The organism is Periweissella cryptocerci, assembly GCF_004358325.1.
Taxonomy (GTDB): Bacteria; Bacillota; Bacilli; order Lactobacillales; family Lactobacillaceae; genus Periweissella; species Periweissella cryptocerci.
Genome location: NZ_CP037940.1, coordinates 2825907 through 2880739, shown reverse-complemented (window position 1 = coordinate 2880739; position 54833 = coordinate 2825907). Strand labels below are relative to the sequence as shown.

Sequence of the window (54833 nt, the reverse complement as noted above, 5' to 3'; positions counted from 1 at the left end):
AAATTTTCTAGCGTCTCACGCCACCCTAACAAGCCCAAATTTGGAACTTGTTCAACTGCACTTGGCAAGTTTAATGCCGGAATATCCAGTGGCGTTTGCTCAGTTGACCAATTACCATCGGCTGGCGCTTCTAATGGTGTTTCACCAAAATACTTTAACAAATAATTACGTTTATCATCCGCCGCTTCAATATAGTCAAGCATTGCTGCGAGTGCGCGAAACCGTAAGCCAACACGCTGGCGAAAAAGTTGCGTGACTTGAGCTGCGCTAAGACCGCGGTTTTGATAGTAGTTCAATAAGCGTTCATGTTGTGGGTCAAACGTGTAATTTGGAGTGCGCTTGAAAAAATGTTGGATGTCGCCTTCAACTGGCAAACTGGTATCGATTAAGTTGCGCACTAAGTACTCATCGTTTTGTCCATATAAGAGTACCGCCAACGCTGGTTGTTGATCACGCCCAGCCCGGCCAATTTCTTGCACATATGCTTCTAAATCATTCGATAAATGATAATGGATGACCCAACGAATATCAGCTTTATCAATTCCCATGCCAAAGGCCGACGTCGCGACAATCACGTCTAATTGATTAGCCATGAATTGTTGTTGGACTGCGTAACGTTGGTCACCAGTCACATCCCCATGGTATGCCGCCACACGCCGTTCGTTTGCCTGTTGGAGTGTTATGACCAACTGATCGGCTAACTTTTTACTCGAAAGATAAATTATCCCGGCGCCTGGTAACTCTTTAACCAAACTCAATAAGCGTTGTTGCTTCGTCTTATCATCCGCTAATCGTTCTGTGCGCAAATGAATATTGGGGCGATTGACTGAATATAAAATAGTTTGTGGCGCGACCGGCAAATTAAACTGGGCTAAAATTTCGTGGCGCGCCGTTTCGCTAGCCGTTGCGGTTAATGCAAGCAATCGTGGTTGTCCTAATTGCTGAAATGCTCGCCCTAGTTCAAGATAGTCGGGGCGAAAATCCGGTCCCCATTGTGCAATACTGTGGGCTTCATCTACAACAAACAAATTCACTTGCAACCGTTGTAATGCTAGCATCACGGGTTCTTGAACGAGCGTTTCTGGTGCGATAAAGATATAGCGGAATTGCTCTAAGTGTTGCAAGGCAAAATTCTTCGTGGCCGGCTTCATCATTGAATTAATCGCGACTGCCTGCCGTTGTCCATGATAGTTTAACCGTGCAACTTGATCTTGCATCAAAGAAAGGAGCGGTGACACAATTACCGTTGTCCCACCAAGCACGTAACCTGCGTATTCATATAGTAAGCTTTTCCCAGTACCAGTTGGCAACACCGCTAAAACATTTTGCTGGTCAACTAGTAACGCGGTTAAGACTTCTTCTTGGCCCGGGCGGAAATCATCAAAGCCGAATTGTGCTTTTAAAATGGCATGCATTTTAACTTCCGTTTCGTTCATGCTTTCGCCGCCCTTTCCTTAATCTGTGCAATTTGGAATAATCGAAAATACATAAAAAATATTGGATCATCCCCATTTGCGTAATCTTTATACACCCACTGATCAAATGGTTGCACATCAAATGTCTCAAACAGTTTCATCCGTTCAGCTGGTGGCACAATTGAGCGCACTTGCTCGGGTGTCCAATTGCGAAACATCGCGCCACGTAGAATATGTTCACGAATGGTACTAAGCTTTAATCGCCGTGAATGGGCCACTTGCTCAAATGATTGCCCTTGTTGCCACATTTGAATTGAAGCAACGTTACTTTCGGATAACATATCTCGCCCAACTAACCCCACTAGTTCGCCAATGATATTTTGCTGTTCTAGACCGGTCGTCATCAAACTCGCAAAACAATCTAATTGCCATAAGAGCCAATCCGTTTCGACCCATTCCGGCCGTCCTGGTAGAGCTTGCAATAACTGACCGTTCATCTCATACCCAAATAATGTTGCCGCAAATAAATCAGCATCCAACTCGTCTTGGGTCACAAGCCACGTAGTTAATGCCTCGCGCCAAGCGTTAATTAATTCCTCTCGCGGATGAGCCTTTAACCACGCCTTGACTTGCCATTGATTTCGCAAGTCAATCTGATATGGATAAAACTTAGCGTTATGGTGCGCCAATTCTGAAATCGATTGATTCACTAATAGGAATACATCTTGGAACGCCCGCACATCCGCCATTAAATTTATTTGTAAATGCTGGGGTACGTAATGATTATCACGATAGTCAGCTTGAGCGGCCAGCCCACTACTTGTTAACCGGACCAAACCGCTCTCGTTGAATTCCACCAAACCGCCGTTTTTTAATTGCAACAGTTGCTTTTCGACATCTGTACTGAATAAGCCAATCTCTGGGAGCATGTCATACGCCAACGCCCAAAATGCCGTTGACATGGTCGTGGTCGTTGATTGCCACGCATTTGCAATGACTTTTGTCCGCCGCCACTCATCGGCCCGCAATTTCGTAATCAAATATGGAATTGGCATCGCTACTCCCTTTCTTAATTGGTGAACTATGTACGGTCGGCATACTACCGACCATTAAAATTTACTTTGTGTTAATTATCTAGCATAAACAATGGGGTAGGTGCACAACCGCTTAACAATAATTATTTCGGTTCGATCTATTCTAGCGCGGAATTGTCATTTCTACACTTTTCAATCATCAAACTACTGAGGTTCATTTTTCAGTGCTGTTTTTTCCCATGCCACTGCAGTCTGTAGTAGGTAACTATTTTTGCTAGTTCGAGTATTATTCCTAACTAACGTAGTGCCAGCAAATTGCTTGGCGGGCGCAGCCTTTACACCACGACTGGGGCGATACGTGTGTAACACATATCGTCGCTGAGGATAAGATGAGGAGTCTTAGGAATTTATTCCTTAGACTCCCAGCTTGTCCGAACCGACCAAGACCGCACTTTGGCTTGGGAGGTTGCTTCCAGCGCGGTGCGCCAAGTAATTTACTGGCACGCAGTGGCCAATTTTATTCAATCCCACGTCAGATGGAATAGAGCCATTATTTCACGCGCTTTAGTGAAGCGATGAAGAAACCATCTGAGTTGAAGTCATCTGGGTAAATCGTTAATGTCTTCGTGTCGCGGTCCGCTTTTAAATTATTTTCTGTAAACGTTGTTTCTAATTCGTATTCCGGGTGCTTAGCCAAGAATGTGTTGACCACATCATCATTTTCTAAACGTAAGATGGTACAAGTTGAATACGTCAATAAGCCGCCAATTTTGACCAATGGGGCTACTGAATCCAAAAGTGCTAATTGGATTTTTTGTAAGTTTTGGCTGTCTTGCAATGTTTTTTCGTAACGAATTTCAGGTTTACGACGTAATAAACCAAAACCAGAACATGGCGCATCAATCAAAGCACGATCAAAAACTTCATTTTCGTACTTGTCACCTAGTAACCGTGCGTCCATTGCGGTGGCAAAGACCCGGTCACGGACAAAGAGGCGTTCAGCGTTGTTCCGAATTAACTGAACTTTGTGTTCGTGGATGTCAAAAGCATCCACTTGGCCACCCAAATCGTGATCTAAGTACGTGGCAATTTGCGTTGTTTTACCACCGGGAGCGGCACATGCGTCCAAGACTTTCATACTAGGATCGGTAATCTGCATGGCTGGTGCCACTAACATTGCTGATTCATCTTGTAAGGTTACCGTACCATTAGCAAATGCTGCTGAGCCAGCGACAAAACCACCATTCAACAATAAGCCATCTGGTGCTACTGGTGATTGTTGCACTTCAAAGCCATCTGCAATCAATTGATCCGTCGCATTTTCAATATCTGAAACAGCCCGGTTAACCCGTGCTGACTGTGCTGGTGCATTATTAATTGAACGCGCGATTGATTCGGCTTTAGCTAAACCAACTTCCTTGGTCAATTCTTCTAACATCCAAACTGGTAAGCTCGTTTCAATTGATAAACGTTCCGTGGGATCCTTGATTGTGTTGAAATCAGGCACACCGTCGCGGTCGATTTGGTGTAAGACCCCTGTGACAAAACGACGTTGGCCTTCATGTCCTCGAGCCTTCGCGATTTCGATTGATTCATCAAAAATGGCGTGATTAGGTACCTTATCCAGGTATTTCATTTGGAATAATGCAGTGTAAAGTAATTCACGTACCCATGGTTGCATCTTTTGGGGTTGCTTAACAAATGGCTTCAACCAATATTCCAATGTCAAACGGTGTTGAATGACCCCATAAACAATGGTCGTAAATAAGTGGACATCACGTTCTTCCAGCTTTGAGTGTTGAATTGCTGCGTTTAATTGGAGGTTAGAGTACGCTCCGTTTTTGATAATTTCTAACGTGCTGACTGCTAAGCCACGCGCTGAATGTAATTTTGCCTTACCCATTAAAAGATCACCTGATCACCTTCTGCAAATTCTGCTTTATTACCATTTAAGAAATCGGTCACACTCATCTTTGGCTTACCAGCTGGTTGGAGTTGGTCAATGCTTAAGATTGAGTGTTCACCAGCTGCAATCCATAATTCGTGTTTCGTTTTCTTGACGACCGTACCTGGTTCAGCGGAAGTTGATTCTGCAACAACCGACACGCCTTGCACTTTCGTCCGTTCGCCATTCAACAGCATATATGCAGTTGGGAATGGGAACAACCCACGCACATGGTAATCCAATTGTTGTGCACTACGCGTGAAGTCAAGTTGTTCTTGAGCCGGTTGAATGTTTGGTGAGAATGTGGCGTCGGCTTCGATTTGTGCGACTGGTTTGGCCGTCCCATCAATCAAAGTTGGCAAAGTTGCCAATAACAAATCACGCCCAACGAGACTCAACTTATCAAACATCGTCCCCACGTTATCGGTTGGCAAAATTGACGTCTTGGCGACGGAAATAATGTCACCGGCATCCATTTGCTTAATCATGTACATAATTGAGACCCCAGTTTCAGCATCCCCGTTCATGATTGCATAATGCACAGGTGCACCACCACGATACTTAGGTAAGAGTGACGCGTGTGTGTTAATTGCGCCGATTTTGGCGGCCTTTAACAATTTCGTTGGCAAGAATTGACCAAAAGCGGCGGTGACAATGAAATCCGGATTAAGCTCAATCACCCGTTCCATTTCAGGTGAGCCGCTGATTTTTTCAGGTTGTAAAACTTCGATGTCATACTTCAGTGCAACTTCCTTAACCGGCGTTGGTGTTAAAACATGCTTGCGACCAACTTTGCGGTCTGGTTGCGTCACAACTGCTTGCACATCATAGCCGTTTTCGACTAAGGCAGTTAAGATTGGTGCTGAAAATGCTGGTGTTCCCATAAATACGATTGATGTCATACTAATTTAATTCCTCCATGGTAAGGTGCTACGGTTATATTTGTTGCTGTTATTACATAAATGATAGCGGTTCACGGTCAATACTTAATTGTAGCCCGTGTTTCGCCTCACTTTGCGCGCGTTCGAGTAATTCACTCAAGGCGGCATCTAATTCTTCTGGTTGTCGATATTTTAGCACAATCTGATAATAATATCGGTTGTTAATGCGTGCAATTGAACGTGGTGTTGGTCCCAACATAATTGCATCTGTGCCGAGTTGGTTCTTTAACCAGCGCCCCACCTGACTCATCTTCAAGGCGGCTTCCCGTTCTTCCGCATGACTTGCTTGAATCTTAATCGTGAAATAATAAGGTGGGTACTTAGCAGCATGCCGCATCTGCATTTCCGTTCTGAAAAAGCGCTCGTAGTCATGCATTTGCGCAAGTTTAATCGCATAATGTTCGGGATTAAATGTTTGGACGAATACTTCACCGAGTTTATCGGCACGCCCTGCTCGACCAGATACTTGGGTCAACAACTGAAACGTGCGCTCAGCCGCGTGAAAATCGGGCAATCCTAACGATGTATCAGCGTTCAAAACCCCGACTAGCGTCACGTCTGGAAAATCTAAACCTTTTGCAATCATCTGAGTTCCCAAAAGAATATCATATTCGTGATTACCAAAGGCCGTTAACATTTTATCATGCGCACCCTTCTTACGGGTTGTATCAGCATCCATGCGCACAATTTTAGCGCCGGGAATTAATTCTTGCAATTCTTGTTCAACTTTTTGCGTACCAGTACCGTAGTAACGAATTGCGTTCGATTGACAGTTTGGGCATTGATGTGGAATTGCTTCCTCATGCCCACAGTAGTGGCACTTCATCGATTTTGTGTCCATGTGCAACGTTAAACCGATATCACAATTGGGACATTCCAACACAAAGCCACAATCACGACACATCACAAAACTTGAAAAGCCCCGCCGATTAAGCATCAAAACAGATTGTTCGCCTTTAGAAATGCGGTCTTGAATTGCCGCCAGTAAGTCAGTTGAAAAATTAGACTCCGGACCGTTGATAATTTCTTGGCGCATGTCGACGACTTGGACGGTGGGCATCGGGTGATTGTTAATGCGATTGGGCATCAACAACAACTCATAGACACCCTTTTCAGCACGAGCCCGTGACTCTAATGATGGGGTTGCTGAACCAAGGACTAGCGGCGCATTATGATACGCGCTCCGCCATGCCGCAACATCGCGAGCGTGGTAGCGCGGATTTTCATCTTGTTTGTACGTTGTTTCGTGTTCTTCATCCATAATGATGAGGCCAATGTTTTCTAATGGAGCAAAAACCGCTGACCGCGCACCAACGACGACGCGTGCTTCACCACGTTCAATGCGGCGCCATTCATCAAAGCGTTCACCATCTGATAAGCCGGAGTGCAACACAGCAACGGCCGCCCCAAAACGTCCACGAACCCGCCGCATCATCTGCGGTGTTAATGAGATTTCGGGGACGAGCATGAGGGCAGTTTTACCTTCCGCTAACACATTGGCAATTGCTTGCAAGTAAACTTCGGTTTTACCGGATCCGGTTACCCCTTCTAATAAGAAAGTTTTGGCAGTACCATCGGCCGCATTAATCGCTGCTAGTGCCTCTGCTTGCGTCGCTTGCAGTTCGAGTGGCGTGGTAGCTTGAATATCATAGTCTTTCATTGGATCCCGATATGTTTCCATCGGTACCTTCGCTAACCAACCCTTTTTTTCGCCGGTCGTAATGATTGCATCGCTTAAGCCCGTGACTTCGCTGACTGTTTTCTTAGCGATAACATCTGTCGGTTTTAACGTTTGTAAGTATGAAATTAAAGTACTTTGTTTGGCGGCCGTTTTAGTTAATCCCGCCCGTTCTTCTTCATAGGCTTCAAATTCCAACAGCGGTTGAATACCGAGTGTTGTTTTAACGCGGGCGCGATTCCCCACTTGATAACTGACTTCGACTTGATTGTGTTTCCGTAAATCCAGTAATTTAGAAACGGTTGCCGGTTCCATTTGTGCTTCGTCGAATTCAATTTCATCTTGGCCGTGAAAAATTGAGAACAGAACATCTTCGTCAATTTCGTCAATTACCCGAACGTACTTAGTGTATTTTGCGCGCATCACGTTCGGCAGCATCGTCTGTAAGACACTGATTCGAAAGGCAAATGATAGCTGTGCTAGCCAAGCTGATAGATCAAGCAATTCATCGTTCAAAACGGGATATAAATCGACGATACTTGTAATAGCTTTTAATTCACCTTCATAATCGCTTTGGTTGATAAAACCAACGACAAAACCTTGGATGACCCGGCTGCCTTTACCAAACGGTACAACTACCCGCATTCCAGGTGTTAGGCGCTCGCGAAACTCAGCAGGGATGGCATACGTATATGGTTGGTTAGTCTGCATCGTTGGAACATCAACCACCACTTGTGCAAGTTCTTCCATTTGTGTCCCCCCTATAATATAACTTTAGTAATCATAGCTATGTAAACGAAAAACTCCCGGCAATCCGAGAGTTTCTTAGCTAATCTATATTCGACTTGAAGCCACCCTCGACTAAATCGGGGATGTTGTCGTCATCGGTATCGACTTCAACGCGGGTGCCAGAGAAGCGACCAAATGCAGATAAAGCCAAATATGTTAATGCCAGATAATAGGCATATTGGTGATTATTAATATGGAATATAAAATTGCTTAATGCAAATAAAATCGGCATGAAGGTAATCACCAACCATGGTGCGTGGACCTTTTTTGCCCAAAATCCAATAACCGTCGCCACGATAAAATTCAACACAACTAAAATCCAAATTTGCTTAGTTGCCGCTGACATACCGGCTACATTACAGACTTTTGGGATAATTGCTCCAAAAATTATCGCAACGACAATAAATTCAAGTCGTAAACGCTTAATTAATTTTGGCATATCTCTACCTGTTCTCTCGAAAACTTATATAGTAATTATACCAGAACTACCGATTAAGTTCCAAAAAGAAGCTAAGTGAGCTTAACCAATATAACGGTGCCGTTTCCGTGCGCAAAATCCGTGGCCCTAATGCCGCTGCTTGGTAACCATTTTGGCTGAGAATTGCAACTTCTTCGGGCGTTAAGCCACCTTCTGGACCAAAGACCGCCACTATTTTATTACCGGGTTGCAGTTGTTGATAGGCCGCCGTGAGTGCTGATTGTTCACCTTGTTTGGCTGATTCTTCCCACGCCACTATTTTAACATCATAATCATTAGCCATTAAATCCCGCAAGTTATCAGCATAACTAATTACCGGTTGAATTGTGCGGTGTGCTTGTTCTGCGGCGCCGTCCGCAATCTTTTGTAATCGGGCAACCTTTTTTGCTTCCTTGCCGTTCCATTTTGCCACGCTCCACTTTGTTGGGACAAAAATAATATGGTGCACGCCCAATTCAGTCGCTTTTTGCACAATTAATTCGGCCTTATCGCCTTTAGGCAAGCCCGCAATGATTGTCGTTTCCACTGGTAATTCGACATCGACGGCGACATCATTAACCCAGTCGATTACGGTCTTTTCAGTCGTAAGCGCACTAACTGCACCGATAAACACGGTGTGATCTGACCGTACGAATTCCGCTTTAGTGCCTTCAACTGCCCGCAATACCGTGACAAAATGGTGTTGAATATCGTCATCCAATTCAAATGATTTTCCAACTGGAGTTTTTAAAAAATAACGTTGCATCGTACTTACCTCGATTAATAATTTATGTATAGAATCGGGAAATAACACGACCTAATAACGGTGATTATTTCCCAGTCTTTTTATTTCCCAGCTAATTAGCCTTGTGCCGTGAATTCATTAACTTCATCAGGTGCTGGTTTGTGTGCAATGATACCAAACCAATCGCCGATTTTAAGGGTTTGGTCAATGACAAAGCCCATTGCCTCTTCAGCCGTCTTTATTTCGTTGAACTTTTCATCAATGATGCCGCTCGTTAAGAACAGACCACCGTCACGGAGTTTTTCCCACGCTTGCGGAATCAATGGGTGCAAGACTTCTGACAGAATGTTGGCAACAATCAAATCAACTTCCGTCTCAGCGACATCTTTCAACAAGTCCGAAGCAGTAATCTTGATGTCCTTACCAACTGGATTCAAGTCGAGGTTTTCTTGGGCTTTGCGCACGGCGATTTCATCAATATCTGTCGCATGGATATCACCTACACCTAAGTGCTTAGCGGCAATGCTTAAGACTCCTGAACCAGTTCCAACGTCCAGCATGCTTTCACCGCCCCGCACGACCATTTCAAGCGCTTCTAACATTACGCGGGTCGTTGGGTGTGTTCCCGTACCAAACGCCATTCCTGGATCGAGCACAATCAATTTTTCTTGTTCTTGCACTGGAGTGTAGTCTTCCCATGAAGGCACAATCGTCAAGCGGTTCGTCAAGCGTACTGCGTGATAATATTTCTTCCACGCCGTTGCCCATTCTGTATTTTCAACAGCGGCCGTTGTGACTGTCCCTGGCAAATAATCCAACCCAAATTCGGCCAGTTGGGTAACTTTGTGCTTAATAATTGGTAAAATTTCCGGCACAAAAACTGATGCGGGATAGTAAGCTGTAACTACAGCCCCTTCCATGCGGTGGTCAACTTCGTCCCAGTTAATATAAACGCTCTTATCGGCACGTTCATAGTTCAAGACGTCATTGGCATCATCGATCTTAATCCCAGCTGCGCCCAAGTCCGTCAAAATACTTGAAACAGCTTCCACCGCTTCACTTGTGGTATTCACATCAACTTCTGTCCATTCCATCATTAAGCCTCATTTCATTCATTAATTATGCGTCGTAACGGTGATATCCCCATTACTGTTTTCAATATTCAACATATTCGCACCATTCGTTGGTGTGTGGTAGAGATTATAGTGCTTCTTACCATCAACGTTAATCGTACCATTGTCGCTGTTAATTGTGTATCCATCAACGTTCGCATTTGTCACGTTAATCCGGCCATTTTCATTTTCAATGCTACTGTGGCCTTGTAAAGTTAAGTCGGCTAATTCAATTGAGCCGTTTTCATTTTCCATGTTCAGTACACCAGTCACCGTGTTAGTTACGTTGATTGAGCCGTTTTCTTGCTTAATCTTAGTCGCGCCTAACTTACTATTCGTAACCTGCATCCGGCCATTATCTGTTTTAAAATTTGACCGTTGTGCTTTGATGTTGACTACCGATAACCGCCCGTTGTCTGTTTCTAGCATTAAATCGCTTAATTCATACTTTTTTGGAACAGTTAAAACCACTTGCTCGCTTAAGGCTTCCAATGAAAGGTTAAAATCACCAGTGTGTTTATTATCTTCAATAATTTGCAAGTGACCATCATCAATTCCGGTGACAGTTGGAAAAACGTCGGCTGGGCTTTTGATTTGTAAATTTAGCTTAGACCCGCGCACAACTTGAACATCGAAATTGTCTAAGTCCATTTTAACGGACTTTAAATCATTAAGCGAGATTGTTTTTCGTTGATACTGTGCAATTTTGAAACCATGATCCCATGTAATCGTGCGTTTTGTGTCACTGTTGCCTCGCACAACTAGTACCAGCGCCATCCCCGCAGCCATTAAAATCACACCTGTAATAATCGTTTTTTTAAATCGCATTAGGCGGTTACCTCACTTTCACTCTCAACATTAGTATTGGTCCGTTTAATAAATTTACGACCAATCCATTTGGTAAATGTCACACTACCTTTAAAGATAGCTTTGACCAATAGCCAAAAGATCGGGGTAACGACCAACGCAATCCCAATCCCGGCGATACCAATCCCAATGAAAAATAATGCCGTAGAAACCGATTGTGTGAGCACACCTAATCCCGCAACCACAAAGCTTACGGCGGTTACGAATCCGGCTACTAAAGTACCTAGGATTGCGATGGCAACTGCTACCACGATAATAATTACCGTCATTAATATAATAATTAAAACCGCCGCCACTGGCAACGCTACTGGTGAAGCTAACAGCCCCAAAATGATAAACCAGATTAACCGTGCGTGCCGTTTAGAACTTTTTACCAAAGTCTCATTCGTTGGGCGGGGTCCATCATCAATTTGAATAGAGTAGTCGGCTAAGATTTGCTTGGCCAATCGCTTAGGTAGCCCAATCTGCGCACTGATTTCCCGATAAGTATGCAAGTTGCCATCGGTGGCATAATCTTGATAATAACTCATCACATCCCCACGCTCATCATCTGTGAGGCGATTAAGGTAACTGTCAAGCTCCTTGAAATAGTCTTCATACGTCTTTTCCATCATTCCACTCCCTCATTAGTTAATTTATTTTTCGCAGGTTGTTTATCATCTGCAATCAACAAGTGATTAATTGCTGCGCTAAATCCATGCCAATCAGCTTGAATCATTTGTAATTGTTGCCGACCAAGCGCGGTTAATTGATAATAGCGCCGCATCCGCCCTTCAAATGGTTCATCATATGTTGTGAGCGCCTCATTTTTCTTCAAGCGCCGCAACACTGGGTACATCGTGGACTCTGAAACCGGTAGTTGAGCTTGGACCCGCTTCGTGAGCGCATAGCCATAGAGGTTTTCTTCGGCTAAAATCGCTAGGACCGCGCCATCCAATAACTCAGTTGGTATTTGAATTGCCATCGTTGCTCCTTTCGTTATCTTTGATATCTATTGAATAATTTCACAAAAATCAATATTATATGACATATAGTATAGTCATAATATATGCCATTGTCTGATTGCCGTCAACAGTTAAGTTTTAATTCTTGCAATATTATACGCCGTATAGTAAACGACTAGTCAAAACTAACAAGAACCGCTTTAAACCGGTATTTTATGCAGAATCAATTGCACTATCACCTGCCAAATACGACTGAATTTGATAGGCAAGTCAACAAATGGTCAACAAATAACAACGTAAATCCCGACAGGCAGAATACATAAAAAAAGCCCCCAACTAAACTCAATTTTTGAGAATAGTTGGGGGCTTTAATTTGATTAAACTACTTTGATATACTCTTTATTCGCGGTGCAGTAATTGCCCTTCGATGTGATGAACAACGGTGTGCCATTTGCGTTCTTGACCATGCCTTTGATTTTGAATGAACCGCCGGCCGGATAGTCGCGCACTTTTTTCTTTCTGGCAACATCTGAATAAATTCCAAATGTTTTTCGGGCTTCAACCTTGGCGCCGGCTTTGATGCCAGTGTAATATTCTGCCTTTGATTTGGCAGCCAAACTTTCACCAGTGATTGCTTCAACCAATTCTTTAGCAATCGTATCAACCTTAGCTTTCAAGATGTTGGTGTCTACGAGTGATGTGATGAAACCAAATTCAATCAAGCGATATCCAACGCCACGCTTAGCGCATACGTTGAGATTTAACAAGTTATCACGCTTATCGAATCCATTTGGCTTAAACCAGCCAATGTACTTTTTAACGACATTTGCAATTGCCTTGTCACTGGCATCGGGATTAAAACCTTTGTGGATAATAACGTGGCCACCATGCGCTGTACTTCCGGCACCGGCAGCATCCAAGTGTAATTCTGTTACTGATTCGAAACCGTTCAACTTGTAGGCACCGTTACCACTCTTGGTGTCTTTAAACATATCGTGTGACGTGTCGTAGATTTCGATTGAATTTTTCTTCAATTGCTTGGCGTATTTCTTGATTGCGGGAATCATTTTATCGCGGTAATATCCGGCTTCAGTTAAACCGTTACCAACTGCGCCTGGGTCGCCTGCTCCGTGTCCTGCCACCACTAAATATTTACTCATATTATTCACCACTTTCTTTCGATTTGAGAAGGTCGTTTGCTAACGCATAGCCTTCCAGTTCCCACAACTTATTCTGAATGCGTTCCAAGCAAACTTTCTTGCCGATTTCAGCATTATAGTTAGCAGCGTCAACTGCTCCACTTGCTTCGGTAATGACAAAGCCATTCGGTAATTTTACTGTGACAATGGTTACTTTGCTGTGAACGGTTTCTACGTTGATTTCAGCATTCGACATCAACTTATCGATTTGTTCTTTCGTTACTTGGTTTTTCATCATTCTTGCCCTTTCTTCACTTCAAATTCATTTTGTTTCAGCCGTTGGACGGCTTGCTCGATTTGCGAATCAATCTGTGTTGTTTTAACGATATCTTTGCCAATTTTTTCATCCAGCAAATCTTTTAGCATCGACATCGCATGCTCTTTTTTCGGCTCTGAAATTTCCGCTGCGTGGGCTTCACAGTAAGAAACGACTTCGTCAGCTAACTCGACTAAAATCACACGGCGAGCGATGATTTTCTTGTTTTTCAACCAACCGTTCAATTGATGAAGAGGCTTTGCGAATCCGGCAACTAGAACTGTCATTACGATGAGAAATTCAGTCGCATTCTTGCCAAATTCGGTCATTGCTTTAATTGCGCCATTAACGTTTTGGATTGCAAAATCAATCATTAATCACCTGCGCTTTCGTCGTTGTTTTCCGGTACATCTTCAATTTCGTAACCGACGTACAACGTGCCGAAAGCAATTGTGCCAAGTCCAACTTTGCAAAGTTGAGTTTCTTGGTCGTACGGTGGCACGGCGTTGAAAATTACTGGATAGTATCCTTCTGGGCATTCGGTGGCCATCATTACTTTTAATTCATCATTCTCGATTTTTCCGTAGAGATTCATGTCTAATCCTCCGCTTTGCTTCACCAATAGTGACTACTGGCTTGATGTGTGTGATATATAAGTGTTTTGAATTTGAGCGAGTCATCCAACCGTGGTAGCTGACGATTGCGCACGCGTCGTGAAAATTCAGTTCACCTTTGCGATTAATCTTTTTGACTCGTCGTTTGATTCTTAAAACGTTCTTTCTTCGTAGTGTGGTATTATCGCGATAAAATTTTAATCCAAGAAAATCAATGGCACGGCCACGATATTCGTTAGGCGTTTGGCCACGCTTGAAATGAGTACCGCTTGGTGTCAGCTTGGCAATTTTGAATACTTGCCAATTCGGTTTCGTCGTTAATCCTTCGTTCGCAAGATATGCAGTTATCCGTTCGCGCATTTTATGCAGCGTTTTCTTGTTTTGCCCAAGAATGACTAAATCATCCACATATCGAACATAATACTTAGCACCGAGTTTCTCTTTGACGTAATGGTCGAAGTCTTGCAAGTAGAAGTTTGCGAACCATTGACTCGTGTAGTAGCCAATCGCTTGACCTTGTTGCGTATCAACGATGCGGTCAATTAACCAGAGAACTTTCTTGTCTTTGATGATTGTTCTAAATTTTCGTTTGAGGTTTTCGTTGTCGATGCTCGGGTAAAATTTTGATACATCCATTTTCAGACAATACTTGGTATTTCTCGGGTCATTGTCTAACCACTTGCGAACGGCTTTTTGACCATAGCTTGCGCCGCGTTTTGGAATTGACCCACAAGAGTATTGATACATACCTCGCATTAACGATGGTTCGATTGCTGTGATTAATAACTGATGCACCAGTTGGTCTGGATAGAAGCGCGGCTTCAAGATTGTACGCTGCTTTCCGGTTGGGCCATCAAAAATAATCATTTCCTTTGGCTGACATGGCGTGAAATTGCCACGCTTCAAGTCAATTGCGAGTTGTCTGGTCAAAACATCGCGACTTTTGATGCAGCTTTGAACATCACGTCGGTGAGTTTTGTGTCGGGCCGCCTGCGTTAATGCAATATCAATGTTAGTCGGACTGATGATTTGCGGCCAAAGATTGTTAGCTCGTTTCATCGTGATAAAACCTCTTAAATTTCTAATGTTATTCGCCTCATGGTGTTTCGACGTTTTTCTACTAAACCATGCTTCGTCGGCTGTATTTTTAGCAAGCGCTACGGATTTGATGATGCAATTAATTTGTTTTGAATTTTTAATTTCATTAATAACATTGTGCGAGCCCCGATATTCGCGTTCGTGTTCGACGTCGTGTTGTTCAAGTTCCAATACGACAACCCATCATTCGTGCCATTGTTGAAGTTGCCACCCACAATCGCAACCACAAAACCGGCAACGGGAAACTCTGCATCATCAAGCCTTTATTATTAATTTCTCTAGCGGGGGAGAAATCCCCCGGTCCCCCTTAAACCGAAGCCATTTTAACCAGGCGAGTCCCGATATTCGCGTGCGTGCCCGACGTCGTGTTGTTCAAGTTCCAACACGACAACCCATCATTCGTGCCATTGTCGAAGTAGCCACCCACACGCGCAACGTGCGGAGCAACTGCAGTTGAACGATAGTAATAATCACCGTAATATGTCGATTCAGTTCCGTTAGTCGCAGTTTGGATTGGTAAATTAAGCAATGGTGAATCTGGATCTAGGCCAACATCTTTAATCCACGATTCGGAAGTTTTGGCACCATATCCCAATTTTCTATATGGTGCGGCAAAGAGATTTGAGGCAAAGGCGTTAGAATCACCACCATCGGTCGTCCAGATTTCCTGCGTACCATCTTCGAGGGTGTTGATATTCAAGTCATCAACCCATTCCCAGAGGTCGCCCCACAAGTTTTCCATACCATAAAAGCTGAATGGTTGTGTGCCATCGTTATAAAGAATTTCTCGGTTAGTAACTGTATTCGTCCCGTTTACTGGTAAGTCGTTGCCATCACCATCGACTAGTGGCTCAATGGTTGCATCAGTTTTAATGCGATACGTTGTTTTCGTACCGATTGTCGCAGCGATGTCTTTGGTGAAGCCTGTTGGCCAACCCTGGCAATAGTGCGCAGTGGTAGCCGCTGTCTTATACGGCGCACCATCAACCCACACAACCAATTCTTTAGCCGAAGTGATTGGATTGCTTGTCCACGAGAGCTTCGTGATTGTGCGAGTGCCACCAGCCCCAGAAAATGATTGTCCAACACGATATTTTCGTGTGTTGGTATTGTCCGGAAAAATAATGCGATTGGTGGCTTTAACGGTGGTGCCGTCCGCTTCGTACTCTAATCGTGATGGTTGAACGCCATCATACGATTCAGAAATCAGTCCGCGCAGAGCTTTGATTGCTGTGCCATGAACGTCCGCATCACTGAGCACTTTCTCTTGCGGGTTCAACGTTCCAGTGACAATCTGAACGATGTTCGTGATTACCATTCGCGTGTGAAAATCCATTTGTTGGTGACCTGGCGCCAAGTTATTATTGGCTTTGGCTTGTGTCCGGAAACTAACTATCGAAGTCCAGTTCGTTGGGTATTTCCCTGGCTTGGAAATCATTCGACTTGATTCACTTGAAGCTTTGAAACAGCCGATTGAGATGTGATCAAGCAACTTGCCGGTCGTTGGATTCTTGAATTTTGGACTGAGTGTCCAGCCTGGGTACGGATAAAGACTGATACGCTTGATAAACGTCCCGGATTCTGTCTTACGAATGTCGGTGTAGTGACGTTTAATATCGACGTACCAGTTGCCGATAGCGTCTTTGTAAGGCTTAGAAATGAAGTCACGCATGGCTGCATCGGCATCGTTGCGTGGCGTTTCGCCATCAAAGCCGGCGTAAACTACCCAATCGGCGGAATCATCAGTGCGGACAACGCCAGCGTCTGAACCATCATTGGTATTGATTTTAATGCCGTAAATTTTTCGCATAAATTCTGGTACGTTCATTTGAACTGTGGCCATGATTTCGTTAAATTCCTCTCTCGTGATGATTTCACCAGTATCGATTGCTTCGAGCATGCTGGTGATTTGTTGCGTGGCGCTGGCTAGTTGTGAGTTGCTGTTGGTTAGCCAAGCTTGGAGTGTTGCGCGTAGGTTTTCGGTGTTGGTGCGAACAACCTCCGTCGCATTCTTAGATGCTGTCGCACTTTCACCTGCGAATAATGCAACCTCCGTCGCATGTTCGACTTCTGCCTTCCGCTCCTCCAACCCTTCCCAAGTAGTCATTGCTTCATCTAATTTAGTTTGCAGCGCAGCGTTTAACTCAGCCGATTCTGTTAGCGCATTTTCTAAATCACTTTTCAGTTGCAATGATTCTGCCAGTTGATTAACGATTAAAATGATTTCAGCCTGCTTAGCTTCATAGTTCTCAGTCCAAAGCGTTTCTTGTGTATTCAAATACGCAGTGAACTCAGCTAATGCCTCTGCCACTGAATCCTTGGTGGCAGTAGCGGTAGTAACCAATCCATCTAAAATGTTTTGGATTTCAACAATACCGTCATCACGATAATCAATAATCTCCGTTAACGTTTGATTAAAGTGTTCTTCGATTGTTGATACCATCGTGTTGTAAAAGTTCACGGTTTCATTTGCTTGTTCTTCGGAATAATCGACATCCCCAATCACAGTCACGATGAAATTATTCGTTGAAACGATTTGCATTTCATCGTCAACTTCTTTTGAGAATTCCAAGTATGCGCGTTGATACCTCCCGACTTCTGAGCCGGCATTAGACTTGAACCCAAGATGTGCAACAGAATCACTTCCAGAAGTTGTCACTTCAACTTCTGAAATTACTGATTCGCCCGCATTATTAATACCTTTAAATCGACAGTCCCAGCCGGTTGGTATGAAGTCTGCGATTGTTGCATCAAATTCTTGATACCCGTAATCTCCACGACGAAGCACAAGGATTTGGTCGGTCACAAATGATTTATCCAGTGATAAATTCAATTGAATTGCTGTCATTTATTCATCCCCTTTCGTTAATTAAATTTGATACCAAACACCCCGTAAATTATGAACTGATCAGTATTTTCAACCAGCGTCGTAACTCCTTGAGTATTTTGCTTAATAGCTCGTACGTCGATAATATTGAGCGTAGTGGGTGTTGGCATTTTCATTCGCGCTTGTCCTGTTTCTGGTCCTGCATTCACGGTGTCATTTATATTAGTAGCAGTTGCTGTCCATCCACCCGAACGAGCAGCTGAACGAGCGACCCACTCACCAAAACACCGAACGCCATTGTATGCTGCTTCCATCGTGATGAAATCATAGGCATCCACTGATTCTGAAAGAGTTAGCGTGTTTCCGTTACGAACAGTCGCAGACCAACTTGCTAAACGTTTTATCTTACCAACAGAAGTATTTAACGCGTATCTAGACATGTCTGGAAGTTGATCAATTGTCGCAACCTTCTTATTATTTTGGTTCAAATCCGTAAAATTCTTTTTGCCAACAATCGCTTCATCCTTCGTTGTATGAACCACTTGATCATCATTAGCTGGGTTGACTGGTAACATGCCTAATGTGGCAACAATTTCTCCAGCCATCTTCAAGATTTCAAAATCTTTCTCGCCTAAAACTGCTTGGTCTCCGTTTAGTTTCACAACTTGGCCATCATCAGCCTTCGCTTGATTGATTTCATCCTGCTCAGCAAGTGCAGCTTCGAATTCTTGATGCGTTATCAGCACATCTGGACTGACCGCAAAACTCACTGTGGCATCTGCACTCATCTTGAAACGTAATCCAATCGAGGTAGACATGCTGTTATTCACACCAAATGCCGGAATCAGTACACCGCTAGTCGCAGAAAATACGGCAAACAATACGTCTTCGTCATCCATTCCTTTAATGAATAACCCTACCGTGTTGATGGTGTAATCAATTGTTATTTCCAAGTTAGTAATAGCAAAGTTAACTTCAACCGTGTCCGGGTCTTCACTCAATCGCGAGACGTTACTTGGTATAGTTTCTTGTTTAACATTAGTTAGTGATTCCAATGAACGTAACAAGTTATCAGGTACCGATGTACTTGATGTCTGTATTTTCGTAAACGTGATTTCTTCATTGCCAACAATCAAATCCGCGACGCCACGCTTACCAACATCGGTAATGACAGCTTTTCCAAATTTAGCCATTCATCGCTCCTTTCATTATTCAATATTATTTTCCGGAAGTTCGTAATCTGTTCCAAGTCCGTTAGCTGCACCGGAATCAGACTCATCAATTGCCGCCAATTCGTACGACTCACCATGACTAATAGCCGTTGCAAGATAAATATCACCACTAACTTCATCTTGAAACGCAATAGAATCAAGTCGTATGCCCGCCGGTACATTAGCCTCTAGCACCTCCATCAGTTGCCTTAAATCTTCATCTCGTTTAATCAGCGAAAGTGGTAGCCCGTCAAAACGAATCGCCATCGGTTCCCCGATAATATTCCCGGACTCATTAACTCCACCTAATTCAACAAGGTTGATTTCGTTTGGCTTACAACGTAAGGAAGTTGCCGCAATATCAATCAACTGATTAATTGACCCACTCGAGCGATTACTGATTGCATGAGCTTTAATTCGTGTACGAAATACATCGTCCTTTGACATTCCCCGATACAGGCCAAAATCAGCACCCAATTCGTCCAGAGTCGACCCTATGGCACTCTCAAACCCACGAACTTCACCCATGAATTCAATTAGCTGTTCCTTTGCTTGAAGTTCGCGAACTATTACCTTGAGCAATTTGTAAAAATTGCTGTCTTCTCGATGCGTAAACAATCCTGGAAACACATTCAATATTTCATCAAGCATGTTCAACCACCACCTCATTCACCGAGATTTGAGCAACTTGATAGCTTCCTAAATCAATGCTGCGAGATGAAAGTTCATCATCTTCGCGCGTAATGCCGATAAACGCATTCTCAATTCCGTCAACACGATAAACGCATGAGTTTAAGCGACCTACCAAGATTGTCTGTCCCATTCCGACGTTTCCGATGTAATCAACCACATTTTGTTTAATTCGCGAGATTTGGTCCTCCGAAATGTACTCAGGTTCAACTATTCCGACGTGAACAGAAATTGGAACAGGCACAGCACGGCTAAAACGAATACGGCGAGTCGTGCCACTAATATCTTGCAGCTCGACTACTTCTTGGCCAACTGTCACGACGCCGGCTGATACATGATTCAAAAGCGTATTTGCGATTTCGTCATTCGTTCCACCCAAGATGTGAGCATGAATCGATTTAGGCGGTTGATTGTTTTCATTGGGCTCGTCTTCTGAGTTTTGAACAACCTTAACCCCAGCCACTCCGTCAATATTCATTAATGCAGACATCAATCCATTGATTGACGTGCCTGGCATTGCGCTCAAATTCGATTTCAACCGGGCTCGAAACTCTTTATCTGTTTCTTCTTCCTGACCGCCAGATGCTGCCTGTGGGTTATTTACACTAGTGACATCATCAAGTGGCTCTGATTGAACTGTAATCGTTCCAGCACCAACATTACCGCCGATGCCGACTGATTGAGCATATGCAAAGGCCGTGCCCAATCCGTTTGCGTCCAAAATCACATCTTCAGCAACCATAAATGTTTCACCGCTAATGCTTTGGACTTCCAAACCTTCTTCAATCGTGTAACTGGGCGTCCCGTGAAATTCTAATGTAACGGTCGCGCTGCTGGCATTCTTTCGTTCCAATCCGTAATTGGCAGCCAAACGGTCCAACGTAATGCCCGCTGACTTAGATACGAAACCAGCATTATATACATCTTCTAAATCTTGAGCTTGATACGAAAATTCTCCCGCGAGAACTCGCAGAAGCATGCCAATTACGGAACTTGACGATAATTGCACATCTTCACCAAATTCTTGACGCGCATACTCTTCAAGTCGCTCAAGCACATCTTCATAATCGTTACTATCAAAACCAACATCAGTCAGTGTCATTTCCTACCTCCATTTCCAAATCAATTTCATTCAACCGTCCAGCCAGCGCGAGTTTAACAAAAAGAGTTCGACTTCTGGGATTGAAGTCGAACTCAATTGATTTAATACTTTCAATTCTCGAATCTTTCGCCAAGGCATCTTCAAAATCACCTTGCAAATAATCCAAGTTAAAATTTTTGTTGTTTAACTCACTGTAATCAAGTCCAACTTCGTTATCGTAAACAAATTCACCCAAACGAATACTCAAAATATTTCTGACTGCTTGAACGACTTCATCGTTATCTTCCACTAGCTCGAAATCAACAGACGAATTCATCACCAAATCACCGTCTTCGATACGAATATCTTTCATGTGATTACTCCTTCCACAACAGCATCGTTAATATTATGCAACCTTGATGAGGCGAGTTTAAACGTTTCACCAGACCCCTCAACATAATTGTCGATATTATTATCGTGAAAACCAACCCAAACATCATCCCCAACTTTCAAATCTTCACGGACGTGTTTCAAAATTAGCGCACCAGGTATCAAGCTACGTTTGTTTCTACCGCTTAACGCCAATGGCTGTAAATCGCAACGATTCCCATCAATGGAAGTCACTCTGCAAATCAAGTGAGCATGAAGTCTAACTGCTACCGCACGTTTTTGTTCTTTAATAAGTTTCGCAAATTCGTCTTCTGCCATCTTTTAGCTCACTTTCTTCTTAGTTATACTCGTTGTCGAACCGTCTTTAAATTTTGTGGTTACCGTAGTTGTAACCGTTGTAGTCTTCTTGCCTTTAGTGTCTTTTCTAACCGTCGTAGTGACGGTCGTTCTAGTTGTTGACCCATCCGGATTTTTCACTGTTGAGTGTTTTGTGACTGAGTTTATAGTCTTGTCTTTAGGCTTCTTTTTAACAGTTGTTTTCGGAACATCTTTTTCTGCATTTTCTCGAGCCCTAGCTCTTGCAGCCTTTATTTGTTCACGACGATACGCTGCTTTCGCTTTCTTTAACTGCACCTCTAGCCTAGTTTGAGAAACAACTTCAATCATCGTAGTGAACTCCAATCCATTGAATGCATGTTCACCACTGACAATATGATATTTTCCGTTTACAAAATTTGACTCGATATTAATTACCGCATTCGTCGTTAAACGATGATTAAACAAAGATGTCATTGACCATCCTGTTACATCGCCGTATTCCATCTGTTGAGGCTCATCTATCAAGCCACCTTCTTGCGACAATACCAATCTCGAGGATTTGAAGTCAGTCGGCAAGCCAATTTTCAACTTTCCACGATCGTAAAACATTTTACTTTCGCAGTTTTCTACAATCTCACCAATGATTTCTATCGGTGAACCATCAGCGGCGTATCCAGCCTCGTAACTCTTATCGATTGCTAGTTTAAATTTACCAACCGGAATCCCAGCCTTCTTAGCAATCCGATTAATAATCGTACTGGCATTAGCTTTCTTCTTGAACGTAATGTTCACATTTTTCTTCTTGCTGTAGTCGGCACCCTCAAGCACCGTAATCGTGAACACTCGATCAATGCCGTCGTCTAACTTTGGTGGTATCGATGAGATATTACCTTCAGTGATTACACCAACATCACCTTTATATCCGGCTTCAAGAATGACGTGCATACCACGCTTGATTCGCACTTGATGTTTTTTAGACAAATTAGTGATTGCGATAGTGGTTGTTGACGGATCACTGTCGGACGTAAAAGGGGAATTAAATTCTATATGCAAAGTTTCAATAACCATCTTCGCACCCTTGTTATTAATAATGGTCAGCTTGTACATAGGTTGGTAGAGATACACGTTAGTCGCCATCTGCAACACCTCCGTCATCTTCACCATCCAACGCGATGTCATCTATGAATAAGAATACAGTTTCACCAAAATTATCGAACGTGATTTCAGTCTCATTGCCCGATTCATCAAAGGGTACAATGCTAACAATTGGAAGCAATTCATTATTCAAATCATTCCAAAGTGGCTCGCCATAAATAAGCTTTTCACCAACAACGATGGCATCCTCATCTTCATCAAAAACAGATGCTGTGAAATATCCCATTCGCTCATTAAACTTAAATTCAAAAATAAATGTCTCTTCCCCAAAATCGAATTCAAATCTTTCGGGAAGATTATCCTTGTCAATCGGGATGTAATTTCGAATCGTCATGATAATCCTCCTTATTTGACCCTGGCACGTTTTCCTACTGGAATAGCGTTATCTTTCCATTTGTTCCATGCGCGTAATTGTTTAAGCGAAGTTCCATACTTTAGCGCCCAGCCCTGGTAAGTATTTCCCTTCTTAACAGTCACATAGACAGCCGCACCATTCTTGCCGCCACTTGATTGTTTCTTACCTGAATTTTTCTTCTTTTTAGATTTCCAAATCAGTTTCACACGCCGAATATGTTTCAATTCAACTTGTGCTTCGATTTTTCCTGGCGCGAGCTTCTCATAGCTACGAGTCAGATTAGTAATAATAAAACTCGAACGCTTAATCCGCCCGCGCCATTGAAAGACCGTCCCCTTATTCTTCAAAGCTTTCAACTTCGTGTATTGGTCACGAGCGGTCTTAAACTCTTTTGAATGCCCATCACGAAAAAGGCCACTCAAACTAATTGTTTGGTCACCTTCTTTGATGTGATCGGTAATCGGACTACCAAAATCAACCGAATGGGACGTTGAGTCATTCGGTTCGTTTATCGATTCTTGCAACGCAAAAAATGGAATCTTATGCGTTTTTTTCTGATTCTTATAAACAGCTTTGCTAATTAGAATCTTTTTGCCTTTTTTCAAGACGTATTTGCCTTTTTTATTTTTCTTGTATCTTGCTTTTTTTACGCACACCTTAGATGTTGTTGTGTATTTAAGTTGCCCCATTTAATCACCTCCTACCGGAAACATCTCGCGGAATCGTGCTGCTTCATTGTTCAGAACCCGCTTGACGACCTTTGCGACGGAACCGGCGGTATCTTTACCGGCATAGACATTAATCGTCGTATTAGGTGAGAACGTTGCTCCGTTCTTGCCTGATTTTTTACGAGTGTCACGCAATAATGACTTCGTTTCAGAATTGCTGTGAACGCGCCCCGGTACGTCTGGCACAAAAAACTCTGGACCTTTTTCGCCAACTATCGAAACTTGGTTAGTCTTAGGCCGGCCACCCTTTGCGAAACCAGGAACTCGACCGAAACCGAGAAACTTCGAACCGCTCACTGTTGGTGTAAGCGATGCCGATTTAATATTTGGTCGACTATTAGGACTCAATGCTGAGTAGTAGCTATTACCACCTTCATACAATCCAACGTGTCCTTTACCGGCGTTTCCCCATGCGACAATATCACCCGGCTTAGCATCAGCTCGTGAAACGTGCTGAGTAGCATTCCATTGTCCAAATGAGTTATGCGGTAAGTTTACGCCGTATTGTTTGAATGCAGCGGCAACTAGTCCCGAGCAGTCATATGCATCAGGTCCGGATGCAGCCCATTTATACGGCTTATCCTCACCCAGCGCCTTCGCGGTTCCGACAACGCCCCCAGCTCCCATTGCGGGTGCGTTAAATTGCCCAGGCGCTTCATCAAAACGACGCTTACCGCTTGGGCCCCAGCCACCTTTACCGGCAATATCTCTAAACCAATTAGAATCGTTAAAAAGCGCAAACAATTGGTCAACTCCGCTTAAAATATTGCCACGACCATTGATTTTGTACGCGTTAAATGTTGATGGAATGTATTGCAATAGCCCTTGCGCTGGATGACCGTTTGCTGAGTTTATATCCTTAACCTGTTGCTTAATTGCTTGGTTACCACCAGATTCGGTTTGGATTTGTTCGATAACTGATGCTAAACCAGCACTGGACAATTGAACTTGCATGGCTTTTGCCACAGCTGAGATAGTTGATGACCATGACGCTGCGCTACCACCCCCGCCGCCAATATCAGGTATCACATATTGAGCTACCGCTTGTGAGATTGCTTCATCAGCCTTGGCTTGCGCGTTCTGCTTGAACGGAATTGCTAAACTTGAATACACGACGTCGTTTGACTTTTTAGTGTGTTCTGGAAAATTGTCAGCTTGGTCTTTCATGCCTTGCAACTTACGCGCCATCGTACCTTGTCCAGCGTCAGCAAGCGATTGCAAATCACTGTTCAAAGTCCCTTTTGCGAACAGCCCAACACCCTTACCGCCTGGTGCTAAATCGGGATTAAAGCCAGGTAATGAGCGTCCACTTCCCATGCCACCTTTCATCATCTTCGATGTATCAGCGGCATTGATGATGTGTTCGCCGGACTGCACGCTAGCTAATTCGGGGCCATTACTCCCAAGAAGACGAGTTCTATTAGTTCGTGTATTGTACGCTAACTCAGGTCCGAGCTCGCCGACCATAGCTTGTGCATTCGATTTAATAGTTCCACCAGTTGCAAAGGCATCCCCGGTGATGGTATTCGTTGAACGGTTACCATCGCCCTTATTGCCTTGGGTCATTGTGACCCCTTTGCCACTTGGGCCTTGCCCCATGTTGACAGCTTTATACCCTTCAGTGAACTTAACATCCAGCATTTGCAATGTTGTATTTGCATCTCGAACCATCCCGCTAAATCGCTTGATGACTTCTTCATACATTTTTTGCGATTCGGTGATAACTTGATCTTTTTCTTTTTGTGCAGCGTCGGTAGTTTCTTTGCACTTAGCTTTTGCCTTTTCGACGGCGTCATCGTGTTGCTTTTTGCTGATTGACTTATTGACGTAGTACTCTTTATCAGCAGCATCAATCACAGCATCGCGAGTTTTTTCAGCCGATTTCTTCTTTTTCTTGTACTGCTCATTAGAAGTTTTCGTAATCTCATCAAGGGCTTTCTTGCTATCTTTAATTTGAGCAAGAGACGCTTTGCTGTGCGCGTCTTTAATTTTGCTAAGAATAATAGTTTGACGATCCTTATTACGCGTAAGAATCTTAGCGGTATCTGTCGCAACTTCTTTTTCGGCTTCTTTTCGTTCTTTGCCATACTTCTTCTTAATGGCCACTAATGCCTTTTCGCCCTTGAGCGTTTTACCATTAAGCTTGATATATCCGCCTTGCAGAATGTTGGCAATTTTCGATTGCTCTTCTTGGTCAATCTTATGCATTTTACTAACAGATTTCTGATAATTAGTATACCGTTTCGCATCAGCTTTATTTCGCGTTGCGATAGCTGCGTCAGCTTCTTTGCGAGTCATAATGCCTTGTTTAACTAGCAAATTAATATTTTTATCAGATGATTTTTCAGTTTGCGATTGATACTTCTTGACCGCGCTGGTTACCTTGTCGTACTGTTTGGCGTTGTTCGCAACGGCAGTAGCATTTTTATTAAGCTGAGCGCTAACGTCGGCAGAATTGGCAGCTGTATCAACGTTGCCTTTTTTGTCCTTGTTGTTGGGCATCGATGTTGCATCAAACGAATTAACTTTTTCAGTGGTTGCTACGCTTAATGACTTAGCAACTGAGTTGGCAGCAACTGCTTGATTATGTTTCAACTTTTTTTGCATTGGAACATCTTCAATCCAACCTGTGCCGTTTACCCATTTGTACTTGTTGCCGTCATTTGGTTTTTCGGCATAGCGTTTGTTCTTATAACCGTCATCCGCGCTTTTAAGGTTCTTTTGAAACTCTTCGGCGGTTTTTTTATTGGCATAGTAATCCATTCCGTTTTGTTCACCGGGACGAACCGACACTTTACCATCCTTAACAGCTTTTTGAGACTCTTTTGTATACTCGGTTGCTTCTTTTCCAGTAGGCAACTTTTCGTCAGCGTGTTTATTATTTTTGAGATCCCATGCTTGAATCTTTTTCCCAAGTGCATCACCACCAGCATTACCAATGTTTGCGCCAATTGTCATTCCCAAAGCTGGGTTGCCGAGGAATGTACCTATAGCGGCACCCGCTGCGCCCCCCACTACAGTTCCCATGGTTCCCATCGCTTTTTCATTCGATGATTTATTGGGATCTAAATCTTTCATAACCGTTCCGGCTGTTGATGCAACAACTGCACCGCCCCATTTTAAAGCGGTGCCTGCATTACCGATAAATTTTTGCGCCTTTGTTGGCTGTGGAGCCATCGGCGTAATTTGTTGTCCATTAAACGGTGCCGGACCTTGTGGGATAGGTTGTCTCCCGCCACCATTTAATGGATTTCCGCCCGCTAGAGGATTTCCACTACCGTTACCACTCATAACTGGGCCATTCAGATAAACCGCTTGGGCAGTTACGTTCATTGCTCCAAGACTACCACCAGTTCCGAGCGGATTCCCTGTCGAAGGAACACCTGGTATCGCTGTACCCCCACCGCTACCCCAATTTTTGGTTAATCCGCCAACTGCATTTAACTGAGCACGGAAAATTTTAAACTTCCCGATTGCTAGCATGAGTGGGCCTGCAGCGGCAGCAAGCCCAGCGATGGTAAGACCTGTCATTTTAGTCTTATCGTCCAAATCCGTAAACTTATCAATGACATCCCCGATTTCCCGAGCAGTATCGCCGATTGCATTGTCTAATGGACGTTCGAGCGAGATTGCTAATGACTCAATTGAACCTTTAAACGCTTCAACACCACCCTTGGCGTTGTTTTGCATTGATTTCGCCATCTCTTTGGCGGCACCATCCGATTCACGCAATGCATTTGCTTGTGTTTTGAGTTTCTCAGACCCGGTATCAATCAAGGCCAGAACCCCAGTCATCGCTTCGGTACCAACTAATTGCTTGATGATACCGTTGTAGTCTTGAACTGACTGCCCGGTTGCAAGCCAATGTTTCTTCATTTTTTCGAGTAATGCAACTTGAGTGGAGAACTTCTCTTTACCAAATGACTTACTGAAAGCTGTACCTTCCGCCAACGATAAATCTTTGAGCGTCTTTTCGGCTACCTTCATTCGTTTCGCATTGCCTTTTGCCTCTGCATCAGCCAGTTCAGCATTTGCTTTGGTAAATTCAACCGAGTATTCACTAATTATCTTTTTGAATTGAGGAATTTCATTTCCGCCAAGGCGAACTAACGAATCAAACATTCCTTGCGTCTTGTTTCCAGCTTGCCCAAGTGTAGAAAGTCGAAGCATTGACGCACGAAGCACAGTACCGGCTTGGCTTCCTTTAATTGCGTTATCCGACAAGACACCAATTGCGGCAGCAGTGTCTTCTAAATCGTTCCCTGTGGAGTGAGCAACCGCTCCAACATACTTAAGACCTTCGCCCATGTCCAGTGTTTCAGCATTAGTATCTGCGGCTGCACGCGCAAAGACATCAGCAACGTGTGTTGATTTGTCAGTCTCAAGCCCAAAAGAGCGAATTGCAGTTGCAGCATTTTCAGTTGCCATCGCAACGTCGCCACCAGACACGGCAGCTAAATCCATTACGCCGGCCATACCCGACATAACTTCCTTTGCGTTAAATCCAGCAGAACCAAATTGATCCATGCCGGCGGCTGCTTCGCTAGCACTAAACGAAGTGTCCGCACCAAGTTTTATCGCTTGGTCTTGTAACTGTTCAATTTCTTTACCGGTTGCGCCAATAACCGTCGTGGCTTTAGACATTCCTTCTTGAAAATCCATCCCCGTCTTTAAAGCCGCAACCCCAGCACCAACAATTGGCAAGGTGATGCCCATCGACATTTTCTTGCCAGCACTCGACCACATTTCACCGACTTGTGCTGCATCAGAATTTTTAGCTTCGTTCCAGGTATCGCGCATCTTAACTTGCGCTTTATCCATGTCTCGGTTGAATTTATCAATTGAATCGTGCGCTTGTTTAAAGTTAACGACAAGCTTAGCGCCAGCATCACGTGCATGTGCCCCAATTTTGGTAAACAAACTCGGAGACTTTGAAGCGGCTCCATTCAGTTTATCCGTTGCATTCTTACCATCATTTGCTGAGCTCTTGATTGTATTGCCCATTTGCTTTGCCGTGCGACCCGTATTACCAAATTGAGTATCCGTCCGCTTAGCTTTATTCAAGATTCCATCGAAATCTTGATCAGCTTTGTTCATTCCTGAACCGTCCCAGGAAAAGCCCATTGACATAATGGCGCTACGTAAACTTTCACTCATGTATCAATTCCTCCTTTCCTCAAATCTGTAAATTCAACTTGCTACGCGTTAAGACAGCGAGTCAAAAATTTATCTGCTGCGTTCATGACAAACATGTAGTTTTTGTGACTTTCCCACCAGTCCCATTTGTTGAGCTTTAAAGATTCAGGTGCAGTAATCACTAAGTCCATCAAACCTTCGTAGTACCACCCCTTCATGAATCGTTGTGTACCATCAACCGCGTTATCAACAATTGATTGGGCGACTTCAACACCGGGGAATGTGAACGTATATTCAGTATCAACCCCCTCAACTACTGGTACATACGCAGTATTTTCAGTCGCTTCAATTGCGTCTTGTCCTTCAATTTCTGTAATAATAAGCTTTTCTTGATAGCCTTTTTTCATGGTTTTAGTTTTCCTTCCAACTTGAGTTTTTCTTTAGCAATCCACTTCATTTTCGTTAATTGATCAGAAGTAGCGGTTTCGACTTCTTTGATTGTGGCGATGCCTGTAATCACGGGTAAATACATCCCCCACCAGCTCTCAGCATGGTTTTCTATTAGTAATTCATTACTCGTAGAGAAACCTTTCGAGAAAATCGACACCCGCTTCCATCACTTGACCAAACCCCTTGTGGTTTTCCCAATAATCAAAATCAGTTCGCGGTGAAACTAAGACGACATCCATTATCGACTTGTAGTAATCATGCCAAATGAACACCCCATCAGCTGATTTAGCGTTATCTTTTAGCGTCACTGTTTCTTCGACTCCTGGGAACTGAAATTTATATTCGATTACCGTGTCATCGGTATCCGTGATGGAAATCGAATCAGTACTACCAAACTTCTGATACTGCTGCGTTTGCTTTTTGTGAGTCGATGTTACAACTGGCTTTTGGTATTCATTGCCATCTACATCCTCATCATTTTCAACATCTAACGTTTCTAATTCTTCGTCCATGAAATTCCTCCTATTGATGTATTTTTTCGTTGCCGAAAATTAAAAAGACACGGTACTTATTCAGCCGCCGTGTCCTGATACTACTTAAATTCGTGCTTGAAATCCGTGCACAACATATTCCAGTCGCGCGGTGTTAAATCATTACCCAGTGAACCATCAGGCATTTTCGTAAACATCGCATTCGATGCTGAAATCTTTTCTTCTGGGGTTTCGACTACAATCGCAAATTCTTCGCCTCGAAGTGCCGCGATTTTCTTGTTTGAACCTGTCAATTGACTACCGTGAATGTTAACGTGGCCAGATTTGTCATTTTGCACAGCAAAATCACCATTACCTTGTGCATCAACAAACCGTTGCACATCATCGCTGTCTTGACCAAATTCAACCATCGTGCCAGGTGCGAAGCCGGTCCAATTAAACTTTTTATGCTTGGTGTTTTTAGGCGTAATCGTAATTACGACATTTTTAGCGTCATATTTCATTTATTAGTGCTCCTTTTCTAAAATTCGATAGTTCCAGAAACGTCCATTCCGTGAATAGCCGCGCTGCGTTGATAAGTAAATGAGGCACCTTTGTAAATTCGCTTGGCAATGTCCTCAGAATTCAGTTCGCTACGTTGCTTTGTTTGTACATCGAACGCTGGATCGCCGGCCTCGGTTTCGCCCACGACGCCATTCTGATAGCCTTCATTAAGCACTTCGGTAATGGTTGCTTGTACAAGAGCGATTCCACGAGGATTAAACGGAACTTTATTCTCGTCTGTAATGAGTTGTTGTAGAGCTCCCATCAAGCGAACTTTCATCCACTGATCGCCGTGAACAACGTCGATAAACTCACCGGATAGCGTCCAGCCCTCTGAAGATTGCGGAGCACCAGTTTTAGTCACGTACACAATTCCGCGAGCCGTCTTGATAGCTGTATATTGTGCTTCCGTGAACGTTTGGGGAGTCACGCCTACTAAGTCGTGCACTGCCTTCCAAGTCAATGAACCAACGACCTGTGAACCTGCTTCGGCAACCAAAGCTGCGTCGAAGTGTTCTGCGGCTGGGTGAACAAGACCAATCGTAAATTCATTGTTAGCCAATGGAGTCAATCCTTCGACTGCTGGGACTTGGATTGCAATGATTTTTTCACTGTTTAATTCCGCCCAATTTGACAACGCCAATGCGTCTGCGGCTACATATGTGGCCAAGATACCAAAGTGCCAATCTTGACCGGCGTACGCAGTTGCCGCAGTCGCAATTGCTCCAGTTGCAAACGTGATTACTGCAACTTTCGGTGGTGTGTTTGTTTGGTTAAAAATTGCCGTCGCTTTAGCTTTAACAGCTGTCGACAATGTGGTGTCATCGTTGATTGCTTCCAAATCATTAAATTCGGCATATCCCACTGTGGTTCCTTGAACAAAAATTGCTGGCACGCCTAAGTTCATTGATGGAACTGGTACCATTTCGCGTAGTTTAATTACTACGTCTGAGAGAAAATTAGCCATTCTCTTAATCCTCCTGATTTTCTAAATCGATTGTTTCAATTACGCCGAGTACGTCTTCTTCGTCTGCGTGTTCTTCAACGCGCAATCGCATATCAAAGCCAGCACGTCGTTCGTAATTGATTGAGTAATAATCATCTAAACCCTTGAATGCATTACGTGAACCAGATGACGTGATGTCAACGACCGAAACAGCACGTTTAGCTAACAGTTCATGAACTTGATAGCTTTCAAATACCGCTCGCAGTCGGTTTGCTTCGGTCTTAACTCGTAACGAATCATCGTCTAAACAAGTAATTGATAAGACTAGTTCAAACGTTCCGTCAGCCGTTCGGTCACTCGTAACGTCAATGTGATCGTTTAAAAACGAGTATGAAAAAAAGGGATAGTGTTCTGGAGAACCAGCACTTTCCCTTTCGATTAATTGGTATCCAGTAAATTGCTTAACAATTCCTCTGAGAGTTTTAATTAAACTGACATAATCGAATGTGTTAACGAACGAATTATTCACCATTCCACCTCGTTTCATCAAATGTTGAAGCTCTTGCTACGAAATACTTAGTGACATTCGAGTAATCTGTATACGGTACCGACGATTTAACTTCGTATACATGCCCGTTGTGAACAACGCGTGTTCCAATAGCGCACACTAGTGTTGAGTACCATTTGTATTCACTCGAATAAATCATTCCTGACTGCGTAGGAGCTTGCTCATCAGCTTTCATCGGTAGGAATGGCTCATTAACACTAATAGGCGTTAACGTTGCCACGTCGTCTTTTATCCAACGACCAGCATCATCGTAGTGACCACCGCCGTCTGTCATCGGTGCATAAACCTTTAAGGGCACACCAAACGACTTAATTAAGCTGTTAAAGTTCATTTTTTTCATAAGCCCAACACCACACGATAAGTTAACGCTCCACGCAATGAACCTGTATCAAATAACGGTTTATTTGAACCTTTATTCGCAGTGGTTAGTGGTGCATTCTTCGCAAATCCTTTTTGTTTCATACTACGGTCAATATCACGTTTCATAATTTGGCCCAACCGGTTAGCTGCCCATGCGGCCGTTTTCTTTCCCAACGCAACTTGCACCCACAATTCTTGGGACTGCTCCCTCCAATTGAACTTCTTTTCTTCCCACGTGCTACGCAGATAGCTTCGTTCCGGGATAACGGCCTTTTTAATTGGAATAGAGTTCTTATAATTGCTGCCATCCTTACCTTGGTGATAACCAGGCTCGTAAAGCTTGCCTTTATAAGTGAACTTCTTCCGAATCGGCACCCACAAGCGGTCAGATTTATTATCTGGCAACGGCACAATGGTTGCGCCAAATTCATGAACCAATGCAATTGTTACTAAGTCTGCATTATCTTCAGGATTGCCACTATTGCGGAATTGACCAGAGATATAAGCCCCGCCAGTTCCGAAGATACCAACTTCGACGCGCGTCCGAGCAAGAATGTCCATCTCGCGAATGATTCTTGGGATTTTGTTCTCAGTCTCGGTGATGATTAATGTCATTTACACCACCACCAATCCGATGCGTTTGCTACCTTTCCCGAACTGATCAAGAAGTTGCTTATATTTTTGGCCGAACGGAGTGGTATCAAAACCACTTCGCGAGCTCGCAAAGTAACTTTTTTCCATCTCATCAACTTTTTCAGATTTTACGCGATAAGTATCGGCGGATAGCAAAAGTAAATGCGCTGCTAAGTAGCGACACGCAATTTCTCGATACTTTGGTCGGAAAAGGTCTTGAACCTCAAGCCAAGCATCGTCGACGAATTGAGCAATAACTGCTTCGTTAGCATCCGCAAAATTTTCATGCATAATTCGCACGTTTTGAATTGATGGTTTTTCTGTCGAATTTTGTTCAGGCATCATTCATGCCCTCCTTTCGGCTATTCCACATCCCCGACATCGACGTTATTACCTTCATCGCTATTTTCTTGGTCTGATGGTGTTGTCAATTCAGCAATGCGGTCTTTGATAGCTTTTTGAACGGTCTTACCATCGTGTGCATCTGCCATCTCTTGAAGTGTATCAAGACTAATTGTTTCGTTAACAAGCTTAATTGCATCGGCTGATTTCAGAGTCCCAAATTCAGCTTCTTCAATTTCCATTTCGCCAGTTTTTAGCAATGTTTTTAAAACCACATTAGTTTTGAGCTCTTTTGCAATTTGACTTGCTAAAGGATCTTCAAAATTATTGGTACCTGGCACAACGTTTGTACCAGCGATGACACGAACGAAGTCGCCGTTGTTTTTAATAAACATCTCAATACTCTCCTTTTCTAAATTCCATCAACACGAATGATGGCGTATGGTGTACGAATGATTAAGCCACCAATCCGAGAATCAAACGGTACACGGACACCAGGATAACGCCGTTCTTCAGCGTGCCGAGTAATGTCGCGTGGAATTAATAGTTCGGCTGTGCGGGAGGTGTTTTCATAAACCATGAATGAGTTTGTGCCACCGGTTCCGACTCCCAAAAGGTCAGTTAATGACTTAATTTCCTCGAACCAGCCATAACCACGAATCAGTTCCAAAATCGTTTTAGGTTCATACTGGTTATACCGTTTATTCAACAATTCGTATTGATTAGCAGCAATGACCAAATTAAGTGGTGCGTTTGAGTAACCTGGGATAACAGTAATGCGTGACCGAGCAACACGAATTTGCTCCACGATTTCTTCTGGAGTTGATTCAGCCCACGTCGCGGCGGCTGCTTCAACCTTAATGCCCACAGCGTTAGTCAAACCTTTTAAACCGACTGAGGCGTCCCCGATGAAGGCCATTTTATTTTCTTTTTCAGCAATAGCACGCCGAACCGTATCTGCTTTTTCGGCATCAAGATTCATACCCATCGCACGTGCTTGTGAAAGTTCACGGTCTGAATACTTAACACCACCACCAATTGTAAAGATTGGTTGATGATACCGCGTCATATCAGCATCAATCATTGGTAAATCATCGGTGTTATCTGCGATGATTTTAGCGACACCTGAACGTGTCATTACGTTGTAGCCATATGTTTCCATGTATTCTGGAACATCTGACTTAATGTTGAATAGTTGACGTGCCACTAATTCTTCTTCGGGAGCACGATAGATAACTTTATCAATCGCTTCTAAATCACGAGCTTCTAAAATTCCATTAACTGCCATATATTAATTCCTCCTATGCTAAATTGATTTTTACGATTGCAGTTCCGTTTGCAAGTCCGTTGCTTTCAAAGATTCCAACCACTGCATCACCTGGATTGTAAGTTTCCCCGGTGCCGGATGCAGGCGTGGCCACCATAAACTTACCGCTACGAACAGTTGCAAGCTGATCTGTTACTACGTCTTCGCCAACAATTACCGTGATACCGCCCTTGGTTAGCACTGGCACTGGTTCATTTGGCTCATAGTCAGCATTTTTAGCTACACCGTCATAATCGAGTTCCTTAACGAAATTCTTGGCGATTGCAACACCGGCAAACTTCCCGTTCGTTAACGCTGTAACCACGCCTCCAACTGTTTGAAGTGGTGTGCCTGGTGCAATAGTTGCTCCTGATGTACGTGTCTTGGCTTCATGAGATTGGAAACTTGAAATTTTACCAAGTCCAAGCTCTGAATCCATGTATTTTTTTGGTTCTGGAATAGGCATGTGCTATTCTCCCTTCTTATTCATGTTCATACGCTTGTTACGCAATTCTTCGACTTCCTTCTTGTCGTCATCAGCTGAATCACCACGTGTGTTAATCCCAGCAATAAAACCTTCGTCTGCTGCATCGACGACGATGTCGTAGTAAGCATTAACGTAAGCATCTGACTTACTATCCAATTTAAGATTTGGGTTAGCTTTGGTAATTGCAGCAACTTTCACATCTTTATCAGACTTGCCAACAAAATCAAAAGAGTCTCCCAAAACCTTCTTGGCAGACTCTTTAAACTTGGCACGCTGGTCAGCTAACTCGTCAATCGAATCAGCTTTAACCATGCCTTTCATATTTTCTTCAAGTGTAGCAACCTTCGCTTCCGCAGCGTCTGCCTTAGCTTGAACTGTTTCCATTTCTGCTGTCGCGGTAGCAGCTTTTGTTTCTAAATCAGTGATTGTTGATTGTACTTGAGCTTCCTCAAGATCAACATCTTGACCATCTAAACGAATCTTCATCGTTTTTCCTCCGTTTTTTTGTTCAGCGTTATCTTCAACAACCATCTCAGCAGAGTCAGCTTTGAACGATATAGTACTTCCAGCACGACCACGCGCAACAATCGCTACGTGGTTTATCCGCATGTCCTTTTGAACGGTTTCATATTCCGCGCCATCAAAAACTCCACGAACATTTTGTTCATCAGTAACGAACCCTATTGAAATTTCCTTACGAATACCTGTTTGGATTTCATCAATTATTTGAGGGTCAGTAACGGTAACTCCAACTACCAACGCACCGTCAACCTCACGAGCATCTGAATCAGTCCAACCAACTTGATATTTCTTGATGTTGGTTGCGTCTACTAACTCGCTTGGATGACCACTTGTTAGCGGTTTACGATTTGCGGATGCAATTGTTGATGAACTAAATAACTCTTCAGGTAATTTGGCTTCATAACGAACCTTGTTTCCAGGCTGTTTGTACGGAAATACTCCAGCACGCGCAATAGGGACTTCAGCATTCAAATAACCCTCTGGCGTTAATTCAAATGCACTGTCATTGACTAGCGCATGATCATATCTAAATGCCATGCTAGTCCACCTCCTCAACACTAAGTTTCAGTTCCATGCCTGGTTTGATGTTGTAGCCTTTTAATTCATTAATCTTTGCGAGCTTTGCTACTGACATACCATTCGCAGTTGCGATTGCATCTAAGCAGTCACCGAGTACAACGACGTGGCTCTTCTTGGTCACTGTTGTTTGTTCTTCCTTCTTTGTTGCCATGTTAATATCACCTCCTCTCATAATTTGCTCGCTACGCTTCCATAGCAATTCGCTTTAAAACATCGGGTTGATGACCTGACCACATTTGTCCCTCGTGTAGCACAACCGGCAATTGTCCAAATCCCATATCTTTCAGATTAGCTAATGCTTCTGGTTCCTCATCAACATTCACTTCGTTAAATACTAGCTTGAACGCTTTTGCTGTTAATTTTGTTTTCTGGCATTCAATACAGCCAAAACGTGTATAAATTGTCATATTTTCTTCTCCTTTCAAAAAAAGTGCACAAAAAAGGCGCACCCTTAAGTTGCGCCTGCTTTCATTTAATTAATTATTTGAATCATCAGGATAATCATTAATATGCTTTTCAATTTCAAAAACATAGTCTGCTACTGGATGCAGGTCTTCGCCCATCTCCTTAGATTTCCACTTCTTTTCTGTAATCCAATCCAGGACTAGCGAACGAGGAGTATCAGGTTTTGGAATATAGGTATAGTCTGCATTCAACATGAACTTATCTTCGTTCATTAGTGCAATCGATTTTAATATCATTGTTAACTATATCCTTTCATTACAGCTTCAAAAGCCTTTCCCAGTTTACCGACAATTCCAATCCGGTAATCGGTGTAAGCCTCCGCGAATAATTCACCTGGATCATCGTGAATATACTGCGAATAGTATTTTTTAATGTTCTCGCTTGGATACATTGTAGCAAACTTATCAAGTATTTGCTTATGCAAGACACTTGGTTTCACTCCATATTCTCTATAAATAGAAAATTCAATTACATGTCCAAATTCATGAGTTACGGTATATCGATATAAATCTTCTGGTCTAACAACGACACCGAACATTTTGTCAGCTAATTTTTTCTCTTCATTGACTAATACATCCTTAGTAGCAAAGTAGCGTGCGTTAAACCGCATTCGAATACGGTCATCACGTAACACCGTTCCTCCTAATTCTCCAGGACGCATCTTATCTGTGAATGCAACTCTCATCCCTCCCAATACTAAGAATCGTTGAACAACTGGAGCATCGCGAACCTGCACATAAATTTCATGTTCTATTAAGTTCTTCATTTCGTTTGATACATGAGATAAGGCATCGCCGGCCGTCGTGACGTTTTTAGTGTGAAATCTTCGAAGCTTTTCTACATCCGCATTTTCACTAACATCTTCCGTTTGTCCTTCGTAGGGATCAACATCCATCTCGCTGAGTTCATCATCAAAGACCGGCTCAGCAATGCATCGGCATTGTATGTCTTCACCTGGCAAACAACCATTTGGCGTATGCTCTTTATAATCGGAATACATAAATACATGGTCAGCAACTTCTACGTGTGAGTCTCGCACTCGATTGTCGCCGACGGTTATCCAGCGAAAAGCCTTAATGCCATTATCTTGCTGCCTCCGCGAATTAATTTGCCCGTAAATTTTTGCAGTTTGATCTCGAGCAATCAATCGTGCACGCCCTTCAGATTTTGCTCCAAGTTTTAACAGATTAGCTTCTAACGCTTGCTTAGGTTCACCATTATCAATTGCCCAGGTAACGGCATCAACAATCTGTTCGTGAACTTTTTTTGGAATTGTTTTGATTAAATCAACGTTTTCTTTAATTGCGGTGTCAATATAACTTCCCAATCCCGTCATATCGCGCGTTTTACCTAAACGCTTAAACTCGAACATGCTATCAAGATTACTCTTATTGAACATATTCAACGCCATTACCGTTGAGTGAACAAATGTCTTAGCGTCATCATCGGATAGCCTTTGACTTTGAGCAAATTTTTCCAAACCTGCCATTTTACGTTCTAAACCACGTTTAAGCGCTTTTTCTTGTGTTGGGATTAATACTTCAGGTTCGATGGCATCTGCCCGCCAGCGCTTATCTGGTAGCAATGGCGCAACGTTTCTCAATGCATAGATGATAATTGCAAATGTTTGCGGTAGCACGCTCTTGGTCATGCTCTCAAAATAGGCGTTTTCAATACGATTAGGGTAATCCTTCTCCGTCCATTTCATCTAATCACCATTTGAATCAGCTTCAGTTGCCTTGGCAATTGCTTTGATCAATACATCGAATGTTGCGCCGTCAGCTGAATCACCTAAGAACTTCGCTCCAGCTACGCCACGCTTACCGAACGCAGCATCACGTTCCTCGTTTGGCGAGGTCATGCCCGACTGAATTCGAGTGCTTGCTGAATCAGCCATCAACTTAGCCACTTCCGCTTCAGTCTTTGCATCGAGGCTCCAAAGACTATTGAATTCAATTGACCACTTCTTTGAATCAGGATCAATATTGCCAAATTCATCAGACTGCAATAACAATCGAATCAAACGTTCCAAATGTGGCTTTAAATCATTATTCTGGATGGCCTTTATTCGGTCGTAATAGTTGATGACATCGTACTCAGCACCGCTAACGGTTCCGACTTCTTGACCTTTAAGAATGCTTTTTGGCATGCGTGCAGCTCCGGACAAGTAATCCCAAATAAAATCTAACAAATCGTTAATCCCAGCAAGTGGAGTTCCGACTTTATCAATGCTTTCATCACTCCCAATCAGCGCCAAGTGCTCAATCCCAAAGCGAGAATCAACCCGAGCTTTCAATTCAGCTTCTTCTTCAGGATTCAAGTCATCGACGCCCGGTGTTTGATAGACTTTAAACGTAAAATCGTAAAGCATCCGACCGATAGAGTCCGTCGCTGTATCAATTACTTCAAGAATCTTGAACAACGACTCAATCAAACCGCTGCCTTGAACGTCGTCCTCAAAACGTAAATACTGATCGTGAAAAACTCGCGAGTAATCAATTACTTGCGAGCCTTCTTTTGTTTTATTCTTCTTTTTCTTTTTGGGCTCACGAACGCCTACGCGATTATACGAATTGACAATCAGCGATTCTAATTTACCGAAGTCTTCGGAATAGACATTCTCATTCTGAACGAGCTCACTAACTTTCTTTTGCGAGAAAGCATTTAAGTATGCAATGTTTTTAATTCCATCCGGCTTAAGTATTTCTCTAAGCTCATGTTTCTTGCTCTCAACTGTTCCAATGAAAATAAAGCCATCACCGTATAGTCGGGAGTAGCGGAACATTTCGGCAAACGCTTCAGGCGCTTTCAGCTGTTTGAGCTTGCTTTCAAGTTTGTCCGCCAGCATTTTGCCGTCCTTATCATCACCATCAAATGTAATCTTCCACCCATTACGAGTTAAGTCGTCTGCCGGGATATCGACAATATTCTTAGCAATCGGATTAGACGCATACAACGCTTCATATTCTTCAGGAGAGTGACTCAATCTAAGATTTGAACCATATGAACGCATCCCTGCTGAATAGTAATCATTGCCATCGGTCTTCATTGCCTTTATCTCTGATTTAACACTCAATTGCTCAGTTCCTTTCTTATTAACTCATTCCAAAACGTTTCTTTAATGAACCCTTCGAACGCAACTGGTTTAGCGCCTGGGTCATGCTATCGACCTCATCGTCATGAACGCCATATGGAAATGATTCAAGTTCATCCATATATTCATCAACCCAAGACCGCCAGTCAGGGTGCGGTAAGTAAATGTTGCCACCCTCCCACAAATACGTAATAGCATTCGCTCGAACTTCTTTCCCGCCTTCTGGAGTTACTGGCGTAATTCCTTCCAGCTCCTTTTTCAACACGTCGATAACCGCAGATCCATTAGCCTTATCTTCAATGTATTTAGATTTTGCTTTTGGGTGTTTAGTGGTCATACGACGAATTGCTTTGATTGTTTCAGTGAAGCCCATACGTTCGTGATGACGGTCTATCAAGAAGTATTTGTTATCCCGTTTAGCCCAAACTTGACCCGCTACGAAATCGGATGTATCAGTTTTCTTGAATGTGGCATCCCATGATTGGATTGTTTTATCGATGTGCACCGGGAAAACTTCAACTGAATCATCTAGCCCAAGTCTTCGTTTAGTTTCTGCTGAATCAACGTACCAAGTTACTTGATTACGTTTGAACATTTGACCACCTTGAGCTTTTGGTCTTTGTTGATACAACGCTGCCCAAGTCTTGGAACCAACTTCTGCTTGAATATCAGCCATCCAAGCTTTGTCATAACCAAGTTCGGGAGCTAGTGGTTCGCCAATCTTACGTCCCAACAAATCATCTGTATCTTCTGCGATGGCCGGCAAGCGAAGAACTGTCCATTCGCCAGGCTTTGCCTTCTTTAAGATTCGGCCAACCAGGTCATCTTCTGACCATCGAGTCATAATGACGATGATTGAACCACCTGAATGAACACGTGTACGGAAAGTCGCTTGATATTCTTCATAGACACGGTCACGAGTTGTCATGCTCAAAGCTTCTTGCATATTTTTGACTGGATCATCAATGATGAGTAAATCAGCACCTTGGCCAGTGGCGCCACCAAGTATTGAAGTTGAACGCATCATGCCTCCGTGACCCTGCACACCCCATTCACTTACGGATGAGGTGTTGTTCGAGATACGCAACTCACCATCAGTGAGTTTTGGTGCAAATTCCGTGAACTTGTCACGATTCTTGCGGCCAAATTTCTTGTATAAATCTTCCGAATAAGCAACGGCCATGACTTCGTTTTCGGGATTCTTCATTAAGTAATAGCTCGGGAATGTTTCCGTAATACTTGCTGACTTACCGTGCCGAGGTGGCATTTCCACTATCAACCGCAACTCTTCACCATCAATAATTCTTTGTAGTTGATCCGTGATGAGCTTTGTGTGGCGCAATAGTTGATACTCTTCGTGATGGCTATATAAAAAGTAGCCTTCATAAGAGCTGTTCGCATAGGCTTTCATGATGGCTTCGTGCGTTAGCGGGTCGCTTAGAATATCACTTGTTAATGGTTGACTTCGTCGCATTGGCAAGTATCCTCAATTCATCCGTATTCAGGCCTTCCAATGGCGATACATTCTCGCGTTCGTCTTGCAAAGTGATAATCTGTTCAACTGCAAAACCTGAGCGATCTAAGATTTCCTTAACCGCACCTAGTTGAACTGATGGCTTTCCTGATTCAAGCAGCGCCCCAAGCGTCCGAATCGCTTTGGGACGCAGCCCCTTAAACTGACGAGATAAATATTTCTTGAATTCTGCTTGGAACTCTTCATCCTCATGACGCCATCTTTGCAATGTTCTGGTAGTTGTTCCAACGTGTTCAGCGATTTTGTCCGACGTCCAATCACCTTCGTGCTCATACAATGTAGTAATAGCAAGGACTTGCTTTGGTTTTAGTGTCATAAAAATCACCTCCATTTCAGACAAAATCAGACAAAACAAAAAGCCCACAGCCGAAGCGGTGAGCTAAAACAAGATAAAACTAAGGAGCGCAACCTCATGGACCTGCCTGTGAATGAGATTGCTAATGCTTGCCCCAGGAATCGAACCTAGGCAGATAGTAATGTGGGGTAAAACTTAATATCGGTTAACTAAACAGGTATTCAAGTAAGAGAACTATCTGACCTTGCAAGCAGAACTACGGTGATCAAACCGTAGAGCATGAAACAAACAATATAAAAAAGGAGTTATTCCAAGGCAAAAAACTTTAAAGCCTTTCGGACGGTGACTGTCAGTGCCGTCCTAAATACCAGTCGGGACTCGAACCCGAATCGCTGTGCCACAAGGTTTCAACATAGACCATTATATTTTCTTCCAACCACAGCAGCTGGCACCAAATTCACGTGTTAAAACTTTAACACTCCACCACAATCAGTGATTTGCCCGACAGGCTGGAGAACCTGTCTATGATCACTCCCGGAATCGAACCAGGAACCTTTATCGCGGCGTACGTAATGCTCTACCATTGAGCTAAGTGATCAAGTAACAAACCAGTAATCCCACTGACTTGCACTCCTTTGTGTGAGGGCACCAGGCATAAATTAACTTATCTCTGGCACAATACTATAATCTCACACAACAACTACCGAAAAACCCCGTGAAAACTTCGTGAAATCTTTCGAAAATGTCCGATTTTTTGATTATTCGACCATTTTTAATCCGTTTTCGTACTTTTTTCTTCGTTTTCCGGTATTTTTTCATCATTTACGACATAACGCGTTAAATTAATGCCGACATTGCGCGCTGCCAAACTTTCCGCAAATACTACGGCAGCCGTTGTCTTAAAATCACGATACCGACTTTCGCCATATCCGACCGCTGACATAACTTGGCGATCTGAGTACCCCTGTATGTAATACAGTTTCATAATGCGGCCTTTGACAGTTTCCATTCCTTCGATTACTGCAAGAATCGCAGCTAGCTTTTCTTTAGCCATCATGATAGTCATCATTTTTTGTTCTGCGCTATTTTGGTCAGCCGAAGCTTGAACCTTATCAGCTGACAACGTTGGACTTTTTAAGTCGGCATCAGAGATGCCGGCTTGGGTATACAGCCGTTCAAACTTCGGCACTTTGTTCCGTGGCTGCTTAAAAAAATATTTAACTTTTTTGGCAGTTGCGTCATAATCCAGTAAACTATCAAAGAGTTCAATCTCCTTTGGTACAAAAACTTCCATATTTTCACCTCACACAAATGTTATAATGGACATGTCAACCAAAACACATACCATTTTGCATTCAGTGAAAGCTGAGTGCTTTTTTATTGTTTTTCAGACTAAGTAAGTACTTGTAATCTATTCTTTAATCAGTAGTGCAATGTAACTGATAATCCAGAACAGTAGCCCGACTCCATTGACCCACCATGCGATACCCGGCGTCTTTGGCGTAGGTGGCAAATCACCCCAACCAATCCATGCCATTGCAAACGAATAATCCAATACGCCGATAAGAAATGATACTAGGAATCTATAAATCATAATTTTAATCTCCAAAAATCAAATTGCCGGCAACAAGCATTATTTTAAGTAGTACTAGCACCGTGATTGAAGCAGCAATGACAATTCCGGCTGCTTCAATCATATTTTTTACTTTTTCCCATGAGAACCTCGATAAATAATGTTTAATACTGCTCATTCACACTTCCACCGCTCGGCCACGATACAGAGCGGCTACCTTACTCGCTTGCTCCTGATTAAATTCAGCAGCTTCCCAACAATCATTCGTTAAATCAATGTAATCGGCATATTCACCATGTCTGATGTTTTCAATGTATTGTATGCGGTCTTTAACTTTTTCAACTCGAACGACCCACAATCCTTTTTGTCCCTTCATGATTCGCATCCTTTCGATTTTCTATTCGTAATTCGCTAATGGGCACTTCCCCCGTCCGGCATTTCAGCGTGTGAATTATTTTTGTTTAAGCGAGTACAAGGATATCCGGGAATTCATCCCCTAAGGCGTCAACAAAATATTGTTTGATGTTATTAATCGCTTGAATCTTCCAGTAACCACCATCAGCTTCGTAGAGAGCCGCTCGTGGGCCTTCTTTAACACGGAAGATAAATGGACTCTCTGGCTGTTCAACCTCCAAGAACGTACGGAAAGGCTTCAATTTGACGGGGTTTGGCACCTTTGCCTCACCTTTTGACGCAATCCCAGTCTTAATGGTTGCCGCTTGGGTAATGCCGTCATCCTCTAAAGTTCGACTTTCACCGTCCGTTAAATTGCCAAGGAACTTAAGAACCAGGGCACGGTCTTCTGTGTCGGCAAAAAGCGCCTGCAATTTAATAACCGCATCTTCGGTGTCGTAGTAATTATCAAAGTAGAATGGTGTACCGTAAGCGTTAGCAACTGCCAACACTTCACGCCGGCCAGCGTTGTCCACGTCCCCCAATAGATTAACTTTCGTTTCATCTACGACTTGGATTGCTGTAATTAATCGTGGTGTGCCGTCTTTTACAACGCCCAAAGTATCGGGTTTCTTAATCAAATCAACGATACCTGCAAACTTAGCGACTTCGAGCACCGTTTGGACACGATCATCTGGTTGGTAACGTTCGATTTTGTTGCCTTGGATCAAGAACGTTTCCCCTTCGTGTTCAATAATTTTATTTTGCATAGCTTCATGGGCAGTTTGTTGAATTAATTCAAGTGTATCGTAGTTAAGCATTTGTTAATCCCTAGCCTTTCTTTCGTAAATCAATGAGGTTGTCTTTTGGTGCAGGAAGATTTTTCTCATCAGACACAGTAGCCTCAACGTCTTCAATGTCTTCCCCGACATCAGTTTTCAAACGTTCATCTTTAGTATCAAAATAAGTTTGACCTTTAACGCCAGAACGCAACTCATTTGCTTCAATTCGCCCTGTGTTGTAATCACGACCAGCAAGCACCTTGGTAACTTGTCCTGTTACTGGTTGTAGTGTGAGTTTGGTATCGGCAAAAACGATGTATTCGTCTTTGAATTCCTTACTACGTTTCACGGTCAACATGATATTTAATTTACGCGCCTTGTCTTGGTCTGTGTTTTGATCAAGGATATTTGCAAACAACTTAGACAATTCGGCATTGATAGTTTCGCCAAACGCCCCATCATTGAGTTCATACACATTAATATTAATTTTGTTGCTCATCAGCAATCTCCTCTTCTCGCATTTGTAGTGTGAGCTTTTTTATTTCGTTCCAAACAAGATTTTGAGTCTGTACCTGCGGGATAGGTTCACCCCGTTCGCCAATATACATATTCCGACTTATTAAGTGAGCAGTATCAAACCCAAGTACCCATTCAGCCCCTGAAGAAGATTCTTCTAGTTCTGAATAAGTTAGCCCACCATGTACGTTTAAATGCTGTAACTGGTTGTAATGCACACCAAAGAACTTAGATTTTGAAGTCACGTGTACATAGCCGTTGATAATTCCCGTTGGCATTTGCTTGATATGGTATATATACCCGTTTTCTGCACCAGACTGAATAAGCTGTGGCATAAGATTCTTTAGCATCTGCATTTGTTCATCGCTATAGCTCATTTGTATTCTCCTCATCTGTGGCCTCAGCAAACGCAAAATGAGTAAATTGGTCAATCTGAACTAATTCCGAATAGACTAATCGCCATTTTTCAACAAATGCTTTGGCATCCACTTCTGCTTTAGCTATGTGTATCAATTGCCCCGTGGCAACACTAGTAACTTTATACATTTCGGTTTTCACAAAAATTTCTATTGACTTCATAGTCGCACCTACATTTCAACTTCTTCGGGAACTGCACCAACGATGTTTAGTTCCCGAATCTTGGCATACGCATCCTGTTCTCGCATAAACGACCAGGCATCATCAATTCCAAAAGTCCACGGATCATCATCCCCGAGTTGAGCTCCTCGGCGCAGGTAATTGATTTCCTTTTTGGATTTACTCTTACGGATGACGTATGCCATGTAGCGGAAAGCGTATATATCTGCACCTGTAACCCAAAAATTAAATAGTTGAATCATTTTGAGTGGGCGCTTATCAAATACACTTGCCCAAGTTACTTTATGATTTTTGCGGTCTAATGTAGCAAGTACTACTGGAATCGAGCCATTTGAAAGTACAACATCAACAATATCTTTGCTGATTTGCTTAACCCTGGCTACATCCCCGAGCTTGGTTTGCAACCAAACCGCCTCAACCGTATTTTTCATGGTCTATCCCTTTTCTAAAATAAATTTATTGGCACTTTCTTTTAATTGTTGGTACACAATTTCAAGGACGCTCTTGGGTACCAAATCATAGACATATGTTGCTGGATCTACGTGCATATAATTCACCGACTTTCTAAGTGGTTATACGACGCATTCTAAAGTAGATATGAATTCCATCAAACATGTTATCCCGCACATCAACGTTCACCAGTTCCTTGTCTCTGCGAGTAAATTCGAGCAACTCGTAATCTGGATACATTTCGCGAATGTATTCTTCAAGGGTGCCTTCTTGCAGACGTCGCATAACCGCTGCTCTCGAAAACTTATAATCACGCTTAGGTTGGTATTCCGGCTTAACTAGGTTCCCTCGGGAAGAACTCCATTTGTTATTTCCCTTAGCGAACTTGCCAAAATCTTTCGTGAAATAGTTTGCTAGTTTTTCGACAGCTGTGCCTTCGTGTTCGCCTGGGAACGTATCTTGAATTGTTTGCACGTCAACAAATCCCAATTGCTGCTTATTCTTGCCACGCCCAACACTCCACATATCTCGAACGCTTTGTTCGTTAAGATACCCATCATTCTCAATGATTAAGTGATGATGGATTCGTCCATTTTCAGAACCCCATTGCACCACTGATAAGAACCGAACTGTTTCTTGACCCCTGCGCTTTCGATTAGCATTAACTTTTCTCATAAAGTTGCTAAAGCGTTTTTCGGCATCTTCGTAGCCGGCAGGGAGAAACATATCGTTATAGGTCAAAGTTATGTGTAGAGCTGTGTTCACGAAGAAATTTGCAATCATCAGCAATCTGAAATATCGACGGCTATTCTCATCGTTGAGTGTCTTCTGTGCTGGTCTAGTTGCTTCGACCTTTTTACGAGATGGGAGTTTCCCACCTGGCACAAAATCAATTGGCATATGCTTGGGAATGATTGAGCCTTCAAAATAATCAGCCCCAGCAAACAATCTAGTTTCCCTAAAATATTTAACTAAGGCTGTAGCTTTCCTCATTTTTCCACCACTTTAAGTTGCGTCGTTAAGTTAATACAGTATAACGAGGCCAAAACGTCTACTTCTCAAAACTTTAAAAGTCTTGATTTTCAACGTTATGGTGCCCTCTTGATTGCAAAAACCGACAAATTCAACTAGAATGATGTTAGTTGGTTTGAGTTGAATTTTTGTCGAATTTAATTTAAAACATTTAGCACATGTGATCTTCAGTCACGTGTGCTTTTTTGTTGTCACCGTGTCACGGGTTTCCAAAATCCCAGTGACTCCTAACAGGGAATTTTCAATGTGATTTCCATGCTTGCGCGTAGTCCTTTTCATATCGAACGTTGTAGCAAAACTGAAACCCACCACCACGCTTGTGACACTTATTGCAAGTAACCAAACTTCCGCCATCCACTTCTCACCTCCTATCCAATAGTTCAGTTCTTGCATATTCATCAATCAGGCCGTATAAAATTCGCTTTTCAGCAATTTTTAACTTGTTCCAATTATCAAAATTTGTCGAAAACGTCATCGTTTCTTCAATGTCAATTTCAGCTGCGATATTCCCGTTTCGCTTGCCGGCATTAATTAACAAATACGTATGTGCGTTGGTCGCAATAACTAACTCAATCTTACGAACCCAAGGCAATGCCCTAGCACTATCAATGAACTCCGCAGTCCTCATTGTTTTTCACCACCTTTACCTGGCTTTGAATGCCGTAATTTCAGATTACGAATTTTTGCTTCAACAGAACTACGTGCGCGACCTAATTGTGCAGCAATCACCTTAGCGGTTGCGCCACCGTGCACATATTCATTAACGAGTAACTTCAGCTCTAATTTATTCCATTTCATATTCATTGCTACTCCTCCTTAGCTCGCCACGCCAAAACGAACATGATTGATGTAAAACTCACCGCTACACCTAACGCGATGCTGCTAATAACAATTGCCACCATATTAAGCCTCGTGTTTCTGACCAGCTAAACCCATGTTTTGGGCGATGGTCTGCGACGAATCCGGCATGCCATGAGCGGATGACGTATCCTTTACGATTTGCGCTAATAAATGATTTTGGTGCTTAAGTTGCTTGTTAATATATCGAAGTTGTTTCAAAACTTCTGGATTGCTATTCTCGCCTTTAGTCAATGTTCATAGCCCTTTCTTTCGTGTAGGCAATCGCCCGGTTTTTCCTAATACCATCTCATTTAATCTTTTTCTAATCTGTCGGGATTTTTTTATTAATCTAAATGAGTTGGTCGTTGGAACAACCATGGGCGAACTTGGTCAACGTAGTATCGTGCGTCTTTGCCCGCAAAGTTTTGCTGATAGACGTGATCTCGGAAATATTCCTCGTTCATGTACGTGTCAATCTTGCTGACATCAACATCCAGCCACTTGGCTAACGCTTTTTTGCTAACCGTCAGGCTTGTTGGTTCATACTCATTCTTTAATGGCTGTAGAACTGCGATTAATTGAGTTGCTACCTCGGTGGTTAACGTTTGTAATAATGTGTCTGCCATTGTTTGCCTCCTTACTTTTACTGTTTAAATTCACGTACGACGATTGCTTTAGTAATCAGTATTTTTGCCTATTCGAAGAAATAAACACCGAGCGAAACGATTATTGCTAATACTGCGATTGCCATATTAGTTATTTAACCCGTTCCGGATAGCGCTGACATTGCAAAATAACAATGTGCGCTGCTTGTTGTGCAATAACCTGATCTTGCATATCAATCAATTCCAACAAAGTTGTTGTAGATTGATAATCCGGTGTAACTCTTGGTTCCATCACAAACTTCTTTTTAGATTCAAAATTAGTCTGAAGTAAGTTAATGTGACCCGCTTGACTTTCGATTAACTCATACTTCAAATTCGACAGCTCAACTAAGCCATTCAGCGACATATTGGTTAATGTTTTTGTATAGCTATCTTGAATAATCATGATGAGTACCTACCTTTCGTATCCTTGGGCAAGTTGCCGGTGGACTTGCTAAAACAGCCCTAAATCTTTAGCCTCGTTATAATAAGCGTCCGGCCACACCAAGAACTCTTTTCCTTGATATAAGGCGTAGAGTTCTTTTTCTTTTAGACTGGGGTGAAACCCAATCAAAGTTTCGTGCATTTCGTCTGTATAACTAGGAACTCCCTTGGTACGCAAAATTGCGACGCGCTGATTTGCGTCATTAAAATAAAACACTACCGAAAACTCATCGTTCCGTGACTGTTCCATTTTTATCCATCTCCTCTTGCAAGCTTATTAGACATTTTTCCAAGCCTATAGTTGTTATAATTGATTCACCGACTGTACTAGCAGTCGAATACACATAAAGGATTAAACTAAATGAATTTTTCGATATTTATTCGATTATTAGTTGCAAACTTGTTTGGAAGAGTAAAAATAACTCAACAATACAAGTATCGTGATTTTGTAATTAGAAATAGGCTGTTGAAAGTGTTGAACGAAGACGCATATTTCGATGAAGCGGGCGTTTGGCGCAGCACGCCGACGTTTGATTACACAATTACATTAGCTGGACAGTCTGAGTTTTTCGGCTATGTTAACCAAGTCCTTATAAATCGTTTGCTATCCATAATTGCTTTAGTAATCAGTATTTTTGCCTATTTGAAGAAATAAACACCGAGCGAAACGATTATTGCTAATACTGCGATTGCCATATTAGTTAATCTATTACGACCATTCCAGTAGTTCTTGAATGCCAACATTGTTTGCTCATCCCAAACTCCATCGCCAGGCACCGGTTCATTAAACCGGTGTCTTTTTTCGTGTCCCCTAGGCATTGCTATTCACCTCCCTTAAATCCAAACATTCATTTTCAATGACAAATTCGTTGTTGAAGCTTCAAATATTAACAGCTTGGGATTATATTTCTAAGCTTACGAAGAACTGCGGACTGCTATTCTGAAAGAAGCAACAGCAATTGCAAAATCGCTAAAATACCCAAAATTGTCACAGACCATTTCCAAAATGCACAAAACCTCATAGTCCACGATGTAATAATTAGCATAGTTACTATCCAAGAAACTGAATAAAAAATAATGTATCCGCTTGATTCCATTCCCACCTCAAATTTAGTTTGTAACTGTAATTGCTCATTTTTTACCTTAGCAATTGGCTCGCAAGAATGCTTATGATAATCGGAACAAGAAATGGATATATCCATTTCAGAAAGAATTCGTGTCGTTGATTTCGACGGTCACGGGTTCTTTTTTTCTTAGCCAACAAGATGTGTAAATATTCAACTTCAGTCCTTTTTTCGTTTTCGGTCATTTCATCAAACGGCGGCATACCCATTCACCTCCTTTAGATTCAAATATTCACTTAGTTTCCCAATTCGATTTATAATTTAATCGCGGTCGTAGCGCGACTGACAAAATTAGAAAGGAGCTTCGATAATGATTAACGCATTTGTCCACATTTACAGTGGCAATGATGTTCCTCAAAACGAGGCGCACCAACTTGACTCAATTCCAGCAACTGGCGATACTATCGCTTTTGATTCTTCAAGCAAATTCTATCTGGTGCTCGGAGTAACCCGTAATTACTTTGACAGCGCAAAATTTGCCGTAGATTTATACGTAAAAGCAACCAGCCAATCGGAATGGATTCAATCAATCAAGTAGCGGCCATTTAGTTTTTCCAAAGGTGCTCTGTGTACCCGTTTTTTTCGTCCACCCATCGAAATCAATTTTGCGAATCCAATGTTTTTCTTTATAACTCTCAATGGAGTTATCATAGATTTCGATTTCAGGTGCTAAGAAATACTGTTCTAAGCCAATTGCGTAGTGAATTCTTTGAATTCCTATCCAATTGGCTTTTTTGATAACAACTTTTCCAAGCAAAGAGCCTGAAATTTCGATGAAATCTCCAACTTCGAACATTTAAGTCACCTCCTCTCAATCATCATTCCCGCCGCCATTTCAATTTCGCCTTATAATATAGTTGCAGTCGTGCTGGACTGACTAACATCGAAAGGAGAAAACTATGGATTTCGAACTGCCCGATACACAAAGTGAATCTATCGTCAAGGCGCTTCGCGAAGAGCTGATAATATTATCAGCTTCTAACGAAAATGTTTCATTGCTGGATGAAACCGGAACGCCGTTGAAAAATATTTCATCATTCGCCAACTCTTTTGTTCAATTAATTTACGCTGATGATTCGACTCGTATCATTCACGTTTCAAAACTTGACGTATCATTCCGCACTAACCTGGAATAAACAACTTATGTTTACCGGCAACCATTGATACTTGCTTTTTTGAATGTCGAGCAAGTTGCCGCAGTATGAATTGCAGTAGAGCCTTACTAACCTCGCCGTTAGTGAGGCTCTTTTTGATTGGTCGTTGATAAGCACTTGCAATTGCGTTACTGACATCCAACCACTCGTGCAATGACAATCCTTGAGCAGCGTTCGCAATCTCTTTAATTTTTTCTTGCGTAAGGTGCAATTCTAGTCGCCTCCTCTCATTCTGTGCGTTTCACACGGGTTAACAAACAAATTTGCAAGTACGTGGAACATCAAGCGATGCATCCCCTTAAGTTGAAAAAGATAATAGACAAACTCAAATGTTGATTATCTTTGACTTAACCTTGTTGAAATAGATTTACTTTAATCAACTAAAGTTTCTTATTTGTCAACTTTAATTGTAAAAAAACGCCCAACATCGGAAACGCCTAATGCGGATGCTACTAGCGCTAATTCATCTGCGGACATAGAAATGCGCCCACGCTCTTTCGCTGCATACTTTTCACGACTCCAATCGAGATGAAATGCCAATTCTTCTTGAGTCCACCCCCGTGATACACGCTCGCCTTTTAATCTATTTAGATCAAATTTCATCTGAATCCTCCTCACTTGTATGATATGTTCATTATCGCCTCTTGTTTCCGATTTGTCAACTGACTAGTATCTTATATGTACCATTTTGTTGGTTAGAGTTTCCATTTTGTGATATATTTGAACCAATCAAAGGAGTATATATTATGCGAACCAACCACGAAATAATTGAATTGATGAGGTCGTTAATGACCGAACGTAGCATGATTCAGCAGGATATTGTTAACGCCACAAATATTTCAAAATCTACAATTTCTAAATATTTTAATGAGACTCGAGGATTTCCTCTTGACCGAGCAAATCAATTCGCAAATATATTCGGAATTACGCCAGAATATCTTCTAGGTGTATATCCTAGCGAATTTGATGCTCTTACTAACGTACAAAAGAAAGTCATTTCTCACATAGATCCAGATACACCAGAAAATGAAGCACAACAAATTATAAATTTTAGCGAGAATTTAAAATTGTCACGGGCGCCAAAAAAAACGGATAACACTACTAATATAGTAGATGAAACAGATGAAGCGCAGCAAATTATCAATTTTAACGAGAAATTAAAATTGTCGCAGGCATCTAAAAAAACACAGCACGTACTGCGTGCGGCCGACAATGGTTCTGAAGTTACCGACTCTGACTTAGCTGCGTTAGCACGTGCAAAAAAGAATGGAGATACTTTGTAAATGAAACAAGAAGTCGAACTTGATTTCTTCATGGATGAATTAGTACGCATTGCAAAAGCAAACTCACTTACTATTCGTTTGACAGATGAACGGTTAGAGCACGAGAAACTTAGCTTTATAAACGATCATGACATCTTATTTAGTCGTATTTTATTAGATATGAATAGTCGCGTATTTATTCTTGCCCACGAAATTTCTCACGTAGCAAATTATCTCGTCTTACACGGTCGAACGAAAGCGCAACGTGAATACGATGCGAACATCGGCGCCGCTAAACTAATTATGAGCATCTACGCTCGTTACTTGCGCGTGAACAATTTAAAATTTGATGTTGAACTAAATTTTCAGGCGCGTGAAGATCTAGTTCGGCAACTAGCATCTAACTTTGATATTCGTCTGAGTGCTGATTTGCAAAGTTACTGGCCGACGTTTGATAATCTGCGTCAGATTATCTTTCAATTCGAAGATCGCTCTCGTGTAGGCGAACTATTCAATTACAACTGGCGGGCACGAGGTCAAGACCGTTTCCCAGCAATTCTTCGAGAAGATGAATATCAGGAATTTATTGATTCTAACTACGATTTATCATTTCCATGGATGAGTTGGCACGAATCTTATGACTTAGGCGATGATGCAATCCGAATTGATCACGTCACAGGTAAAATCGCATTGTCGTATAAGGCGCTCAATCCCGAATACCACCGCACGTATCTTGATAGATTATTCAAGCGTGATGGTAAGCTCACTCGACTTGTCGATCACATGGAAGACTTACATGTCTCGCCTTTACGCACTCGTTTATCCTATGAAAACCTATATATACAAACAGCATACCCAGGCACTGGACCGGGCATGTACATTGTGAAAAACGATCACGAGAAAAACGAGAATCAAGTATTGTTTGATATGCTTAACCCGGATACTGGAGCAAACGGTAAATTAATTGTGGCTCCTAATGCTATCGAGAATGGTCTATATGGCCCAACTCAGCTCGCTGTCATTGGCAAACGGCTCGGACCGTGGTTAAAAACCTTATCAAAGCTTGAAAAGAAACATGTACCTACTCACTAAAAAAAGCGCATCCCCTGGCGACAGGAAATGCGCGTACATATTTGACCGTGATGTCGTAAAACTAATTAACTTGAACGGAGAAAATAGTGTTATGCCAGAAACATTACAGATTAACGACCTATCCGATATCATTTCTTCCCTTCCATCGATAAATTCCGATGCAACTTATTGGTTTATTCGTGCACAAAGCGGTGACTATTTCACTGACTTTGTAACCAACCAATATGTCGGTATTGGTTTCGATGAAATTTCTTTAGCGGACGTTAAAAATACTGCTAGTGACAAAGATAAATTAAAAATAATGTTCCAGGAAAAAAAGCCTAAGGATTCTAAAGGAAATGCAATTCCAGTTGGAACATTTACCTCATGGGTTGGCCAACTTACTCGTTTTGCTAATGATATTAAGCCTGGCGATTACGTGCTTGTTCCAAGTAAATCTTCGGAACGTTTTGCGTTAGGCGTCGTAACCGGCGATCCTTTTGAAATTACCAAGCAACAACTCGAGGAAATACCCGTTGTCCAAGGTCGTCAAAATTCACCGTTTCTTAAACGTCTCAAGGTTCAGTTTTTAAAGCAATTCAATCGAGAGCAAGCTGATCCCGCGCTGTATCGAATGATATATACACAACAAACGTTAAGTAAAATAAACAAGTACATTCCATATATCTTGCGTGCGGCATATGATGCCTACGTATCAAATAACCAGCTTTATCTCACGTTCCATGTTAATCAAAAAGAAGATATTAACGGACGCGCGTTCACTGGTTTTACGTATAACCTTGTTGAAGCGTATGGTGAACTTATACCTGACTCTGACCCGATTATTAAAAGTAACGTGCAATCTGAAGGTGATGTTCAACTAGTTTTAGCAATCGCCCCGGTTGTTGGTTTGCTCTTGCTGACTTTAATTGTACTTCATAGCAAAAAAGGTTTTACGTTCAAAGCAATGCTTGGTAAAGACCATGGTATTGAATTAACAAAAGAAGATGACGGTGTTGTTGGGCAACGTGTCAAGGGCGCTGAAACGAAACGTTTAAACGAAGAGCTAGAAGCCAAGGATGCTCATATTGCTCGTATGCTTGAGTTTGCTAATAAAGCAGGCATGAATATGGATTCTATCCAAGCGTCTATTTCAAAAGAACTTTCAGAAGCAATAAAAAAAGCTAGTGAACCCAATGAGTCAGAAGACTAATCAAATTACCTAACTTATTATTTGTAATAAAATCTAATTGTTGTAGCAACGATAATGGCATCAGCAATTAACGCAATAATTAATTTAGAGATAGGTGCAAACTCGAATTCCGTCAAAATAAAGCTAACCGCAAAATAT

71 protein-coding genes and 2 pseudogenes (2 of these 73 cut by a window edge) are annotated in these 54833 nt (G+C 42.5%); 5 read left to right on the top strand and 68 right to left on the bottom strand.

Annotated elements, in window-relative coordinates; genetic code table 11:
- From EQG49_RS12965 to EQG49_RS12660, 64 genes and pseudogenes are all read right to left on the bottom strand, one after another.
- A protein-coding gene (locus tag EQG49_RS12965; RefSeq protein ID WP_133364384.1) for a RecQ family ATP-dependent DNA helicase crosses the window boundary here: on the bottom strand, nucleotides 1–1436 show its 5' portion. It extends 10 nt beyond the left edge of the window; the window shows 1436 of its 1446 coding nt (coding positions 1–1436); it begins with the start codon at nucleotides 1434–1436; the stop codon falls past the left edge of the window.
- Nucleotides 1433–2470 carry a helix-turn-helix domain-containing protein gene (locus EQG49_RS12960; protein WP_133364383.1) on the bottom strand — a complete coding sequence of 346 codons (1038 nt, stop codon included), beginning with the start codon at nucleotides 2468–2470 and terminating at the stop codon, nucleotides 1433–1435. Before EQG49_RS12960 ends, EQG49_RS12965 begins: the two co-directional genes overlap by 4 nt.
- A gap of 529 nt (nucleotides 2471–2999) precedes the next feature.
- Nucleotides 3000–4352 carry a 16S rRNA (cytosine(967)-C(5))-methyltransferase RsmB gene (gene rsmB, locus EQG49_RS12955; RefSeq protein WP_133364382.1) on the bottom strand — a complete coding sequence of 451 codons (1353 nt, stop codon included), beginning with the start codon at nucleotides 4350–4352 and terminating at the stop codon, nucleotides 3000–3002.
- Nucleotides 4352–5296 carry a methionyl-tRNA formyltransferase gene (fmt, locus tag EQG49_RS12950; protein ID WP_133364381.1) on the bottom strand — a complete coding sequence of 315 codons (945 nt, stop codon included), beginning with the start codon at nucleotides 5294–5296 and terminating at the stop codon, nucleotides 4352–4354. Before fmt ends, rsmB begins: the two co-directional genes overlap by 1 nt.
- Nucleotides 5297–5348: 52 nt before the next feature.
- On the bottom strand, nucleotides 5349–7763 hold the full coding sequence (priA, locus tag EQG49_RS12945) for a primosomal protein N' (RefSeq protein WP_133364380.1): 2415 nt from the start codon (nucleotides 7761–7763) through the stop codon (nucleotides 5349–5351).
- Between the two features lie 79 nt (nucleotides 7764–7842).
- Nucleotides 7843–8241, bottom strand: coding sequence for a hypothetical protein (locus EQG49_RS12940; RefSeq protein ID WP_133364379.1), 399 nt, complete (start codon nucleotides 8239–8241; stop codon nucleotides 7843–7845).
- 46 nt (nucleotides 8242–8287) lie between these two features.
- Complete coding sequence (locus EQG49_RS12935) at nucleotides 8288–9025, bottom strand: 16S rRNA (uracil(1498)-N(3))-methyltransferase (RefSeq protein WP_133364378.1); 738 nt, start codon at nucleotides 9023–9025, stop codon at nucleotides 8288–8290.
- A gap of 95 nt (nucleotides 9026–9120) precedes the next feature.
- Nucleotides 9121–10098 (bottom strand): 50S ribosomal protein L11 methyltransferase, encoded by a 978-nt coding sequence (gene prmA, locus EQG49_RS12930; RefSeq protein WP_133364601.1) that lies wholly within the window; start codon nucleotides 10096–10098, stop codon nucleotides 9121–9123.
- A 21-nt stretch (nucleotides 10099–10119) separates the two neighbouring features.
- Nucleotides 10120–10944, bottom strand: a complete 825-nt coding sequence (locus EQG49_RS12925; protein ID WP_133364377.1) for a DUF4097 family beta strand repeat-containing protein — start codon at nucleotides 10942–10944, stop codon at nucleotides 10120–10122.
- The gene (locus EQG49_RS12920; RefSeq protein WP_133364376.1) at nucleotides 10944–11597 is read right to left on the bottom strand and encodes a DUF1700 domain-containing protein; all 654 of its coding nucleotides are present in this window, start codon (nucleotides 11595–11597) and stop codon (nucleotides 10944–10946) included. The genes EQG49_RS12925 and EQG49_RS12920 overlap by 1 nt, the downstream gene beginning before the upstream one ends.
- Complete coding sequence (locus EQG49_RS12915; RefSeq protein WP_133364375.1) at nucleotides 11594–11947, bottom strand: PadR family transcriptional regulator; 354 nt, start codon at nucleotides 11945–11947, stop codon at nucleotides 11594–11596. The genes EQG49_RS12920 and EQG49_RS12915 overlap by 4 nt, the downstream gene beginning before the upstream one ends.
- A 357-nt stretch (nucleotides 11948–12304) precedes the next feature.
- Nucleotides 12305–13087: a DUF5776 domain-containing protein gene (locus EQG49_RS12910; protein WP_133364374.1), complete on the bottom strand. Its 783-nt coding sequence runs from the start codon at nucleotides 13085–13087 to the stop codon at nucleotides 12305–12307.
- 1 nt (nucleotide 13088) lies between these two features.
- Complete coding sequence (locus tag EQG49_RS12905) at nucleotides 13089–13364, bottom strand: Gp49 family protein (RefSeq protein ID WP_133364373.1); 276 nt, start codon at nucleotides 13362–13364, stop codon at nucleotides 13089–13091.
- On the bottom strand, nucleotides 13361–13756 hold the full coding sequence (locus EQG49_RS12900; protein ID WP_133364372.1) for a hypothetical protein: 396 nt from the start codon (nucleotides 13754–13756) through the stop codon (nucleotides 13361–13363). Before EQG49_RS12900 ends, EQG49_RS12905 begins: the two co-directional genes overlap by 4 nt.
- A complete protein-coding gene (locus EQG49_RS12895; protein WP_133364371.1) occupies nucleotides 13756–13977 on the bottom strand; it encodes a hypothetical protein in 222 nt (73 codons plus the stop codon). The genes EQG49_RS12900 and EQG49_RS12895 overlap by 1 nt, the downstream gene beginning before the upstream one ends.
- Nucleotides 13949–15055 carry an RNA-directed DNA polymerase gene (locus EQG49_RS12890; RefSeq protein WP_133364370.1) on the bottom strand — a complete coding sequence of 369 codons (1107 nt, stop codon included), beginning with the start codon at nucleotides 15053–15055 and terminating at the stop codon, nucleotides 13949–13951. Before EQG49_RS12890 ends, EQG49_RS12895 begins: the two co-directional genes overlap by 29 nt.
- A 346-nt stretch (nucleotides 15056–15401) precedes the next feature.
- Nucleotides 15402–17942, bottom strand: coding sequence for a hypothetical protein (locus tag EQG49_RS12885; protein ID WP_133364369.1), 2541 nt, complete (start codon nucleotides 17940–17942; stop codon nucleotides 15402–15404).
- Between the two features lie 17 nt (nucleotides 17943–17959).
- A complete protein-coding gene (locus tag EQG49_RS12880; RefSeq protein WP_133364368.1) occupies nucleotides 17960–19114 on the bottom strand; it encodes a hypothetical protein in 1155 nt (384 codons plus the stop codon).
- Nucleotides 19115–19129: 15 nt separating this feature from the next.
- The gene (locus EQG49_RS12875) at nucleotides 19130–19783 is read right to left on the bottom strand and encodes a hypothetical protein (protein ID WP_133364367.1); all 654 of its coding nucleotides are present in this window, start codon (nucleotides 19781–19783) and stop codon (nucleotides 19130–19132) included.
- On the bottom strand, nucleotides 19776–20924 hold the full coding sequence (locus EQG49_RS12870; RefSeq protein ID WP_133364366.1) for a baseplate J/gp47 family protein: 1149 nt from the start codon (nucleotides 20922–20924) through the stop codon (nucleotides 19776–19778). Before EQG49_RS12870 ends, EQG49_RS12875 begins: the two co-directional genes overlap by 8 nt.
- Nucleotides 20911–21276 carry a DUF2634 domain-containing protein gene (locus EQG49_RS12865; protein ID WP_133364365.1) on the bottom strand — a complete coding sequence of 122 codons (366 nt, stop codon included), beginning with the start codon at nucleotides 21274–21276 and terminating at the stop codon, nucleotides 20911–20913. Before EQG49_RS12865 ends, EQG49_RS12870 begins: the two co-directional genes overlap by 14 nt.
- Complete coding sequence (locus EQG49_RS12860) at nucleotides 21273–21611, bottom strand: hypothetical protein (RefSeq protein WP_133364364.1); 339 nt, start codon at nucleotides 21609–21611, stop codon at nucleotides 21273–21275. The genes EQG49_RS12865 and EQG49_RS12860 overlap by 4 nt, the downstream gene beginning before the upstream one ends.
- 3 nt (nucleotides 21612–21614) lie before the next feature.
- The gene (locus EQG49_RS12855; RefSeq protein WP_133364363.1) at nucleotides 21615–22748 is read right to left on the bottom strand and encodes a phage protein; all 1134 of its coding nucleotides are present in this window, start codon (nucleotides 22746–22748) and stop codon (nucleotides 21615–21617) included.
- Nucleotides 22738–23100 (bottom strand): phage baseplate plug family protein, encoded by a 363-nt coding sequence (locus tag EQG49_RS12850; RefSeq protein ID WP_133364362.1) that lies wholly within the window; start codon nucleotides 23098–23100, stop codon nucleotides 22738–22740. Before EQG49_RS12850 ends, EQG49_RS12855 begins: the two co-directional genes overlap by 11 nt.
- A gap of 11 nt (nucleotides 23101–23111) precedes the next feature.
- Entirely contained in the window at nucleotides 23112–23810 is a 699-nt protein-coding gene (locus EQG49_RS12845) for a phage baseplate protein (protein WP_133364361.1), read from the bottom strand.
- Nucleotides 23811–24476, bottom strand: coding sequence for a C40 family peptidase (locus EQG49_RS14205; protein WP_479724610.1), 666 nt, complete (start codon nucleotides 24474–24476; stop codon nucleotides 23811–23813).
- 2865 nt (nucleotides 24477–27341) lie between these two features.
- Nucleotides 27342–28559 (bottom strand): annotated as a pseudogene (locus EQG49_RS14200) (phage tail tape measure protein); the annotation flags it as partial.
- 488 nt (nucleotides 28560–29047) lie between these two features.
- Nucleotides 29048–29392, bottom strand: coding sequence for a hypothetical protein (locus tag EQG49_RS12835; protein WP_133364359.1), 345 nt, complete (start codon nucleotides 29390–29392; stop codon nucleotides 29048–29050).
- Nucleotides 29393–29557: 165 nt separating this feature from the next.
- Nucleotides 29558–29947, bottom strand: a complete 390-nt coding sequence (locus EQG49_RS12830) for a hypothetical protein (RefSeq protein ID WP_133364358.1) — start codon at nucleotides 29945–29947, stop codon at nucleotides 29558–29560.
- An 80-nt stretch (nucleotides 29948–30027) separates the two neighbouring features.
- Nucleotides 30028–30429 (bottom strand): hypothetical protein, encoded by a 402-nt coding sequence (locus EQG49_RS12825; RefSeq protein ID WP_133364357.1) that lies wholly within the window; start codon nucleotides 30427–30429, stop codon nucleotides 30028–30030.
- Nucleotides 30430–30446: 17 nt separating this feature from the next.
- The gene (locus EQG49_RS12820; RefSeq protein WP_133364356.1) at nucleotides 30447–31436 is read right to left on the bottom strand and encodes a DUF3383 family protein; all 990 of its coding nucleotides are present in this window, start codon (nucleotides 31434–31436) and stop codon (nucleotides 30447–30449) included.
- Nucleotides 31437–31440: 4 nt separating this feature from the next.
- Nucleotides 31441–31947: a phage neck terminator protein gene (locus EQG49_RS12815; protein WP_133364355.1), complete on the bottom strand. Its 507-nt coding sequence runs from the start codon at nucleotides 31945–31947 to the stop codon at nucleotides 31441–31443.
- A complete protein-coding gene (locus EQG49_RS12810; RefSeq protein ID WP_133364354.1) occupies nucleotides 31937–32323 on the bottom strand; it encodes a hypothetical protein in 387 nt (128 codons plus the stop codon). Before EQG49_RS12810 ends, EQG49_RS12815 begins: the two co-directional genes overlap by 11 nt.
- Nucleotides 32320–32958: a hypothetical protein gene (locus EQG49_RS12805; protein WP_133364353.1), complete on the bottom strand. Its 639-nt coding sequence runs from the start codon at nucleotides 32956–32958 to the stop codon at nucleotides 32320–32322. Before EQG49_RS12805 ends, EQG49_RS12810 begins: the two co-directional genes overlap by 4 nt.
- Nucleotides 32959–33321 (bottom strand): DUF4054 domain-containing protein, encoded by a 363-nt coding sequence (locus EQG49_RS12800; protein WP_133364352.1) that lies wholly within the window; start codon nucleotides 33319–33321, stop codon nucleotides 32959–32961.
- 17 nt (nucleotides 33322–33338) lie between these two features.
- Nucleotides 33339–33713 carry a hypothetical protein gene (locus tag EQG49_RS12795; RefSeq protein ID WP_133364351.1) on the bottom strand — a complete coding sequence of 125 codons (375 nt, stop codon included), beginning with the start codon at nucleotides 33711–33713 and terminating at the stop codon, nucleotides 33339–33341.
- Between the two features lie 17 nt (nucleotides 33714–33730).
- Nucleotides 33731–34606 (bottom strand): DUF2184 domain-containing protein, encoded by an 876-nt coding sequence (locus tag EQG49_RS12790; RefSeq protein ID WP_133364350.1) that lies wholly within the window; start codon nucleotides 34604–34606, stop codon nucleotides 33731–33733.
- Between the two features lie 13 nt (nucleotides 34607–34619).
- The gene (locus tag EQG49_RS12785; protein WP_133364349.1) at nucleotides 34620–35090 is read right to left on the bottom strand and encodes a structural cement protein Gp24; all 471 of its coding nucleotides are present in this window, start codon (nucleotides 35088–35090) and stop codon (nucleotides 34620–34622) included.
- A gap of 3 nt (nucleotides 35091–35093) precedes the next feature.
- Nucleotides 35094–36170 carry a DUF2213 domain-containing protein gene (locus EQG49_RS12780; protein WP_133364348.1) on the bottom strand — a complete coding sequence of 359 codons (1077 nt, stop codon included), beginning with the start codon at nucleotides 36168–36170 and terminating at the stop codon, nucleotides 35094–35096.
- 1 nt (nucleotide 36171) lies between these two features.
- Complete coding sequence (locus EQG49_RS12775; RefSeq protein ID WP_165964907.1) at nucleotides 36172–36363, bottom strand: LysM peptidoglycan-binding domain-containing protein; 192 nt, start codon at nucleotides 36361–36363, stop codon at nucleotides 36172–36174.
- Nucleotides 36364–36394: 31 nt separating this feature from the next.
- Entirely contained in the window at nucleotides 36395–36619 is a 225-nt protein-coding gene (locus tag EQG49_RS12770; protein ID WP_133364346.1) for a glutaredoxin domain-containing protein, read from the bottom strand.
- A 69-nt stretch (nucleotides 36620–36688) separates the two neighbouring features.
- Entirely contained in the window at nucleotides 36689–36889 is a 201-nt protein-coding gene (locus tag EQG49_RS12765; protein WP_165964906.1) for a hypothetical protein, read from the bottom strand.
- 26 nt (nucleotides 36890–36915) lie between these two features.
- Nucleotides 36916–38385, bottom strand: a complete 1470-nt coding sequence (locus EQG49_RS12760) for a phage minor head protein (protein WP_133364344.1) — start codon at nucleotides 38383–38385, stop codon at nucleotides 36916–36918.
- On the bottom strand, nucleotides 38386–39753 hold the full coding sequence (locus EQG49_RS12755) for an anti-CBASS protein Acb1 family protein (RefSeq protein WP_133364343.1): 1368 nt from the start codon (nucleotides 39751–39753) through the stop codon (nucleotides 38386–38388).
- Nucleotides 39754–39772: 19 nt separating this feature from the next.
- Entirely contained in the window at nucleotides 39773–41245 is a 1473-nt protein-coding gene (gene terL / locus EQG49_RS12750; protein WP_341472808.1) for a phage terminase large subunit, read from the bottom strand.
- Nucleotides 41217–41621, bottom strand: coding sequence for a phBC6A51 family helix-turn-helix protein (locus tag EQG49_RS12745; RefSeq protein WP_165964905.1), 405 nt, complete (start codon nucleotides 41619–41621; stop codon nucleotides 41217–41219). Before EQG49_RS12745 ends, terL begins: the two co-directional genes overlap by 29 nt.
- A 504-nt stretch (nucleotides 41622–42125) precedes the next feature.
- Nucleotides 42126–42198: pseudogene (locus EQG49_RS12740) on the bottom strand.
- A gap of 174 nt (nucleotides 42199–42372) precedes the next feature.
- Complete coding sequence (locus EQG49_RS12735; protein ID WP_133364341.1) at nucleotides 42373–42894, bottom strand: ArpU family phage packaging/lysis transcriptional regulator; 522 nt, start codon at nucleotides 42892–42894, stop codon at nucleotides 42373–42375.
- A gap of 117 nt (nucleotides 42895–43011) precedes the next feature.
- Nucleotides 43012–43194, bottom strand: coding sequence for a hypothetical protein (locus tag EQG49_RS12730; RefSeq protein WP_133364340.1), 183 nt, complete (start codon nucleotides 43192–43194; stop codon nucleotides 43012–43014).
- Nucleotides 43195–43198: 4 nt separating this feature from the next.
- Complete coding sequence (locus EQG49_RS13800; RefSeq protein ID WP_165964904.1) at nucleotides 43199–43351, bottom strand: hypothetical protein; 153 nt, start codon at nucleotides 43349–43351, stop codon at nucleotides 43199–43201.
- Nucleotides 43352–43549, bottom strand: coding sequence for a hypothetical protein (locus EQG49_RS12725; RefSeq protein WP_133364339.1), 198 nt, complete (start codon nucleotides 43547–43549; stop codon nucleotides 43352–43354).
- An 85-nt stretch (nucleotides 43550–43634) separates the two neighbouring features.
- Complete coding sequence (locus tag EQG49_RS12720; RefSeq protein ID WP_133364338.1) at nucleotides 43635–44387, bottom strand: hypothetical protein; 753 nt, start codon at nucleotides 44385–44387, stop codon at nucleotides 43635–43637.
- A gap of 10 nt (nucleotides 44388–44397) precedes the next feature.
- Nucleotides 44398–44847, bottom strand: a complete 450-nt coding sequence (locus EQG49_RS12715) for a hypothetical protein (RefSeq protein ID WP_133364337.1) — start codon at nucleotides 44845–44847, stop codon at nucleotides 44398–44400.
- A complete protein-coding gene (locus tag EQG49_RS12710) occupies nucleotides 44831–45241 on the bottom strand; it encodes a hypothetical protein (RefSeq protein WP_133364336.1) in 411 nt (136 codons plus the stop codon). Before EQG49_RS12710 ends, EQG49_RS12715 begins: the two co-directional genes overlap by 17 nt.
- On the bottom strand, nucleotides 45231–45443 hold the full coding sequence (locus EQG49_RS12705) for a hypothetical protein (RefSeq protein WP_133364335.1): 213 nt from the start codon (nucleotides 45441–45443) through the stop codon (nucleotides 45231–45233). The genes EQG49_RS12710 and EQG49_RS12705 overlap by 11 nt, the downstream gene beginning before the upstream one ends.
- An 8-nt stretch (nucleotides 45444–45451) precedes the next feature.
- On the bottom strand, nucleotides 45452–45892 hold the full coding sequence (locus EQG49_RS12700) for a hypothetical protein (RefSeq protein WP_133364334.1): 441 nt from the start codon (nucleotides 45890–45892) through the stop codon (nucleotides 45452–45454).
- Nucleotides 45893–46025: 133 nt separating this feature from the next.
- Nucleotides 46026–46904: a rolling circle replication-associated protein gene (locus EQG49_RS12695; protein WP_133364333.1), complete on the bottom strand. Its 879-nt coding sequence runs from the start codon at nucleotides 46902–46904 to the stop codon at nucleotides 46026–46028.
- Between the two features lie 400 nt (nucleotides 46905–47304).
- Nucleotides 47305–47571, bottom strand: a complete 267-nt coding sequence (locus EQG49_RS12690; RefSeq protein ID WP_133364332.1) for a hypothetical protein — start codon at nucleotides 47569–47571, stop codon at nucleotides 47305–47307.
- Entirely contained in the window at nucleotides 47568–47747 is a 180-nt protein-coding gene (locus EQG49_RS12685; RefSeq protein ID WP_133364331.1) for a hypothetical protein, read from the bottom strand. Before EQG49_RS12685 ends, EQG49_RS12690 begins: the two co-directional genes overlap by 4 nt.
- A gap of 99 nt (nucleotides 47748–47846) precedes the next feature.
- Entirely contained in the window at nucleotides 47847–48035 is a 189-nt protein-coding gene (locus tag EQG49_RS12680; RefSeq protein ID WP_133364330.1) for a hypothetical protein, read from the bottom strand.
- A gap of 92 nt (nucleotides 48036–48127) precedes the next feature.
- Nucleotides 48128–48409 (bottom strand): hypothetical protein, encoded by a 282-nt coding sequence (locus tag EQG49_RS12675; RefSeq protein ID WP_133364329.1) that lies wholly within the window; start codon nucleotides 48407–48409, stop codon nucleotides 48128–48130.
- A gap of 130 nt (nucleotides 48410–48539) precedes the next feature.
- Nucleotides 48540–48833, bottom strand: a complete 294-nt coding sequence (locus tag EQG49_RS12670; protein WP_133364328.1) for a hypothetical protein — start codon at nucleotides 48831–48833, stop codon at nucleotides 48540–48542.
- 48 nt (nucleotides 48834–48881) lie between these two features.
- Nucleotides 48882–49121 (bottom strand): hypothetical protein, encoded by a 240-nt coding sequence (locus tag EQG49_RS12665; RefSeq protein WP_133364327.1) that lies wholly within the window; start codon nucleotides 49119–49121, stop codon nucleotides 48882–48884.
- A 389-nt stretch (nucleotides 49122–49510) separates the two neighbouring features.
- On the bottom strand, nucleotides 49511–49690 hold the full coding sequence (locus tag EQG49_RS12660) for a hypothetical protein (protein WP_133364326.1): 180 nt from the start codon (nucleotides 49688–49690) through the stop codon (nucleotides 49511–49513).
- 615 nt (nucleotides 49691–50305) lie between these two features.
- Between EQG49_RS12660 and EQG49_RS12655 the strand changes: the two genes are divergently transcribed.
- Nucleotides 50306–50533, top strand: a complete 228-nt coding sequence (locus EQG49_RS12655; RefSeq protein WP_133364325.1) for a hypothetical protein — start codon at nucleotides 50306–50308, stop codon at nucleotides 50531–50533.
- Here the strand turns inward: EQG49_RS12655 and EQG49_RS12650 are convergent.
- Nucleotides 50522–50791: a hypothetical protein gene (locus EQG49_RS12650; RefSeq protein WP_133364324.1), complete on the bottom strand. Its 270-nt coding sequence runs from the start codon at nucleotides 50789–50791 to the stop codon at nucleotides 50522–50524. The genes EQG49_RS12655 and EQG49_RS12650 overlap by 12 nt on opposite strands.
- A 103-nt stretch (nucleotides 50792–50894) precedes the next feature.
- Between EQG49_RS12650 and EQG49_RS12645 the strand changes: the two genes are divergently transcribed.
- Nucleotides 50895–51131, top strand: coding sequence for a hypothetical protein (locus EQG49_RS12645; RefSeq protein ID WP_133364323.1), 237 nt, complete (start codon nucleotides 50895–50897; stop codon nucleotides 51129–51131).
- Here the strand turns inward: EQG49_RS12645 and EQG49_RS12640 are convergent.
- Both EQG49_RS12640 and EQG49_RS12635 read right to left on the bottom strand, forming a co-directional pair.
- Nucleotides 51118–51360, bottom strand: a complete 243-nt coding sequence (locus tag EQG49_RS12640; RefSeq protein WP_133364322.1) for a hypothetical protein — start codon at nucleotides 51358–51360, stop codon at nucleotides 51118–51120. The two genes, EQG49_RS12645 and EQG49_RS12640, sit on opposite strands and share 14 nt — an antisense overlap.
- Before the next feature lie 179 nt (nucleotides 51361–51539).
- Nucleotides 51540–51752, bottom strand: coding sequence for a helix-turn-helix transcriptional regulator (locus EQG49_RS12635; RefSeq protein ID WP_133364321.1), 213 nt, complete (start codon nucleotides 51750–51752; stop codon nucleotides 51540–51542).
- Between the two features lie 185 nt (nucleotides 51753–51937).
- On the opposite strand from EQG49_RS12635, the gene EQG49_RS12630 reads away from it, so the two are divergent.
- From EQG49_RS12630 to EQG49_RS12620, 3 genes are all read left to right on the top strand, one after another.
- Nucleotides 51938–52432: a helix-turn-helix domain-containing protein gene (locus EQG49_RS12630; RefSeq protein WP_165964903.1), complete on the top strand. Its 495-nt coding sequence runs from the start codon at nucleotides 51938–51940 to the stop codon at nucleotides 52430–52432.
- On the top strand, nucleotides 52433–53503 hold the full coding sequence (locus EQG49_RS12625; RefSeq protein WP_133364319.1) for a hypothetical protein: 1071 nt from the start codon (nucleotides 52433–52435) through the stop codon (nucleotides 53501–53503). It abuts the gene before it with no gap.
- 91 nt (nucleotides 53504–53594) lie between these two features.
- On the top strand, nucleotides 53595–54695 hold the full coding sequence (locus tag EQG49_RS12620; protein ID WP_133364318.1) for a hypothetical protein: 1101 nt from the start codon (nucleotides 53595–53597) through the stop codon (nucleotides 54693–54695).
- Between the two features lie 17 nt (nucleotides 54696–54712).
- On the opposite strand, the gene EQG49_RS12615 is transcribed toward EQG49_RS12620, so the two are convergent.
- On the bottom strand, nucleotides 54713–54833 hold the 3' portion of the coding sequence (locus EQG49_RS12615) for a hypothetical protein (protein WP_133364317.1). It continues 68 nt past the right edge of the window; 121 of the gene's 189 nt are visible here — the last part of the coding sequence; its start codon lies off the right edge, out of view; it ends in the stop codon at nucleotides 54713–54715.

Bases quoted from the DNA above. Each gene is read 5' to 3' on its own strand.
- EQG49_RS12960 (WP_133364383.1), bottom strand. From the start codon at position 2,470: ATGCCAATTCCATATTTGATTACGAAATTGCGGGCCGATGAGTGGCGG.
- rsmB (WP_133364382.1), bottom strand. From the start codon at position 4,352: ATGGGTAAGGCAAAATTACATTCAGCGCGTGGCTTAGCAGTCAGCACG.
- fmt (WP_133364381.1), bottom strand. From the start codon at position 5,296: ATGACATCAATCGTATTTATGGGAACACCAGCATTTTCAGCACCAATC.
- priA (WP_133364380.1), bottom strand. From the start codon at position 7,763: ATGGAAGAACTTGCACAAGTGGTGGTTGATGTTCCAACGATGCAGACT.
- EQG49_RS12940 (WP_133364379.1), bottom strand. From the start codon at position 8,241: ATGCCAAAATTAATTAAGCGTTTACGACTTGAATTTATTGTCGTTGCG.
- EQG49_RS12935 (WP_133364378.1), bottom strand. From the start codon at position 9,025: ATGCAACGTTATTTTTTAAAAACTCCAGTTGGAAAATCATTTGAATTG.
- prmA (WP_133364601.1), bottom strand. From the start codon at position 10,098: ATGGAATGGACAGAAGTTGATGTGAATACCACAAGTGAAGCGGTGGAA.
- EQG49_RS12925 (WP_133364377.1), bottom strand. From the start codon at position 10,944: ATGCGATTTAAAAAAACGATTATTACAGGTGTGATTTTAATGGCTGCG.
- EQG49_RS12920 (WP_133364376.1), bottom strand. From the start codon at position 11,597: ATGATGGAAAAGACGTATGAAGACTATTTCAAGGAGCTTGACAGTTAC.
- EQG49_RS12915 (WP_133364375.1), bottom strand. From the start codon at position 11,947: ATGGCAATTCAAATACCAACTGAGTTATTGGATGGCGCGGTCCTAGCG.
- EQG49_RS12910 (WP_133364374.1), bottom strand. From the start codon at position 13,087: ATGAGTAAATATTTAGTGGTGGCAGGACACGGAGCAGGCGACCCAGGC.
- EQG49_RS12905 (WP_133364373.1), bottom strand. From the start codon at position 13,364: ATGATGAAAAACCAAGTAACGAAAGAACAAATCGATAAGTTGATGTCG.
- EQG49_RS12900 (WP_133364372.1), bottom strand. From the start codon at position 13,756: ATGATTGATTTTGCAATCCAAAACGTTAATGGCGCAATTAAAGCAATG.
- EQG49_RS12895 (WP_133364371.1), bottom strand. From the start codon at position 13,977: ATGAATCTCTACGGAAAAATCGAGAATGATGAATTAAAAGTAATGATG.
- EQG49_RS12890 (WP_133364370.1), bottom strand. From the start codon at position 15,055: ATGAAACGAGCTAACAATCTTTGGCCGCAAATCATCAGTCCGACTAAC.
- EQG49_RS12885 (WP_133364369.1), bottom strand. From the start codon at position 17,942: ATGACAGCAATTCAATTGAATTTATCACTGGATAAATCATTTGTGACC.
- EQG49_RS12880 (WP_133364368.1), bottom strand. From the start codon at position 19,114: ATGGCTAAATTTGGAAAAGCTGTCATTACCGATGTTGGTAAGCGTGGC.
- EQG49_RS12875 (WP_133364367.1), bottom strand. From the start codon at position 19,783: ATGCTTGATGAAATATTGAATGTGTTTCCAGGATTGTTTACGCATCGA.
- EQG49_RS12870 (WP_133364366.1), bottom strand. From the start codon at position 20,924: ATGACACTGACTGATGTTGGTTTTGATAGTAACGATTATGAAGATGTG.
- EQG49_RS12865 (WP_133364365.1), bottom strand. From the start codon at position 21,276: ATGAAAGATATTCGTATCGAAGACGGTGATTTGGTGATGAATTCGTCT.
- EQG49_RS12860 (WP_133364364.1), bottom strand. From the start codon at position 21,611: ATGGCAGAAGACGAATTTGCGAAACTTATTAAAGAACAAAAACGTGCG.
- EQG49_RS12855 (WP_133364363.1), bottom strand. From the start codon at position 22,748: ATGGCGACTAACGTGTATCTCTACCAACCTATGTACAAGCTGACCATT.
- EQG49_RS12850 (WP_133364362.1), bottom strand. From the start codon at position 23,100: ATGACGATTCGAAATTACATCCCGATTGACAAGGATAATCTTCCCGAA.
- EQG49_RS12845 (WP_133364361.1), bottom strand. From the start codon at position 23,810: ATGGGGCAACTTAAATACACAACAACATCTAAGGTGTGCGTAAAAAAA.
- EQG49_RS14205 (WP_479724610.1), bottom strand. From the start codon at position 24,476: ATGGGAGCTGGGGGCGTTGTCGGAACCGCGAAGGCGCTGGGTGAGGAT.
- EQG49_RS12835 (WP_133364359.1), bottom strand. From the start codon at position 29,392: ATGAAAAAAGGCTATCAAGAAAAGCTTATTATTACAGAAATTGAAGGA.
- EQG49_RS12830 (WP_133364358.1), bottom strand. From the start codon at position 29,947: ATGGACGAAGAATTAGAAACGTTAGATGTTGAAAATGATGAGGATGTA.
- EQG49_RS12825 (WP_133364357.1), bottom strand. From the start codon at position 30,429: ATGAAATATGACGCTAAAAATGTCGTAATTACGATTACGCCTAAAAAC.
- EQG49_RS12820 (WP_133364356.1), bottom strand. From the start codon at position 31,436: ATGGCTAATTTTCTCTCAGACGTAGTAATTAAACTACGCGAAATGGTA.
- EQG49_RS12815 (WP_133364355.1), bottom strand. From the start codon at position 31,947: ATGGTGAATAATTCGTTCGTTAACACATTCGATTATGTCAGTTTAATT.
- EQG49_RS12810 (WP_133364354.1), bottom strand. From the start codon at position 32,323: ATGAAAAAAATGAACTTTAACAGCTTAATTAAGTCGTTTGGTGTGCCC.
- EQG49_RS12805 (WP_133364353.1), bottom strand. From the start codon at position 32,958: ATGACATTAATCATCACCGAGACTGAGAACAAAATCCCAAGAATCATT.
- EQG49_RS12800 (WP_133364352.1), bottom strand. From the start codon at position 33,321: ATGATGCCTGAACAAAATTCGACAGAAAAACCATCAATTCAAAACGTG.
- EQG49_RS12795 (WP_133364351.1), bottom strand. From the start codon at position 33,713: ATGTTTATTAAAAACAACGGCGACTTCGTTCGTGTCATCGCTGGTACA.
- EQG49_RS12790 (WP_133364350.1), bottom strand. From the start codon at position 34,606: ATGGCAGTTAATGGAATTTTAGAAGCTCGTGATTTAGAAGCGATTGAT.
- EQG49_RS12785 (WP_133364349.1), bottom strand. From the start codon at position 35,090: ATGCCTATTCCAGAACCAAAAAAATACATGGATTCAGAGCTTGGACTT.
- EQG49_RS12780 (WP_133364348.1), bottom strand. From the start codon at position 36,170: ATGGCATTTAGATATGATCATGCGCTAGTCAATGACAGTGCATTTGAA.
- EQG49_RS12775 (WP_165964907.1), bottom strand. From the start codon at position 36,363: ATGGCAACAAAGAAGGAAGAACAAACAACAGTGACCAAGAAGAGCCAC.
- EQG49_RS12770 (WP_133364346.1), bottom strand. From the start codon at position 36,619: ATGACAATTTATACACGTTTTGGCTGTATTGAATGCCAGAAAACAAAA.
- EQG49_RS12765 (WP_165964906.1), bottom strand. From the start codon at position 36,889: ATGAACGAAGATAAGTTCATGTTGAATGCAGACTATACCTATATTCCA.
- EQG49_RS12760 (WP_133364344.1), bottom strand. From the start codon at position 38,385: ATGAAATGGACGGAGAAGGATTACCCTAATCGTATTGAAAACGCCTAT.
- terL (WP_341472808.1), bottom strand. From the start codon at position 41,245: ATGCGACGAAGTCAACCATTAACAAGTGATATTCTAAGCGACCCGCTA.
- EQG49_RS12745 (WP_165964905.1), bottom strand. From the start codon at position 41,621: ATGACACTAAAACCAAAGCAAGTCCTTGCTATTACTACATTGTATGAG.
- EQG49_RS12735 (WP_133364341.1), bottom strand. From the start codon at position 42,894: ATGGAAGTTTTTGTACCAAAGGAGATTGAACTCTTTGATAGTTTACTG.
- EQG49_RS12730 (WP_133364340.1), bottom strand. From the start codon at position 43,194: ATGATTTATAGATTCCTAGTATCATTTCTTATCGGCGTATTGGATTAT.
- EQG49_RS13800 (WP_165964904.1), bottom strand. From the start codon at position 43,351: ATGAGCAGTATTAAACATTATTTATCGAGGTTCTCATGGGAAAAAGTA.
- EQG49_RS12725 (WP_133364339.1), bottom strand. From the start codon at position 43,549: ATGAAGGGACAAAAAGGATTGTGGGTCGTTCGAGTTGAAAAAGTTAAA.
- EQG49_RS12720 (WP_133364338.1), bottom strand. From the start codon at position 44,387: ATGCTTAACTACGATACACTTGAATTAATTCAACAAACTGCCCATGAA.
- EQG49_RS12715 (WP_133364337.1), bottom strand. From the start codon at position 44,847: ATGAGCAACAAAATTAATATTAATGTGTATGAACTCAATGATGGGGCG.
- EQG49_RS12710 (WP_133364336.1), bottom strand. From the start codon at position 45,241: ATGAGCTATAGCGATGAACAAATGCAGATGCTAAAGAATCTTATGCCA.
- EQG49_RS12705 (WP_133364335.1), bottom strand. From the start codon at position 45,443: ATGAAGTCAATAGAAATTTTTGTGAAAACCGAAATGTATAAAGTTACT.
- EQG49_RS12700 (WP_133364334.1), bottom strand. From the start codon at position 45,892: ATGAAAAATACGGTTGAGGCGGTTTGGTTGCAAACCAAGCTCGGGGAT.
- EQG49_RS12695 (WP_133364333.1), bottom strand. From the start codon at position 46,904: ATGAGGAAAGCTACAGCCTTAGTTAAATATTTTAGGGAAACTAGATTG.
- EQG49_RS12690 (WP_133364332.1), bottom strand. From the start codon at position 47,571: ATGAGGACTGCGGAGTTCATTGATAGTGCTAGGGCATTGCCTTGGGTT.
- EQG49_RS12685 (WP_133364331.1), bottom strand. From the start codon at position 47,747: ATGAATATGAAATGGAATAAATTAGAGCTGAAGTTACTCGTTAATGAA.
- EQG49_RS12675 (WP_133364329.1), bottom strand. From the start codon at position 48,409: ATGGCAGACACATTATTACAAACGTTAACCACCGAGGTAGCAACTCAA.
- EQG49_RS12670 (WP_133364328.1), bottom strand. From the start codon at position 48,833: ATGATTATTCAAGATAGCTATACAAAAACATTAACCAATATGTCGCTG.
- EQG49_RS12665 (WP_133364327.1), bottom strand. From the start codon at position 49,121: ATGGAACAGTCACGGAACGATGAGTTTTCGGTAGTGTTTTATTTTAAT.
- EQG49_RS12660 (WP_133364326.1), bottom strand. From the start codon at position 49,690: ATGCCTAGGGGACACGAAAAAAGACACCGGTTTAATGAACCGGTGCCT.
- EQG49_RS12655 (WP_133364325.1), top strand. From the start codon at position 50,306: ATGATTAACGCATTTGTCCACATTTACAGTGGCAATGATGTTCCTCAA.
- EQG49_RS12650 (WP_133364324.1), bottom strand. From the start codon at position 50,791: ATGTTCGAAGTTGGAGATTTCATCGAAATTTCAGGCTCTTTGCTTGGA.
- EQG49_RS12645 (WP_133364323.1), top strand. From the start codon at position 50,895: ATGGATTTCGAACTGCCCGATACACAAAGTGAATCTATCGTCAAGGCG.
- EQG49_RS12635 (WP_133364321.1), bottom strand. From the start codon at position 51,752: ATGAAATTTGATCTAAATAGATTAAAAGGCGAGCGTGTATCACGGGGG.
- EQG49_RS12630 (WP_165964903.1), top strand. From the start codon at position 51,938: ATGACCGAACGTAGCATGATTCAGCAGGATATTGTTAACGCCACAAAT.
- EQG49_RS12625 (WP_133364319.1), top strand. From the start codon at position 52,433: ATGAAACAAGAAGTCGAACTTGATTTCTTCATGGATGAATTAGTACGC.
- EQG49_RS12620 (WP_133364318.1), top strand. From the start codon at position 53,595: ATGCCAGAAACATTACAGATTAACGACCTATCCGATATCATTTCTTCC.